Genomic DNA, 57,671 nt, shown 5'->3' on the forward strand with positions numbered 1-57,671 from the left:
CGCCCCGATGGGCGGCCCCCTTCGCTCCGCCAGCGGGCGGAGCTACGGGGGATTGTTTTTCTCTGATGAGAAAAACAAAAAAACCTCCGACTCCCTGGGAAGTGAAGGTTGCTACTTTCTATTGATAATGGAAACGTCTGTGATCATTAAACCAGGAACGAATCGCGCGCCACTCCCTTGCACCATAAAACATCAGTAGCGGATCTTGCGCGTTCCCTTCCACTTCCAGAGCATATGATTCCGAAACATCATCTTCATCCCTCAACGGATACTCACCCCGTCGATCATCATCATCGTCAAGGACATCTGTGTTGATATGCATCAGCGCTAATGCAGCATTTTCCTCACTTAAGCCCCCGATTAGCCGAAGGACAACACGCCAAAACTCCTTCGGCGATAATCCCTCACGAAAGGAAACCTTTTCCACCTGACGAAGAACTGTAGGAAGATGGTCGGACAAACACGGATCCTTCTTCGCTTTTCCAGATTCACCGAACAAATATACTTCTTCAGGAACATATTCATAAGGAGTAATCCAGACCAGCAAATTACCCAGCAACACTGTGCGTTTTTCAATTTCCAAGTCTTTAAGTCGAAAAAGGAGATAATCGGCAACAATATCCTTCGGAATACTTCCGCACATCAGCAGACCCACAAGGTCTCGATAAAGAGGTAACGAATTTTGCATGTGAGATTCCCAAACTTCGCGCGACATCTTGTCGTATTTTTTGGGTTTTAATTTTCTTGGATACTTCCGATACTCCGCCATGATGTGCCCAAGAACCAAAGACTGTTCACCTCTTTCTCCTTTAGACAAAAGACGCATCACCGCATAACCAATGTCGGTTTCATTCCGAAAACGCGTACGACACAAGCGGTCAGCCCACTTAAAGCACCCACTATCGTTTAAATAACTCATATTGTTTCCTCCTATTTCTAGAATGGAAGAGAACTATCAAAAACAACCCTATTGTCAGCCTATTCTTAATTAGTACACCCAGTCAATTCGCGATATATTTTTCAAACACTAATCAACCTTATCCTTCTCGGTTTATTTTTTCGATAATCCCCGACAATTCTTCATCACTGTAAAATTCAATGATCACGTTTCCACCAGACTCGCCGATTTTTTTAATGCGCACGCGTGTACCCAACACACGCCCCATTTCTTCTTCATGCACAGCCAATTGGGGATCTTTTTGCGTCACGCGCTGATGCGATTGCACGTTTGTTTTTTGTTGAAAACGTTCAAAAGCTTTAGTGCTAAGTTTGCCTTCTAATATTTTTTGAAACGCCTCTTTTTGTTTTTCCGGTTCCGTAACGGCTAAAAGCGTTCGTGCTTGTCCAAAATTCATTTTGCCTTCCTTTAATGCTTTCTGCATTTCATCCGGTAAATCCAAAATACGAATAATATTTGTAATCGAAGGACGCTCTTTTCCAACAGCTTGAGCGATTTCTCCGTGCGTCATATTAAATTCTTCGTGCAATTTTTTGTAGGCAATGGCTTGTTCCAAAACACTCAAATCTTCGCGCTGAACATTTTCAATGATCGCCAATTCCAATTGTTCCCGATCAGTAACGGGAACATGCACCAAACACGGCACTTCTTTAAGATCCGCTCGTTTCGCCGCTCTTAATCTTCGTTCACCGGCAATTAGCGTGAATCGATCGCCCGTCTTGGTAACAAGCAATGGTTGCAAAATACCGTGTTCACGAATCGATTGCGCCAGATCCTGCAAATCCGCCTCGGCAAAATCCTGACGAGGTTGCTCCGGATTGCGATCAATTTTTTCTACCCCAACCATCATCACGCGATTGCCTGTCGCTTCTTCCGTTTTTGTAAACGGCATATAAGCGGTCTGCGTTTGCGTGACACCCTCTTCGCGCCGACTTGGAATTAACGCGGATAATCCTCTCCCTAATCCTCCTGGTTTCATGTTTGTGGTGTTTGTTGATTAATTAAAACGTTTATAGTGTTATGTACTTCTTCCGCAAAAGCTTGATAGGTTTGCGCGCCTTGTGAAGCATCATCATACTCAAATATATTTTTACCATAAGATGGCGCTTCTGCTAAGCGGATATTTCGAGGAATGACGGTATCAAAAACTTTCCCGGGAAAATGTTCACGCACTTCTTTAATTACATCGTGCGCCACTTTTACGCGCCGATCAAAAAGTGTTAACACCGCCCCAAGCACTTCCAAATCCGGATGCAAATGTTCTTTTACCAATCCGATTGTTTGCAACAACTGCCCCAATCCTTCCAAGGCGTAATATTCGCACTGGACGGGGATCAAAACTTTCTCGGCGGCACAGAGTGCGTTCATTGTTAAAACTCCCAAAGACGGCGGTGCGTCGACAATGATATATGAATAATGTTCTTTAAGCGGTGCCAAAATTTCTTTAAGACGAAACTCGCGATTGTCGACATTCATCAATTCTACGGAAGCACCGGCCAGATCAGCCGTGGCTGGCATAACGTGATAATTTTCTTGCGCCGTTTGTCTGATCGCGGATTCGTGCGACACTTCTCCACGTAATAATTCATATGTACCCGGCAAACGTTGCTCGTCCGCAATTCCCACCCCCGATGAAGCATTCCCTTGTGGATCAAGATCAACAAGCAAAGTAGGATGCCCCGCCCTAGCCAAACCTGCCCCAAGATTAACAGCCGTGGTCGTTTTCCCCACTCCACCCTTTTGATTGACGATTGAGATGATCATGTGATGCTCTCATTGTATATCTACGAGAAAGAATAGGAAACATGCGGTTATTTTTCATTCAATGAACCCAGATTTTGAATGATGAATGATGATTTATGAATACTGAACCGCGATATCGTAGGGGCGGACGTCCCCGTCCGCCCGCGTCAACAATATCCAGTTTCTAGTTTCCAAATTTGTACCGGAGGAGGGAGTCCTTTTTCACCCAAAATTTCCGCTCGCTTTGCTCGAAGGAAATTTTCGGCGAAAAAGCCGGGGTTACATAAACAACTAAAGCAGTTTAGTTGTTTATGTAACCCTTCGACTCCCACACAAGTTGATTATATATAAAAGTCCCCAAATGGGGACTTTTATATATAAGTACCGGAGGAGGGAGTCGAACCCACATGACCGTAAGGTCACACGATTTTGAGTCGTGCGCGTAAACCATTCCGCCACTCCGGCCCTTGAAATAGGTTAGCTTATATCACTATTAATTTCAACGCTGTAGGGGCAATTCACGAATTGCCCTCGCGTTGCGTTGCTTTACTCCGTTTCGAAAAATAAAATGTTCAAACTTCTTTTGGTCGGAACCAAAGCTAGCTCCGCATGGCACCAGCGAAGAGGCTTGATATCGGGATGCCGTATAAGGGGAATTTTGGGTTCAAGATTTTTTATTAATGGAGTCCCTTCCCTTAATAATCGCAGAGTCTTTGTGCCACCTGCCAAATAAGTTTTAGGGATTAATACATTGTTTTCTTTAAGGTTTTGTTCATAGTTTGCATCGGGGTTAATTCCAAGCAAATAAGGCTTCAGTATTTGTAATTTTTTTTCATACTCATCAGTTCCTGGTCTAAGCAAATCTATTTCATTTTTTTCTTCATAGGGATCTTCAGCCATCTTTCTTGTGTCAGGATTACTCATTACGGAATCAATATATTCGTTCAAATTTTCACTTCTATTGCTGAATACAAACACAGGTGTTCTGAACCCGCTCCCCATCCACAGATTTCGAGTTGTACACCAAATTTCAGATCGTGCAATTAAATCCCCAGGAAACTCTCCTGATAAATCGGCGGCCCGAGACCGTTCGCCACCAGTTTTATAAATTTCTTCAACACCATCATCAGAGTTTTTATAAAAACGCAAAACACTATCATTAACATCCTCTGTTCGCCTGGGAAAAATTTCTTGAAAATACATTCCTTCATCAATAAATTTCCTTACTCTTCTAGCGGGACCATCCCCCTTAGATGCTCGCGTGGTAATTAAGCCAATTTCCAAAGCATGAATCCAAGCACTGTCGTTTGGATATTCACCATCGGTTAGAAATGAATATACATCATCAAATTTTGAAACTGCTGAAAAGAAAGGAACTTTTTCTTGAAGCGCTTCTCCCTCTTTATTAATTTGATAGATCTCTTCTTTTGTTTCGCCTGCTGGAACAAGAAACCCCTCCGGAAACGGCGGTAACATCTCTCTTCTGCGAATTCTCTTTACTCCCGTTTCTTCTTGGCGATGTTTTGGCAATTCAATCACTTTTTCGCGGTACCTGATGCCAAGATCTTTATTTTCAACTATTTCGCCCCATTTACCTGGTTTCCCTTCCGGTTCGACAAAATCAGCGGGCATTTCAACTTTTTCGATTGATTCCGATTTTGCCTGTCCTGATTCAGCTTCTGGCAATTGTTCCGGTTCCGGATTAAACCGCGGTGCTTGTTCGTTCATGTTTGAATTGTATATCATGACTCTCAAATCGAGAACGACGAACCTTTGTCCGATCACGGAGCGGAGCAACCTTGCTCCGCTCCGTGATCGGTACTGGTTGTCACGCCCGCCTTTTTTCCCTACACTTCCCGTATGCCCAGTAATACAACTTCCAATTACTGGATTAATTCCTAACTCTTGAATGAATAAATATGCACAAATTGAACTTCTTAACCTTATCTTCCGCCAGTTTTGAACGAACCGCGTTCGTTCAAATTGGAAGTTGATATACTGGGTATGCCTAAAAATTCTACAAAACGCGTCGCAAAAGAACCTAAGACAAAGAAAAAGCGCATCTCCATCATCGGGACGGGTTATGTTGGATTAGTGTCCGGTGCTTGTTTGGCCGAAATCGGCCATCACGTTATTTGCGTTGACCGGCACGAGGATAAAGTGGCAAAACTTAAAAAAGGAATCAGTCCGATTTTTGAACCGGGAATTGAAGAATTAATCGCCAAAAATATCAAAGCGAAACGTTTGGAATTTACAACCGATTTGCAGAGCGCGATAAAAAACACCGACGTAATTTTCATTGCCGTTAATACCCCGCCACGACCGGACGGAAAAGCGGACTTGTCTTTCGTTGCATATGCCGCACGCCAAATTGCCGAAGTTTCCACAGAGTACAAAGTTGTTGTCGACAAAAGCACCGTGCCCGTCCAAACCGGCGAAAAAGTTTTAGAAACGCTTCGTTCCTACAACCCGCACGGCATTGAATTCGATGTGGTAAGTAACCCGGAGTTCTTACGTGAAGGGACGGCCATTTATGATTTCTTAAACCCGGATCGTATCGTTATCGGTACCGAGAATGAACGCGCGGAAAAAATTATGCGTGAAATTTATGCGCCAATCAAAGCGCCGTTTATCGCCACCGATATTAATTCAGCGGAATTAATTAAACATGCGTCGAACTCTTTCTTGGCCACAAAAATTTCTTTTGCCAACGCTTTGGCCGCCATTTGCGAATTAACTAATGCCAATGTCGAAGAAGTCACTTACGGAATGGGTTTGGATAAACGCATTGGGCCCGCCTTCTTAAAGGCCGGCGTCGGTTATGGTGGCAGTTGTTTTCCCAAGGACGTTTCTGCGTTTGTGAAAATTGCCGAAGAAATCAACTATGATTTTGGCATTCTCAAGGCTGTTGAAAAAATAAACGAAGAAGCCAAACAGAGCTTTATCAAAAAAATCGAATCCGCGCTTTGGATTGTTAAAGGAAAGACAATCGCTATTTGGGGTCTCTCCTTCAAACCCAACACCGACGATATGCGTAGCGCGCCGGCTGTAACTGTCATTAATCACTTGCGTAGTGAAGGTGCAATTATCAAAGCTTATGATCCACAAGCAATGGAAAAAGCACATAATGTGCTCGGTGACGAAAACATCACGTATGTAAAATCCGCGATGGACGCAACAATCAACGCCGACGCGCTTGTCATTATTACCGATTGGGACGAGTTCAAAAAAGCCGATTTGGAAAAAGTTCGTGCTTCCCTGCACCAGCCATTAATCATCGATGGTCGCAACATGTTCGATCCGAAAGTAATGGAAGAAAAAGGCTTCTTGTATCATTCGGTCGGACGAGGTAAATAATTACTAACCAGCTTACCACCTACGAGGTGGAGCAACCTTGCTCCACCTCGTAGGTGGTGCAAGGCAATAAATTTATTCCAAACAAAGAGCCTTAATTTGTGCAAGCTCTTTTTGATAATTCGCTTGATCATTTGTAAATTTTTCGTATTGTTTTCCCGAAAACGGCATCAGCCCTGAATAATCGCAAACTGGAAATTTCACACTATCGCTTTTTACATACTCTAAAAATGAAGAATATGGCCAATCGGATGCTTTCTTGACTAATCCCGCGCTAACCGGATTCAAGTGGATATAGCGCGTTAAATGCAAAAAATGATTATCGTTGCTTACATTAACACTCTGAAAACGCCCTACCCAAAGAGGCCCCTTTCGTTCAATTTTTGTATTAAAGTAACGAGCATAAGCATTAGAAACATCAGACAGATATTTTTCAATCCCGTGCTCTTTCAATTGTTTTACGACAAGATGAAAATGTGTCGGCATTAAGCCATAACAAATGACTTGAATGGATTTATCCTTATCCGCTAACACTCGGCTTATTTCTTCTTCAATATTTTCTTTGTGAATTTTTACATCACGTAAAAATTGAGAGTATTTCTGTCGAACACCGGCATATGTGTAATACCTGATTAAATTTTTCATATGAAAAAAATCGCCCTCCTTTTGAAATATTCTAAACCCCGCTATGCTTTTATTCATCACATGATAAATTTCACCATTTGCTAAAATATCTTTTCGCATAAAGTTATTATAATCCCAAAATCATCTTTGCTCCACCTACGAGGTGGAGCAGGTTGACAAAACCACCCCAAAACGCAACACTGCCCTGTTGCGTCAATGTTGACGTGACGGCTGTGCGCATACCACAGTCATGCACATTTCTACTTCAGGGAGACATCGCCATGTCTACGTCCGCGCAAACCGGAAAAAAGCCTAACAATCTCACTATCCAGTGGTGGATAGCAACGCTCGCCGACTTCTTCTCGCAAGCAGTCGACTTCATCAAAAAGGGATCACGATCCCAAGAGATGATTAATGCTTTGCTTAAAGCATTTCGACTCTTCAAAGAAGACAAACTCCAGTGTGTCCTAAGCAAGGATGAATGTTCGACCGACATTGATTTCTATTTGAAGGTTTTGCGTCCAGGAACTATTTTCCAGCTGGAAAAAGCAGGAAATGAAATTCGAATTTGCGACGCAAACTATAAAACAATCTACTGGCCTGGTCACCGCGCATGGATATCGATTCCGAACATCGACAGCATGGATCGCCTCTGGGACCTCATCTTCGGAATAAATCAAATGACTGGTTCAGGTTTAAAACTGGCTGAACACCAGGGCAATGAAATTCAATTACTGAAACGTTAGCCCCCCCCCTCACCACCGCACCACGGTGGTTTTTTTATTCGTTTACGCTGTAGGGGCAATTCCAGCCGTCGCTACCCACTTCGCTCACCCTCCGCATAAAGCTACGGAGTGACGCAGTAAAGCTTCGAGGGTTAAGAAAGCTATGGCCGGCAGGCATGAATTGCCCACATTTATTTTTTACACAAATATATAAATCGAAAATATTCAACAAAAAAACAATGGTCAATAATTCCATATACTATATACCAAATACCATATACAAATCTAAATATAAGAATAGTTAGTAATTTAGAGGAGTATTATAGGAAACTACCGCCCTGACAAATATCTCTCTGCTTCCGCCACTTCTTCCAGTGTATTCGCCGGCAACCACAAATCCGTCAATTCCGGATAAAACTTTTTTCCTTGTTTTATTAAAACATTCACCATATCTGTTGCTTCATATTCACCGCGCGACGAACGAGGTGTTTCAATTTGCATAAATTCCGGCTGCAGTTTTGCCGCACCCACCCAGGATAAATCGGAAATAAATTCTTTGGGTTTTTCCACCATATCGCTGACCGTTCCGTCCTCATTTAATTTCAACACGCCAAATCTTTCCGGATGTTCCACACGTCGCGCCAAAAGTGCCCACTCGCGTTGCACCAGTTTTTGTAAACCGGTTGCGCCATAAATATCATCACCATACAAAAGCAGAAATGGTCGGTTAATTACAGATGCCGCACATTTCACCGCGTGTCCGGTTCCGAGTTGTTGCTCTTGCACAACATAGGAAATTTTCTTACCAAAAGCATTATCTCCGTACAATTGTTTAATCATCTCGCCTTTGTAACCAATCACAAAAACAACCTCGGTTACTTCCGGCGGAAGATTTTTTAATGTGTATTCAACAACCGGTTTTCCACAAACCGGCACCAACGGTTTCGGCACTTCTTCCGTAATGGGACGCAAACGCTTTCCTAAGCCCCCCGCGAGAATAACAGCTTGCATGAATTAAATTGTCGCCTGATTAGCGGTGCGTGCTTTCATAATATCGTTCGCCAAATCCAGTTGATCAGGATCGTTAACGGCCACCCAAAAACTTGTTTCAATCGCCTTACACTTGCGTCCGCGTTCGTTAATCAAAGCATTAACGATATCAGGCAATTCAATTTCTCCGCGCGTCGATGGTGGAACGGTCACATCAAAGAATTCTTGATCAAGCATATAACAGGCGCCAGCGGAAACATACGGCGAAACAAACTCTTTTGGTTTTTCCACCATTTTTTTGATGTAACCCTGCTCATCTAAAACAAAAACACCAAAGTTTTGCCAGTCATCTCGCTTCATTGTAAGCGCAGCCATATCGGGCTCGGCAATCATTTTTTCCAGATCCGCTTTATTATAGATATCGTCTGGCGCGGTAATAATAAAACGACCCTTCACCAAATCCTTCGCCTGCTGGATCGCGTGACCCAAACCAAGTGGCGCCTCTTGGCGCACATAGGAAATTTTACGACCATCATGTTCACTGCCAAAATAGGCACGAATGTCATTTTCATAAGGCCCACCCACCACCAACACTAATTCGTCAATTGCTTCCGGCAAAGACTCAAGCATGTGCTCTACTAACGGTTTACCCAAAATTGGCAATAATTGTTTTGGACCCTGATATCTTTTGGCCATCCGACTACTTTTTCCAGCTATAGGAAGAACAGCTTGCATAGTAACTACGTAAGGTTATTAGTAAAGATTGTCTCTATCAACATAATAGTGTTAAATTCAGTTTTTGTGAAATGTTTCAAACCTTCAATTTTTAATTTGAAATTTCTAATTTTTAATCAATTTGTAATATATAAATTTGAAAATCGCGTAACTTATTAATTTCAAATTCGTAACACTATTCACAAAACTGCCCTGTCTCCAAAACTGTTACCTGATCAGTGACACCAACAAGTCCAAAAGCCTTTACCACGAACTCCGAACTGATTGGTTGCCAGTAGGCAACTGTCGGTTGATCAACAACAATGTGAGTCACTTTTAAACGAAGAAGGTTCTGACAAAGACTTATTGAATCGCTCGACTGCAACACTTGTTTAATCTGTGCTTGTCTGCCCACCAAATCCATCCCCCTCGTCCAAATCCAACCGCCATAACCCAAAACCAAATCGCGCCCCGTTAATGTTACAGGGTCTTTGTGGTAATTATCAGTCGCCACTAACACAACGGCGTTTTTCGGCAAAACATCATCTAAATTTTTAGCAACAAGACGATCCTCCGATGTAAACAACGGATAATTGTTTCTAAAATTAAAGTATGTTGCTGTTTCGGAAATTGTTGTTATGACCATGGATATAAAAATACCGGCCACCGCAACAATAACTACTATTTTAGAGACCTTGTGTCTTGCCTGTATTATCCAGGCAAAAAGTTGTGCTACAAAGAATGGCAAAAATAAGAACCAAGCAAATAGAAATATTTTATAGTTGTCCCACAAATACGGCTGAAACTGAATAATATTTCCTAACGTAAAAAGAACAATTACCGGGACAGCAATCAACCAGCGATTCCTACCCCACTTTTTATTACTAATTAAATAAATTGTGATCGGAAGAAATAACCCCAGATTAACTATCCAAGACAAGATCCATTGTCCAATACCGGTATCAACTAAATAACCAAGATGAAACGTTGTGAATCCCAAGCGCGATACCGCGGCACCGAACGATAAAAAAATTGGTAAAGCAATTAGCGCCACAATTACTCCAAGGATAAATATTTTACGATTCGGCTTTAAGGCCCAAAAAACAAACCACAAAAGCGCCACCGCAATAAAGGCATGGGCATGAAAAAAAGGCAACAAACCGGAAGCCAAGACTAACGTCACTATAATTATTCTTTTTTTAATATGTTCCGTTTGCGTAAGAAGCCAATAAAAAATAAAACTTAATACAGCCAAAAACGCTGCAGCTAATAATAAATGCTTTTGTGATACTAATGTATTCAAATGATTTGCCCAGGCAATACCAAGTGCCTCCCGCTTATCCCACACCGGATCATGCACACCAAAGAACCCCGACCAAGACCAAATTCGCTCAACCAATGGCATGACAATCCACTGTAGACCGCTCCCCAACATAACCAACAGCATAGCCATTACGCCAGCAAGACGCTTTGGCCAATAACTTATTTCTGCACCAAAACGATTACTCAATATATACGATGTAAATCGGGCACTTATTGCCATAAATGCACCCAAAAGCGCAGCTGCCGGCAATGTAAACGCCCCACCGATCGTGAAACCTAACCTCAACAATATCCCCGCAACAAAATCATAACCGAACGGTTCATGAAAATTTTCTCCGGCAAAGGCTGGCATTACAAAATTTCCTCCTTGTCTAATCTTAAATGCCTCGGCGTTTAATGTATGCAAAACACCGTCACCCCAAGAGCCAGAAATTGACCGAATGGTGCCATCACTCATCTCACTCCACCCAAAAAACATTAATAAATAACTCACCAAAAATAATCCCAATAAGAGAATTATTTCGTGCCATTTTAATATATCCCTTATTCGACCCGTAATAATTGCTGAAACAAATAAACCAATCGCAATTATCACAAGAATATTTCCCGAAACAAAAACCCCAATGCCAAGATAATAAAGTGCGCCAGCCAACGCGCCACCAATAATAAAGAATAGAGGCACGCCGGCGAGCGCACGGACGGCCCCGCGTGCGATGTTGCGTGGCATGACCAGCAACCCAAGACTTAATGCACCCAACAAAAGCACAAAACCCTCAAACCATGCGACAGGCGTTTGAAAATTTGAAGCAGAAAGAAGATCGGAGATGAAAAGCTGAAGCGCAGTAAACATGATCAGTCGTCTTTGCGAGGTGCTTCAGCACCGAAGCAATCTCCGTAAAAATAATCATCGCGTTGAGATTGTCGCGCCTCGCCCATTGCAAACAATGGTCGATGGCTCCGGCCGTCGCTAAAGCTATGGCCGGCAGGCGCAATGACTACACCCATATTATTTTTACAAAATTGATCCATGCCGTTTCTAGTCCCTAACTACAAAATTTACCAATCGCCCCTTAATTACAATCACCTTCCCAATTTCCTTCCCCTCCAACCATTTTTTTATCACTTCTTGTTCGACGGCAATTTTTTGAACCTCATCATCAGACAAACTTTTTTCCACTTCAACCGCCCCACGAACCTTGCCGTTCACCTGAATTACAATATTCATAGTTTCGTCTTGCAAGAGTGACACGTCAAACTCGGGCCAAACTTGTACCGTTGCAGACTGATTATTTTCATACGGTTTGGTCTGCATGTTTTGCCACAAATCTTCCGCCAAGTGGGGCGCAAACGGTGCCAAGACAAAAATAAATTTTTCAAAATCTTCTTTTGCAATTCCCTCTTTTTCAATCAGATTTATAAACTCCATCATAGATGAAATCGCCGTGTTAAACTTTAAGTTTTCAATATCGTCGCCGACTTTTTTTATCAATCTGTAAAGTGCTTTTTTAACAGTAGCGTCAGAATCCTGTCCCCTGTCCCCTGTCCCCTGCAAACCCTCTCCAATGCGCCATATTCGATACAAAAACCTTGATACACCATTAATTGCGTGATCATCCCACGGTTTATTTTGTTCAAACGGCCCCAAGAACATTTCGAACAATCGCAACGCATCCGCGCCATACTGATCAACCACCTCGTCGGGATTAATTACATTGCCCCGCGATTTGCTCATTTTTTGACCGTCCGGCCCCTGGATCATCCCTTGGTTCCTTAGAGCCTTGAATGGTTCTTCAAAGGGCAAATAACCGCCGTCGTATAACGCTTTTATCCAAAATCGAGAATACAGTAGATGCAACACAGCGTGTTCCGCCCCACCAACATACAAATCTACCGGTAACCAACGCTCAATCTTTTGCCAATCCCAACCAAGTGTTTGATCTTTTGGATCCGCAAAACGCAGGAAATACCAACAAGACCCCGCCCACTGTGGCATCGTGTTTGTCTCGCGCTTGGCAGACGCGCCACATTTTGGACAAGAAGTATTTACCCAACTTTCAATTCCGGCTAATGGCGACTCACCCGTGCCAGTCGGTTCGTAATTCTCTACTTCCGGAAGCATAACCGGTAGTTGATCCTCGGGCACCGGTTGCACGCCACATTTTTCACAATGAATAATTGGAATCGGTTCGCCCCAGTATCTTTGTCGAGAAAAAACCCAGTCGCGTAATTTGTAGTTTGTTTCCGATTTCGCCAATCCTTTTTCCATCAGCCAAGCAATAATTTTCGGTCGCGCCTCGACAGAAGTTAGTCCATCAAAATATTCCGAATTAATTAAGACGCCTTCTCCCTCAAAACATTCTTTCAGTTTTTCAATTTTGGAAAAGTCCGCCACACCTTCGGGTCGAATTGAAACTTTTAATGGAATACTATATTTTTTGGCTAAATCAAAATCGCGTTGATCGTGAGCATCGGCAAAAACCGCGCCGGTACCGTAATGTGCCAAAACAAAGTCTGCGATCCAAACAGGCATCGTTTCATTAGTTGCCGGGTTGATTACCGTAATCCCCTTCAAAGGAACGCCGGTGGCGATGCGTTCCTTTGCGGTACGTTCAATTTCCGCCACACTTTTTGTCGCCGTACGGTATTTTTCCACTTCCTCCCAGTTTTCGACTCGCGTTTTATTTTGTTCCACAAAAGGATGCTCGGGCGCCAAAATAGCGTAAGTACCGGAAAATATAGTATCGATACGTGTCGTGTAAACTTCTATATCATCATTGCCCTGCCCCTTGAACGTAATACGTGCGCCAAAGCTTTTTCCAATCCAATTTCTCTGCAATTCTTTAATTCCAACCGGCCAATCTAAACCATCCAACCCTTCTAGTAATCGTTCGGAATATTTGGTAATTTTCAGCATCCACTGACGCATATCTTTTTTGATGACTTCCGTATGACAGCGCTCGCAACGACCGCCAACCACTTCTTCATTGGCCAAACCCGTCTTGCAACTGGGACACCAGTTAATCGGCACCACCGCTTCGTAGGCCAAACCAAGATGGAAAAGCTTAAGAAAAATCCATTGCGTCCATTTGTAGTAATCGGGATCGGTGGTGTTGATTTCACGCGACCAATCGTACGAAAAACCCATCCGCTTTAACTGCGACTTAAAACGCGCCACATTTTTTTCAACCAACTTTCGCGGATGTGTTTTTAATTTGATCGCGGTATTTTCGGCCGGTAGACCAAAAGCGTCCCAACCCATCGGGTGCAAAACATTAAAACCTTTCATGCGCTTGTAGCGCGAATAAATATCCGTTGCCGTGTAACCTTCAACATGGCCGACATGCAGTCCTTCGCCGGAAGGATATGGAAACATGTCCAGAACATACAAATCCTTTTCAGGATCGGTTTTCTTTGGATCCCCGATCCCGGTCGGGGATGACTCTGATGAGTCAGTTTTTTCATCGATCGCCTGATAAAGTCCCAATTTTTCCCAGAGAGCCTGGGCGCGTGGTTCGATCTCTCGGGGAAGGTATTTTTGTTCGTTCATAAATAGGATTTTAATCCCAAAGTGCCACTATTGACAAGAATATATTTATTAGATATAATTCTCCGTTACTGCAGTTGGGTTCTGGATGGCTCAGAGTGTTATTTCTAAACTAAATAGGAGGTAGTCATGTCTAATAATTCGATGGGTGAAAACTGCCATGTAATTACCCAGGGCAATCACTCATTCGCGTGGTTTCAACGCCCATTGCCGCTGGTTTCGTATGATGAGGGATCAGAGAGAACGCTTCTCGTTGCCATGCACATGTTCGAAAATACTCACCCTGATCTGGAAATCACTGGGTGGCAAATTCAAATGGCCAACAACACGACCAATAGTGACCGACAAAGTTACCGTGGTGTCTGGTTCCATCACAAACCCAAGACCCAGGAAACGCCCCGCTCGCGACCGGATGTGAGCTCCCCGCACGACGTCGGCAGCGACGCCGGTTGACCAAGTGTCAAACAACAGCCCCGCCCCGACCAACCGGTCCCGGCGGTATTTTTTTGATTTTTTCGCAAAAAAATCAATCCCCCATAGCTTTAGCGACGGGGGATACTTCTCATCCACGTAGGGGCGATTCATGAATTGCCCCAGATTGTTACCGAAACACCCAATAAATCTGATTGATTATCTCAAACAAACATACCCAATAAATCCATATACTATATACCAAATACAATATACAGATTACGCGGGAGATTGCCCGCCCCTTCAGGGGCGAGGTTCGCCCAGATGGGCGACTTCGACACTGAAGTGCCTCGCAAAGACTCATGTATACTATCTCTTCTTCATCACTCTCCGCGCACTATCCACCCGTTTCTTTACTTCCCGCTCAAAACCCTGCTCCGTTGGTTCGTAATAAATATGATCTTTAATTCGATCCGGTAAATATTGCTGTTCCACGACGTGCCCCTCTCCGCCGTGCGGATCTTTATAGCCGACACTGGCGCCTTGTTTAGTCATGTCCGGTACGGGTGCATTTTTAAGGTGGTTCGGCACACGTAATTGCCCATAATGTTCCAAGTCACCTCTAACCCCACGCATCGCTTTTTTCACCGCGTCGCTTTTTGGCGATGCCGATAAATAAATACAAGCTTGCGAAAGCGCGTATGATGCCTCCGGTAAACCAACCCACTCCAGTGCGTGCCCCGCCGAAACCGCCACCATTAAGGCGTGAGGATCAGCGTTTCCAATATCTTCTGACGCAAAAATAATCATCCGACGCGCGATAAATTCCGGATCTTCACCGGCCGATAACATTTTGTGCAACCAAAAAAGTGCAGCGTCCGGTTCACTTCCCCGCATACTTTTAATAAAGGCGGAAATTGTATCGAAATGCTCATCGCCTTTTGCGTCATATTTAAACGCCCGTGTTTGGATGGCATCTTCAATTTCTTTTAGCTGAATAATTGCGCCAACTTTTTTTGTAATTGCAGAAAGCTCTAAAGCATTGAGCGCCATCCGTGCGTCACCGCCGGCCATTTGCGCCAAATGTTCCAATGCCTTCGGTTGAATTTTTAGTTTCTGTTTTCCCAAACCCCGTTCCACATCCTGCAACGCGCTTTCGATAATCTGTTTAATATTTTCATCGGCCAGTGGCGCCAACTGATAAACCTGCGACCGCGACACCAAGGCCTTAATCACTTCAAAATACGGATTTTCCGTTGTCACCCCAACCAAAGTAATCGTTCCGTCTTCAACATGTGGCAGAAGAATATCCTGTTGCGCTTTATTGAAACGATGAATTTCATCAACAACAACAACTGTTCTTTTACCCTGCATCTTGCGTCGCTCGCGCGCCGCCTCGATTACTTTGCGCAAGTCGGCACTGCCGGCCGTGACCGCGCTAACCGGTTCAAAATAGGCCTCCATTTTGCTGGCAATAATTTCGGCAATCGTCGTTTTGCCCGAGCCCGGCGGGCCATACAAAATAAGCGAACCGACCTTACCCGATTCAACCGCTTTTCGAAGCAACGCATTCTTACCCAAAATAACTTCTTGCCCCACAAAATCCTCCATTTTCTTTGGCCGCATCCGTGCCGCCAAAGGCGCCTCGCTTTGAAGGGCTTTTTTGAGCTGATTATCGAATAAATCTTGATTTTGAGCATCGGTTGACATGTGGAATGTATTGTAATACAAAAAGTACCCTATGAAAGTGACAGATCCAACGTAAGGTCGGACTGCCGAGCGGTCCGACCTTGATTGGTTGCGTCACGTTGTCGGCCAATGAGGGGCGGACCCCTCGAGGAGTCCGCCCCTCGTCTACATCCAATGCGAAATCTTTTTTGTAAATTTTTAGAAGCACTCGCCGAGGTGCAACATTTCGCGCCCCTTACACGTGCCCTCGCAAACACTCGTATAGGTATGACCATCCGTCGAACAAACTAGCGCATGGCCAGCACCGCAATCACATGAACCCGAATTTACAACCTGCGTTCTTAGATATGATGCCGGTGACATTGCCACCATCAGAAGAACCACAAATACCAAAGCCAAGCAAACTCCCAAAAGAATTTTCCCGTTATCCAAAAATCGTTTTTTCTTTTTTATTTTTTTAGGCATCCTATTGTTTTCGCCATGTTGAAATTATTACTTTCTTCGCCCCATCACGCTTGTAAACTACAACATATTTGATACCACGCCGTTCAATTTCAGACTTATAAATACCATGCCCTTGATATCGAGAAGTACCACGCGAAGCCGAAGTGGTCGCACTATTTCCCACTCCACGCTGTTTCATGCGCTTCTTGGCGTGTTTGGTGAAGAAAAGACCCATAGTTTGATACTACCATGAATTTCTAAAACTTTCCGTCGTCTTCTTTTTTTATCACTTGAGTAATTATTATCTTGTGCTATCCTTTTTTCATGTTTGGAATCAATAAATCAACAGAACAAATCAAGTGGAGTGCGGAAGCGGAAGGGGCACTGGAACAAGCCATCACCCAATTTCCGGGGCCAAAGATGATGATTGGTATGGTAAAAGGCAAACTACGATCGGCCGCAGAAAAGAAAGCTGTCGAACTCGGTCATTCAGAGGTTCATCCGGAGGATCTTATGCAGGGACTTATGGAAATGTTGCCACAATCAGCACGCAACATGATTGAAAAACGGATGCAAGAAGGCCCGGATGGAATTGCAAAACTCCAAGACGATCTTAAGGATTTTAAGGGATAAAACAAAATACCCAAAATAATCCCTCCCCGCCTCCCTTTGCATTGCTGTCGCGTTAAGAAAAAAGTAAAAAAATAATACGCTATAGTAAGCCATTTGTTTTGCAAAATATGTTCAAATTCAATTCAAGTCGAAAAATAAATTTCTCTAAAAATTTAGCTTGCAAAAGGGATTATTTCGGCTTTGTAAAATTATTAACGCGACAGCAATGCCTCCCTTTGAGTAAGGGGAGGAGTTGCACCGTTCCCTCCCTTTTTCAAGGGAGGGCGAGGGTGGGTTTTATTCAATTCCAAACAATTTTCGGGTATTTGCCTCCGTGACTTGAGCAACCTCTTCCACCGATATCCCCTTAATCTCCGCGATTTTCTTGGCAATTTCCACGACGTACGCCGGTTCGTTGCGTTGACCACGTACAACCTGTGGCGCCAAAAATGGCGCGTCGGTTTCGATCAATAAACGCTCAAGCGGCAAATCCTTTACGACAGCGCGTATTTCATCGGCTTTTGGAAATGTCACCATTCCGGCGATGCCTAAATAATACCCTTGATCCAAATAAAATTTTGCCTCTCCAGGCGTGCCTGTAAAACTATGAATGACCGCATTGAGTTTAAAATTATTTTCACGAATTATTTGTTGAAACTCTTTATGCACGTAACGGACGTGAAAAATTATCGGCTTATTGTGCGCAACAGCCAAAGTAATAAAACGTAACATCGCTGGGATTTGTTCTTCAAGTGACGGCAGGCGTTCGTTTTTTTCCAAACCAATTTCGCCAACTGCTACAACCTTGGGATGCTTCAATAATTCCGCAAAACGCAACCAAAACGCTTCCGTAATATTTTTTATTCCCTCCGGATGTACGCCAATCGACGCATAAACATTTTCGAATTGTTCGGCGATTTTTACCGGCTTTTCAAAACCAAAACAATCGGCACCGGGGTTAATAATTGTGTTTACGCCCGCTTGTTTCGCACGACCAATAACCTCCGACCGATCGGCATTAAACTGTTCAACGTCTAAATGACAATGAGAGTCAATCATCGCTTGAATAATGATTTACGATTTATGATTAAAGAATACGTCGCCGAATTTCGTCGATTCATAAATCATCAATCGTCATTCATTCTTCGGAAACAATACCGGCGGGTTTGTGATTTTTCCGTCACTGTCTATAGAGTCCGAAATTGTCTTCGCTGTTTTTGGCATTACCTCTTTTATCGCCCTCGCAATTAAATCAATTGCGTTTAATACCTGTTGGATTGTTTGAGCACGTTGTACTTCATCCGCATTTTTCCACGGTGCTTTTGCATCAAGATACACATTCGCCTTACGCGCCCAATTCAAAATACGCTCAAAGATTTTTTCTAATGATTCATCATTATACATATCTTTTATATCTTGCGCGTCATAAATCTCGCTTGTTTCACTGTCAACGTGTTTGACACTAAATTTTTCCGCCAAATTAAAAGTTCTTCTTACAAGATTACCAAGCACATTAGCCAGTTCATTATATTTTTCGTCAAACCGATCAACAGCAATGTCGCCTGAATTTCCAAACGGAAGCGCTGTAATAATTAAGTAGCGCGCAACGTCTGAACCGTATTTATCAACAATATCAATCGGGTCGATAACATTTCCCAAGCTCTTACTCATCTTTTGACCATTGATTGTAAAAAATCCGTGAATGGAAAGCGATTTGGGTAATTCTAACCCCAGCGCCAATAAAATCGCTGGCCAATAAACGGCATGAAATTTTAGAATCTCTTGCGCCATTACCTGTACATCCGCCGGCCAGAATTTTTTCAGTTGCTCATCATTTTCCGAACCATAGCCCAAGGCGGTAACATAATTTAACAACGCATCCAGCCAGACATAAGCCACTTGAGTGGAATCAAACGGAAGTTCAATTCCCCACTTGAGGCGTTCTTTTGATCTGGAGATAGAGAAATCTTCCAGTCCTTGCTGAAATAGCCCCAAAACTTCATTTTTCCGCTCTGTGGGTAAAATTAATATCCGATCGGCCTCAATCGCACTCTTAATTTCCGGCAAAAATTTAGCGAGGTTGAAGAACCAATTTTTTTCTTCCACTACCACCGGTTTCTTTTGGTGTAGCGGTTCCAAACCGTTCTCGTCCAAATCTTTTTCGGTTACAAAGGCTTCACACCCAGTGCAATAAAGACCTGTATAGGTTTTTTCGTAAATAACGCCTGTTTCTTTGAGTTTGTTTAACGCGTAAATAACGCCTTGTTCATGCCGCTTGTCAGTAGTACGAATAAAATCTGAATAACCAATATCAAGTTTTTGCCAACAATCTTTAAAGCTCTGGGCAATTTCATCAACAAATTGTTGAGGTTCTTTTCCAGCAACAGTAGCAGTGTCGGCCACTTTCGCGCCATGTTCATCGGTACCGGTGAGAAAAAAAATATCCTCGCCGCGCCCTTTATGCAAACGCGCCAAAACATCCGCCGCAATGGTCGTATAAGCATGACCAATGTGAGGCTTGCCATTGGCGTAGTAGATGGGCGTAGTTATTGAATAGCGATCCATGAGAGGAGTGTAGGGATAATTTAATGTTTAGACAAGAAAGAAATCCATTAAATCCCAAACCCCAATGACCAATGTCCAACAAAATCCCAATTTTCAAAATACCAAAAACGTTTTGGCCATTTGAGATTTAGAATATTGTTGGGATTTGGGGTTTGGTCATTGGGATTTAAAAACATGAGTATTTCTAAATATTCAAGTATAATTTCCCCATGATGGCTCTCTCCCACACAATAGTCAGTGCCGCTATCGGCGATAAAATTTCCAATCCCGCGCTTTCTTTCATTCTCGCTTTTGGCATGCATTTTGTCTGTGATTCCTTTTTGCATTGGAATTTTTATCCGCACAAACATAAACCCATCGTTTTACTGGCGCTGGGCGATATGTTTTCGGGGATTATTCTTTCTTATTTCCTGCTCGGCGCAAATTTTTGGCACTGGTCGGTTTTGTTTGCCATCGTGGGTGGCTTACTGCCGGACATCATTTCCTTTGGTGCTTATCTGCTTAAAATCCGCATTCCTTATTTCACAAAATTTCACGACGGCTTGCAACATGAAACAGAAATTGTTTGGAAAGGATTAATCAGCCAGGTGATAGTTATCGCAATCGCATTTTTAATCATCGGTTCCTAATAAATTGAATCAAGGTCGAATTATACGAGAAAACTACTATTATCCATATACAATATACCAAATACTATATACAAATCTAAATAATGAAACAGAAAGGAATTTAGAGGTTGTTATAGGAAACTACTCCCTGCCCCCCCTACGCCGAAAGCTCTTCTTCTTTTTCGCTTGGCAACAGATCTGTAATGAACAACGAAATAATTGTTGCGATTGGTACGGCAAGCACCACGCCGACAATCCCGGCTAATTTGGCACCAACCAAGACGGCCAAAATTGTCGTGAGTGGATTCAAACCAACCGCGCGACGCATAATGTTTGGCACCAGCACATTTGATTCAATTTGCTGAATAATTAAAAACATCACAATCACAATTAAACCTACGAGCCACGAATTTGTAAACCCGAGCAAAACCGCGGGTATCGCCGATATTGTAGGACCAATTACCGGAACAAACTCCGCGAAAAACGTTAATAAAGCGATAGCCAGCGCGTATGGAACACCCAGGGCCCACAAACTAATAAACACCATTATTCCCATAATCAAGCCTAAAACCATTTGCGCCAAAAGCCAGTGGCCGATTTTTTGTTGTGCTTTTTTAATTATTCTTACGGTATACGGACGATGCTCCAGTGGAACGACAGAACACACAAACGCGTATAAACTGTCCCGCGAAATCACCAGATAAAAAGAAATTACAAACGTCAGCAAGATCGAGAAAATACTGCCAAAAACAGTTTTCGTAGTTACAATAATTCCATTCGACGTTTGTCCGAGAAACTGACCGACATCCAATAACCCTTTTTGGAGAGACGGAACAAAATCTGTCGCCCCAAACGCAACACCCGCCCGCCCAAGCATCGACATTAATTGTTCATAAATGGCCGGAAGATTTTCGGTTAATGCCTGAATTTCAGCGATCAGCGGTGGGACAAGAATAGTAATCGTGATAACTATCAACGATACAAAAAAAGCATAGGCTGTCAATACCGAAATAGCCCGCGGAATTCGAAACCGCTGAAGTCGCGTGGCAAGAGGTTCCAGTGCCGACGCAATCAAAACCGCCACCAACAAAATAAGCAAAAGATCTCGAATAAACCACAAGAACCAAATCGTCAGTACAAAAAACAATAATCGAAAAAGCGTCTTTGCGGAAATATCGATTGTCATAAAATTTTGTGTGCTCATACTTCTTTGGTTAGTAATTTATTTAACTCATTTTTTGTGTCGTTTGGCATAATGGCGGCAATACGCAGATATTCCGACGCGAGATATTTTTTAGCGACACGCTGAATATCGGCCGGTGTTACCGCGTCAAAACTCTTAAACACGTCTTCTAATGACAAAATACGTCCGGTCAGTGTCTCTTGTCCACCAACAAACTGCGCTACCGCATTCGTCGACTCAAGACGAATTAAGAGGTGCCCCTTGATATTTTCTTTGGCTTTTTTAAGTTCAATGACACCAACCGGCACTTCGCGAATTTTTTTGTATTCTTTCAAAATAACCGACAGGGCTTTTTCAACATTGCTCGGATCAACACCAATTTGCGTCGCAACATAACCGGTATCGATAAAGTGTTCAGCCGCGGTATGCACGGAATACGCTAATCCACGCCTTTCTCGTACCTCAATAAAAAGACGGCTGGACATACTGCCCCCAAGAATTGTACCCAGCAAATCGACAGCACAACGATCATTATCCGTTAAGGAGGTTCCACGTCCACCGACAATCACGTGTGCTTGATCCGTTTTCTTTACTTTCAAAGAAACCAAGTCTGTTCCCCAGACACCATCAAACTCCCTGGTTTTTACCGGTGTTTGTTTTGGTAGCCCACTAAATTGCTTTTTCAGCATTGCCAAGGCTTTCCCTGGTTCAATATTTCCCGCGATACAAACGACCATGTTCGGTGCGCCGTATTGTTGATTGCGATATTTCACAATGCGTTTTTTGGTAATCGTACTGATAATTTCTTTTGTTCCGATAATTTTCCTGGCCAAATCATGTTCTCCAAATAATTGCTGCTCAAATTGCTCCCCGATGGAATCCTGCGGTGAATCTTCATACATATTCATTTCTTCGATAACAACACCCCGTTCGCGATCAATTTCTTTTTGCTGAAACAACGGATTGATCAACATATCACCAATAACATCCAATAATAATTTTGTATGCTTGGCGGATGCCTTGGCGTAAAATGCTGTCATCTCTTTCGAGGTAAAAGCATTAAACTCCCCACCCACTTCATCTAACGCTTCGGAAATAATCAGTGTTGTTGGTCTTTTTTTCGAACCCTTAAAAAACAAGTGCTCAAGAAAATGTGAGACACCCGATTCCTCTGCGTCTTCATAACGCGAACCGGTAGCCACAAATGCCATCACCGTCACTGTTCCCGTCCCCTTCATTGGGAGAGCTAATAATCTTAATCCTGATGGTGCTACGGCACGATGAATGTCAAATAATGAATGGTTCATAGAGTTTCTGAAAATTGATCAGTAAAAAAGGAGTTAAGCTCCGTAATCGATACGCGTTTTTGTTCCATCGAATCACGCTCTCTAACTGTGACAGATTGATCATTCAAGGAATCATGATCGACGGTGATACAGAATGGAGTACCGATTTCGTCTTGGCGACGATAGCGTCTGCCAATGGATCCACTCTCATCAAACTGTACACGGAATGACCCCCGCAACGCTGTGGCAATCTCCCTTGCTTTTTTTACAAGGTCATCATTGTTAGAAAGTAGTGGGAAAATGGCCACCTGAACCGGTGCCAATACTTTAGGCAAACGCAATACCAATCGTTGTTCTCCATCCTTATTTTCTTCACAGAGCGCGTTACTTAAAATCGCCAGTGTCACACGATCGGCACCAACCGACGTCTCAATAATCCATGGCAGATATTTTTCTTTGGTTTCTTCATCAAAGAAAGACAAGTCTTTGCCGGAAAATTCACTGTGGCGTTTCAAATCCCAATCACCACGATTATGAATCCCTTCGATTTCTTTCCAGCCAAAGGGCATTTTATATTCGATATCAAAAGCAGCTTTAGCATAGTGCGCCAGTTCACCCTTGCCGTGTTCGTGAAAACGCAACATCTTTTCGTCAAACCCCAAACTCGCGTACCATTTCGACCGTTCAGTTTTCCAAAATTCAAACACTTTATCGGCGTCTGCCGGCTTAACAAAATATTGCATTTCCATTTGTTCAAATTCCACCGTGCGGAAGGTGAAATTACCAGGCGTCACTTCATTGCGAAAAGCCTTACCAATTTGCGCAATACCAAATGGCACCTTCAAGCGCATCGCATTGGCAACCAATTGCGCGTTAACGTAAATTCCTTGCGCCGTTTCCGGACGCAGATAAACAGTGCTTCCTTCGTTTTCAACAGCACCCAAATTAGTAGTGAACATTAAATTGAACTGCCTTGGAGTGGTAAATTTGTTTTTTGCACCGCAACCGGGGCAACCTTTTGTGTTTACCGCCACCAATACGGCATCTGCATCATCTTTAATCGGCAAATATTTATCATCTCCTAAAAGATGATCTACACGAAAACGTTTGTGACACTGCTGGCATTCCACCAGCGGATCCGTAAAATTACTCACGTGCCCGGAAGCTTCCCAAACTTTTGGATGCATCATGATGGCCGCGTCGAGCCCAACAATGTTATCAAAACCCTGCGTCATCGTCTTCCACCAATGGGCTTTTATATTATTCTTTAAGGCGACACCTAGAGGTCCATAATCGTAGGATGCCGCGGCGCCACCATAAATTTCGGAGGATTGAAAGATGAAACCACGCCGTTTCGCGAGGGAAATAATTTGATCTAATGAAGTAGCGGGCATCCCAGTATATCAACTTTCAATTTGAACGAATTCGATTCGTTCAAAAATTACTCTTATCAAAGCTAAATTTTTTTCATTTTTCATGATGTTTATCGGCATAAAAGTGAGATCTAAAAATTGAAAGTTGTATTACTGGGCATGTAACGTATAGTATGGATTTTTCTCTCTTTGGTCAAAGCGGAGTATTCAACATGTTTCACCAAAACAATTTGGGGCAATTCCAGCCGTCGCTAAAGCTATGGCCGGCAGGCATGAATTGCCCCTACACGAACGGGGGATTGATGCCCCTAGCGAGGGGCATCAAAAAAACCGCTTGTCTTTTGGAGACTAAGCGGTTATACCTTCTCGGAAACGATCTCGCGCCGGTGGGCACCCAAAACAATTCTCGGACCAGCAGGTTCGACACCGTGCAGACCAAGTCCGGCTTCGACCAAGGCGGGAATGATAATCTGTTCCGTAAGCGGACGCTGGATGCAACGAAACGGCTTTCCTGTAAGTGCGCTTTGCACCTCCGCCGCCTCATGATATGCGTAAAAATGCGCTGTGCTCGCTCCTGCCATTATCCAATGGGAAGCGCTATCCGAAGATTGTCTAGCCAGCCAGGCGGGTTCCAGGTGCAGTGCGGCAGAAACGATATGTTCGACCATTCTGCTCAACACAGCCTCGGGGCTATTGTCAGCCACTTTTCTTCCACAGTGGAAAAGTGCGTCATCCAAATTTTCCCCAACTGCCACAAAGGCTTCGCAACTTTCACTTACACGAGACCATTCTACGACGCCATCCAGAACAACCAGTAAACCTTGCTCGTTCGTGGGTTTTACCTCCCTGATCACGCTTTGGACAACCAAACAAGCAATCCGAACAAGCAGATTAGCAGCGACACCTGAATTACACTCGGTCGCTTTGTGCATTAGTGGTTCCAAAAGCGCTCGTGCTTCCGTACGCACTCGTTGGTCTAATTGACTGTCCCAATTGCGTCGCGACCTGGACAAAACTGGTGTTGAACTCAATTTCCTTCCCCCGTAAAAAAGAGCATCCGTTCAAACAACAAGAAAATTCAGTAACTGAATAGTATACACATATTTAAGTTTGTGTCAAGCGACTTTATTAAATTTCTAATAATTTAAATTTACTTCAGCCTGCCCGAACCACCGGCACGACGATACATTTCACTCATACCTCTCCTGGTATTCTCCAACTTTCTCCGCGCTTCCTTTACCTGTCTCTCGGAAGCCCCATTATTCTGCATTTTATCTATATGATCTTCCTGCTCTTTCGCAATTTTTGAGTAACTACTTCGCATCTGATGACGCAATTTGGCACCCCGTTGATGTTCAATATTAGAACTTCCTGCATTTCTGATACTTTCAATCGTTCCCCTCAATTTATCATCAATTTTCCTCATATGTTCGCTATCTAGTCGCATATCTCTTGTGCGACGGGCTACCTCATCCAACCCAGTATCTAACCGCTCCGCCTTTTTTATCGCACGCGGATTACTAGTTTCACTTTCTTGATCGTGACCAACGTTCTCTTTTCTACCAACAAAAAGATCACCATCAGCCTTATTACGGTTAATTTCCTCCTCGGGATCATCCCCTTTCCCTTTATTACCACCAAAAATTAAATCAAATAATCCCATGCGTCTATTTTATACCCACTGATTATTAATGTGAAGTGGTGTTAAGCACTTACAATTATTTCCCGAATTTTCCGCATCATTTCAAGAAAAAACCAAAGATTATTAATTGTCGCCAATTGCAACGCCATTGGCTCCGACGCCTGAAACAAATGACGCAAGTAAGAATGATTTACCCCTTCCAACTGCGAACAATAGGGATTTATCGGACGAGTGTCGACAATAAATTGACTATTGCGAATATGAATCTTTCGATAAAGTTTTTCAGCATCAACCGGTTCATTTAGCGGTCGCAAAAGAATCTCGCGCAGATAATCGATATTCAAGTCCTGATAAAGCGTGCCATGCCTGGCATTGCGCGTCGGCAGAACACAATCAAACATATCCACCCCACGACGCACCGCTTCCACAATATTTTCCGGTTCGCCGACACCCATTAAGTACCGCGGTTTTTCCATATCCAAAAATGGCAACGTCACATCCAGTGTTTGGTACATTTCAACAGCTTCTTCACCAACAGAAAGCCCACCAATGGCATAACCGTCAAAACCGATACCCATTAAATCCTCCGCCGATTTTTTTCGCAGTGTTGCATCCGTTCCACCTTGAACAATCCCAAAAAGTAACGGCTGAACACCATCATTTTTCTTAAGACCGACAAAGCGATCCTTGGCCCGCTTTGCCCAGTCGGTTGTTCTGCGCATCGCCTGTTCAATCACCGCCTTCTCTCCCGGCAGAGCGCACACCTCATCCAGCACCATTGAGATATCGGATCCAAACTCAAATTGCGCGTCAACCACCGATTCCGGTGTTAACTTAATTTCCGCACCATCAACTATAGAACGGAATATAACACCTTCATCCGAAATAACTCTCTTGGCGGCCAAACTAAAGACCTGAAAACCGCCACTGTCGGTTAAAAAAGGTTTCTTCCAGCCAGTAAACTTATTTAGTCCGCCGTTTTTTTCAATCACATCCACACCGGGTCGCACCACCAAATGATACGTATTCGACAACGCAATCTGGGCTCCCAATTGTTCTAAAGCCAAAAAAGACGCTACCCGCACAGCACCGCGAGTGGCAATAGGCATAAAAGCGGGTGTTTCAACCTTTCCGTGCGGTAGGTTTATCAAACCGGCGCGCAACAACGCACGTTTATTTTGGATGAGAAAACTTCTTTCCGTCACGGTATAACACTTTACCTCAATCGAATTCCACTTGTCGAATCAACACATTTGGGGTTGAAAAATAATCCATCATAAATCGAAACCATTGCCTACGAAGGGCTTGGTAATTAATAAACGCTCCATATTATGTCCAATCCATCTCCAAATACAACTGCTTCTCAATCAAAAACCTTTCAACGTACGTACAGTACGTTTCAAGTTTTTTTCAATCAAAGACAGCTGTCTTTGAAGCGCATTGAACATAATATTGGAGCGTTTATTAATTACCAAGCCCTATCGTGTAATAATCTTGTCACGAATATCCCAGAGTAAGAGAGTAACCGAAAAAATCATCGTGATTACGAAGAACTCTGTCAATCCACCAAAACCAACACCGAGCACCTCTGTCTGGTTGGTAAGACCTAATACAATACGAATCATATAGCCCAAAACACCCAAACCCAACAGTAATTTAATTAATTGGTTTCTACGCAGATCTGTTGAAAATACTTTCATTTTTATATTTCACCTTCCTTTCTTTTTATGTTGATATTATCTTACCACATCCGAAAGTGCTTCGTTGACTAGCTCCGTCGTCACTACTTCATTCACGGCATGCAAACGAGACGTGGAGAAGGAGTCCGTACCATCCAATGAACCACCCAAACACAACACCGGCTTTGATCCAACCTGATTTAAGGACGGTGTAACACCAACCTGAAAATCAAATTCGGGACCGGGCAACCCTGAACCGGAGCGCGCGGGAATGATGCCAATTAGCCACTTTATTTCTCGCGTTCTTTCATCATACGTAACATTGCCCGTTGTGGTGTATTTATTATTTATCCAGCGAATACCTTCCGGCAAAGTAGTTCGATACACTCCGTCCGTAACATCCGATGATGTATTGGCAAGACGCACGCGAATTGTATAAATTGTTTCCGCACCAACCCGGGGTGGTTGCGGACCAACACCCGCGGGAAGACCCGTACGACCATCGTCATAATATCCCGCTAAATTAATTTTTAGCACACTATTAAGCATTATTTGGAAAACTCCGGATGAAATAATTTTTTCCCCGCCAATCGGAGTAGGGATATCGGGACTATCCGCGCTTGTTTGTGCCGTCACCGCAAAATTCTTATCTGTTTCTTTGGTAAATGGCAAACTACTTATCGAAAGCACTCTAAAACGATAACTCATCTCCGCCGTTTCTCCGGCACGCAAGGTCTTTAAGGCAGGAACCGACGCGGCCGTCCAAGTAATACTATTCAAGCGACTATCATAAAAACCGCCTACCGATTCTACCGCCGTCGGATCCAATCCCACGCCGGAAAAACTGGTTTTTACGATTAAATCTCGCAACCCGATATCGCCGGTGTTTTTCACTTGCACTTTCGCCTCTACGGTATCCGATGGATTCACTTTTAACGCGTCCAGTTGTTTGTTAAAAATTTGCGCCACGGTTAAAGCACGACGCGCGATGGCGGTTGTAGCCTGCACATCGTTTTGATACAGAAACGTGCCATCGGTTCCCACAAAACCCAAAGTTGCCTTAAATGTTCGCACTACATCCGGATCACCTTGAATAGTGCCGTTAAACACAATCTCTCCCTGACTTTGTTGCGCAAGTTGCGGAAAATTCCACTCCAGATTACTGCCGGTAACCGGCGGGTTGGATTCCAATAATGTAAACCCGCTTGGCTCGGCCAAACTGATACGCACACCCAAAGCATCGGCTGTTTTTTTGTTCTGATAAATAATCTTAACTTTCATCCGTTCTCCGCTCGCTGCTTGAGGTGGCGCGATTAAACTGATTTGTACCAAACTTTCATCCACCCCAACCGTCGCGAATTGTTTTTTTGTTTGTTTTATTTGCGGAGCATTTTCCGGCGTAAGCGTAATGTTGGCAATAAAATTCGCGGTAGTATTGGCTTTTCCAACAAGCCGTCCATCCAATAAAAACGAAGCCGACTCGCGTGGTGCCAGTCTTCCCACCCCCCATTTCAATGTTCCATCGGTTGTTTGAACTTTTGGATCAGCTTTGTCCACAGCAAAACCTGCCGGTGCTTGAATTTCCAAAATCACGTTTTGCCAAATTACACCGCTATTATTTGTCACCTTGGCGGTCACTTTGGCACTCTCGCCGGATGGAACGGATTCCGGACCCCCAATTACCAAACCGATAGAATTCTGATCCACAATATGGGCCTTGCGATAGGCCATTATCCCCCAAAAAGTTACACCCGCAACCAAAACTACTCCAATCACGATTCCAAGCACCAGATAGATCTTTTTTCGACGTTTACGTGCTTCCTCCTCTATGTTTGTAAGAATCGGCGGGACGGCATCCGAAAGCTGCGTGGTCGTTTCCTGCTCAACAATTTTTGGCAAAGCCTGTGAGAAACGTTCCTCACTATATCGATCCGCCCCAGGGGTCGACATCTTTGTTTTTAGGTCATCAAGAAAGGCCATGTGTTTGTTTGTTTTTATTCTAGCACAACCAATAAAAAACAGCCCAAGCGTTGCGCTTGGGCTGTAAGGTGCGACGATTCTTTCTTATGCGTTTGGCCCAAAATCGAGTTCGTCGCGTTCGTCCCACCATGGACCTGCTCTCAACTCGCGGTTTTTAAATAAGTGGTTTTCTCCGCTCTTTTTTCACTCTGGAAACTTAACACCAAAGGTCTGTTCAAGAAGTACTTTTGCTGTCTCCCTGAAAGCTGCCAAGTCGGAACCGTGAAAGTTGACCTTGTGATGACTTATTTGCGTTGGCCCTCTGGAGTGAGTTACCCAACCTTCCGAGTAGTAATCTCTTTCAGGGCCCTGAACCTCGATTCTCCACAACAATTCGTCGTGGTATTCAAGATTGCCTTGCCCATTAAGCGCTTCTTCCAGCTTCTCTGCTTCTGGAAAAATGGCTCCGATCAACGCTTGCAGAGTTTTTGCACTTACTTCATTACCAATGCTCTTAATCTGGATGATTGTGTTGTTCATGGTTATTCTCCTTTGTGTAGGTTTGAAAGAACACCTGTTTCGCTCTTTCGACTTGCCGGCCGTAGCCTTGGCAGAGGCTGGACTCATCAGCGAGGACACACATCCTCGAACAAGAAGGGAGTTTTTAGAGAACTCCCGAAACTCTTTCGACTTTTCGTTCTAGGCCTTGCGGGTCATTACGAACAACCACGTCGAGTATCTTTCGCAAAAGACCTGCCCTTCGCAACAGCACCTGTGCTCCAGTCTTCTGTAGGGTCGGTTCACGTAGAAGGTGGAGACACAGGACGTGCTTCCTCTCCTGATGAAGATTGGCCTCATTCCAACAAGGAATGTTTCCCCGTAGGCCACTTTATCTTTTATCAGGAGATACGGCGCCAATTCCCTTGGACACGATTCCAGCCCTGCCTGCACGGCTGCGGTAAGAATTTGGTCAATACTGGAATTGCTTTCAATTCCAAACTGACCAGGACGAAGCAGGAAGAGGTCTAGGGTGAGGTTTTCCGTGACGCCCCTCAACTTTGACACCATTTCATCTGCCTCTGGGGTGAGATCAACTCGATCTGAATAACTCCTCGAGTTCTCCATAAAGAAGCTGTCTCCGCACCACCCCACTCCCATGGTAATCGTTTGCCACACCTTGAACTCTGCCATCTGTACTCTCCTTTTTTCCACCATTCTTCGTTCCGGCTTACGACCTGTTCGTAAGCCGGAAGAAAAAGGGGAAGCTTTTACTTCCCCGATTGTCCGATGTCACACCTTGATGTTGTCGATAGTGATTTCGGCGAGGACCACTTCGCGAAGATCGTCGAGTGGTGGCCACTTGATGATTTCCACCTCCGGTTTGCCGGAGTGTTGGCGGATTGTGGCCGGCGGATTACTGCCCGTGTGGTCCATGCGCACAAAATTCACTTTGGTGCATCCTCGGGCAATCAGTTTGTAGATCATCTCCGCCGCCTTATCTTCTGCCTGTAACTGCGCTTTTTGCGGATCGCAGTCATCTGCCCCGAAGAGGAAAAACTTTCTCACCCGCACTTTTGTGCAGCCAACCACGGTCCGCTCCGAGTCGGAGGGATCCGGAAGTGATCCGTAACGGTGTGTTCCCGTCACCTCAAGTAACACCACCCAGAATGACCGCGATTTTAACTGAGGCGTGTTGGTTCGATCAGCGAGACTCGCGATCCGCCCTCTCGTTGCGCACTCGATCAGACTGATTTTTGCACTCATGTTCATCTCCTTTTGTTGATGTTGACCTGCTCGCGCCACAAAAAAACCTCAAATACGCTATTGAGGTTGTTTGTGTTTCTTCCACCCGCTTTTGGGCCTTCATGAGGCACAAAAGTGAGAGAAGAACGGGATCACGGGGACGTGCTCCCCTACAGCGATTATCGCCGCCAGAGTCCGAGTTTAACCCCACTTCGCTTCCGCCAGCCGGCGAAGCTACGCGGGGCAAAGAAAAACGATTGGGAGATATCTTCAGACGCTTACGGCGAGAAGAGATCTCCCAATCGTTTATAGGGTGGGATAATCAATCGGGAGGTCGAAGGAGCGATGCCTTCGTTTCCGCATAAAACCAGCCAAATCAGCCTTTGATTCGCTTACAATACAGTTGTTTCATATGCGGTCTCTACCTCGCTTGTCCCCGTGATGTGGGGCTCGTTAGGTTTTGAAGGCACCATCCGTTTCCTTCTTAAACCGCTTCAGCCTGGATAAGTATAATGATCCTAGAAATCTTGTCAAGGGCATGTTTTTCCGCTTGCTATTATGTCTTATCGAATATTAAATTAAAAAAAGCACCAGTTTTTTAGACTGGTGCTGTTGGATATCTTCGAATATCCGTTACGTTAAACGATCCACGCCCGATAGTACTTCCCTTCATCGCCGAGAAGGCAAACCAAGTACGGCCCGGAGCGACAGATATCCCGCGATGGCAAAACGATCTTACCGCGATGCTTTGCCACGAAGGATCCCGACTTGGTGCGACTCGGCTCCGTGAAATCAAGCTCAAGCAACACTTCGCTCGACTCAAGTTGCTCAACGAGCATGACCAAACAGGAGTGCTTGCCGTGCAGAACCACGGCCTTGTAGACGCCCGTCACCGACTTAACCCATCTCTCAACATAACATTCGAGTTGAGTGATACGGTGCCATCGGCCATCCTTTTTTACGAGAATGTACCGGCCACGTTCCGACCTAACGGACAAAACCGTTTCGGGATTGACCAGGTTCCACCGATGTATGCTTTCGGTAGTGTTCGCCATTTCCTCCACGTTGCACGCCACGTCGTGAAAGGCATCGTTCGTTTTTTGCACCAAGCGACTGATTGCAACTGCCTTCTTTTCGACTGCTTCGGCCGAGGCAAGTGCCTTCTCCACCCCATTGCCGGACGCGACGCGTAGCTTGTCGGCCAAATCCTTCAGCCTCGCAAGCACATTCGTGACGCGCTCATGAAACAGTTGCATTTCTGCCGACTTCCGTCTGATCGCTTCCAGCTTCTCGCGAATGACTTTGTCTTTCGCAAGCAACTCTCTGATCCGCTCGATTTGATCAATCGTGATCATTTTTGGAAGCAATCGCGAATGGCGAAAGCCGAACAACTCACCACACCGGAGCAAGTTCACAAGTGGAAATCGTCGAGTGGCTTTGTAGAAAGCAATTACCATGTCGGCGTCGTCTGTCGTCGGGGCAAACCCCAATTGAGTAATCGTGTAAACGATGTCGGCAACCTCTTCTGTCAGCCGACCCGCACACAATTCCTCTTTCAACCAACCAACGACCGTTCGATCCGCAAGTTTTCTCCAATATCGACGAAGGTTGCCCTTCATGGCGTGAATCGGGGAAACACTCTCCACTTTCCCATGGCTGACCAAATGGACAAGCTTCTCGTGGCACTCCTCGCCCACGATGAGATAACTTCCATTTTGGGAATTGGAAAGAGTAACGCAGACCTTGATCCGCTTGTTGCAGAGATGACAGTTATGCCAGCTTTTGGAGGCGTGGATCCTTACCAGATCCCACTCCATTGCCGCACTATCGAGTTCCCTCGCGTGCGACGCGTTGACTAGGTTCCGTGCCAGCTTTTGATGGGACCAATGACGTCCCACGGTTGGGGCAGTTTTCATGGATCCAAATCCTTCCTATGTCCGGCATTTCAGCCGGAGCGGTATGTAGTTGTCAATAGTACAAAACGGCTAATTGTACTACAATTTAAAACAATTGTCAAGGGAGTTGTGGGTAACCGCTCACAGGTCGAAGTAATCTGAACATTAAGGTTCGGCATTTACCAACGTACCGATCACGGAACGGAGCAAGGTTGCTCCGTTCCGTGATCGAACGGAGCGGTTGCGCGGATTACAATTCACTCCACTTCGCCCACTTTTCCTGATAAGGGGTATATTCTATTTATGATTATCCTTAACCTGTAAGCAGTTAATCCCCGTTTTCCACACAAAAAATTTACTGAAAAACGTTCTCAATATTCTTTCCTTTATTTCCCCCGAAAAACTGCCAATGGCGACACTTTTTCGGATTGTTTTGCCAACAGGTGCCGAAGCTCTTCTTGCAAATCAATACCGTTTTTTTCCGCCAAGATTATTGCCAACAAAAAGAGGAGGCCCGACGATTGTTTTGCCACATCCTTATTTTCAGAAAGATACTGAACTGTTTCCAGAACTAATTTGTTTCCAGGAAGCCCACGATAATGACTTTTTACCGCTTTGATACAATCAGCCAGAGTAGGACTCTGTAAAGCAAATAATGGTTGTTGATCAATATTATTTTTACTGTTGCAAACAACCCACGATCTTCGATCGCGTTTAATAACAGAAAATGGCATCTTAAATACGCGCGGTTTTGAAATGCCGAGCGACACCACGTATCTTCCGCCCCGCAAAAAATCTTTAACCTTCAACACACGCGCCAAACCCACCACCCCGCCGCCGGAACCCTTGAAATATAGTAGATCACCCTTGTTCACCACCCCCACGGGTGGCTCACGTCTTTTTCGCACCCAAACAATGCGCGCACGACGCTTTTTACAAAGCTTGTTTAGTTCTCGTTCAGGGTAGACAACAAGATGATCCATAAACTTTACTTTATCGTTTATTCATCCCTTTGCAACACCGCCCTGCGCGCGTAAAAGCTCTAATGTAATTTGCCGTAACCGTCGCAAACTTGCATCGGAAATTTGTAATTTAAATATATTTTCCTTGCCCGTAAAAAATATTCTAATAATTTTAACGACATCAGTCATAATTTCATCTTTTTCTTCACCACATTCACAACACCAAAAACCACGTTCATGACTTTTAAAGGAAAAATCATTTTCTTTTAAACGCTTGCGACAATGTGTACAGGAATATAAATCGGGAAGCGCTCCTAAAAATCTTAGCAACTGCACCGCCACAATCTCACGCAAAAAACGGGGCGTTTCCTTGCTTTCATTCGCCCACGTCAAGCAATTAATAACCACATCATATAATTTTGTATCCCCCTGTCCTTCGCCAGTGTAGTGTCTTAATGTTTTGACGATATCATAAGCAATTTCCAATCGATCATAATCGGTTCTTAGCGTTGGGAAAGTTTTTAACACACGCGCCTCACTCAATGAATTGCCACGTTTGGTGTTTACCAAAATAAGATTAGTCTCCATTAGAGTTTCCAAATGCCCCGCCCGCCGTGACGAAACATGCCGAATCCCGGGTGCGAAAAAACTTACTCGCCCCTCCTCGCGCGTATAAGCCTCAATAATCATATCTTTCTCCCGCACCATCGAGCGGTGAATTATCAACCCCCTTAAACGTCTTAATCCTGTCTTCATAGGTCAACAATACAAGTGATTCTCAAAAAAGAAAAAGCCGTAACCTGATGTTACGGCTGTATGCGAAAAAGAGCGAGCAAGAACAATAAGGTGGGACTGGATGTGGTCTCATTTGGAGTGAAACCATACTGGAGCAGACTTGTTTCCCTGCGGAAGATGGGCTGTCTACTCTGTAACACTTGCGGGCTACTTTCAAACCCGAAAGCACATCCGGCGTTCTTGCCCGCTCTCGAAATATGCTAAAAGAACTACGCTCAACCATTGTAAACCCTGCTTTTGCAATGTCAAACAAACAAGAAAACACCCATGAGCGATGTCATGGGTGGGTATAAGGTGCGGGCGCGGAGAGAAGAACTAGCAACTGGAGAAAGAGAAATGGTACACAGCTTTGTGTCCGACCGACCAGAATGACATCAAGCTGTCTGGCGTGCCAACACTGAGCGAACTCTGCATAGCTGGCAAACCCACACTGAAACTTCCAATCGACGCAAACCCAGTGTTGGCACCCATTTCTTGTCCCACTGTGGACAACCCCTCCGCGACCCGCATACTTGCCAAAGAACCTATTTACAAAATACTCCCACCACAATGATTGTCAAGCGAACGAATATGATTAATGATTTACGAATGATGATTTATGAAAAACGATTCGGTTTAAGACTCATAAATCCTAAATCATCATTCCTGTCGAATTCCTGTTTCCATACCAAATAAAATTTCTTTTGCGCCCACACGATTTTTAAACTCGTCCGCGAATGTAGTGAAAACTTTTTTGTTAACCTCCGTATCTTCCAGCGTCAAAACAATCCGATCGCCCACATTCAAACCTGCTTCTTGACGCATACGTTGAACCTGACGCACCAAATTGCGCAAATCGCCTTCAAGTTTAAGCTCTTCCGAGAGTTTCGTAGCAAGACCGATAAAATATTCTTGTTCGTTAAAGCGCAAAGATTTTTTTACATCGTCCGGAGGAGTGGCAAGTTTAACTTCTTTTACATTCAACTCATCTTGTAAAACCTCCAGCAAACCAGCCGATAGGCCAACATTTTCCGAAACCCACATCACAGAAAGTGGCTGTTTGATGGCGAGATTATTTTCCTTGCGAATCGCGTGCGCAAATGAAGCAACGGCACGCAGTTTTTCCATATCACTCAACAAATCCGCATTGTTCTTTATAAATTCTTTATCGACAACCGGATAATCTTCCAAATGCACCGATTCTTTAAATTCTCCCTTGCCTCCTCTTTTCAATTCCTGATAAATGTTTTCGGAAATAAATGGCACAATGGGCGCAATCGCTTTTGCGGTTTTTAACAAGACAACATACAAAGTAGCCAACGCCTGCTTATCGCCACTGAAAATCCGTTCACGACTGCGACGAATATACCAAGTGGATAAATCATTAATAAATTCTTCGACCGTTCTTACCGCCGGAGGAATGTTGTATGTTTCAATCCCGGTAGCAACCGCTTGAACTGTCTGCTCCAAACGCGCATTTATCCAACGGTCCAAAATGTTGTCTGATTTTGCATCCGACAATTCGAAATCGTGTTCCACGGCATAAGTCAAGAAATAGACCACCGAATTCCAAAGAATATTTAGAACGCCACGTACTTTATTAGTCATCTCGGTCTCACTCAAATTTGCGCTTTCACCCAACATTAACGGTGAGGCCATGAAATAAAGTCTCAACGCATCACCACCCAAAGTATTTAGAACACCCTTGGTGTCGGGATAATTATTATAACTTTTACTCATCTTACGCCCATCCGTCCCGGCCAACACACCGGTCACCACGACATTCTTAAATGGCGCGCGATCAAACAACGCCGTACTGATCCGAAAAAGGATTTGGAACCAGGCGCGAATCTGTCCCGTATATTCAATAATGAAATCAGCGGGGAAACCTTTTTCAAAAACTTCCTTGTTTTCAAACGGATAATGATACTCGGCAAAAGGAACGGACCCGGAATCCAGCCAAACATCCAAAATATCGACGATACGGTGAAATTCTTTACCGTCTTTTTTCAGAATAATTTTATCCATAATATCGCGATGGAAAGAAAGTGGCCGATCGCCAAAGAAATAGGATTTTTTATCCCCTTCAACTTTTTCCGTCACCTGCTCCGTATACTGGCGTAACTCCGCGATACTGCCGATGACAATTTCCTCGCCATCTTCACTACGCCAAATCGGCATCACTGTGCCCCAATAGCGTTTGCGACTGATACACCAATCCGGCGCCCCTTGTACAACTTCACGGAAACGTCCGTCTTTAAAGACTTCGGGAACCCACTGCACATCTTGGTTAAGCTCCAAAATTCTCTTGTTGATTTCTTTTAGATTCACAAAATAGGCTTCTTGCGCCACATAAATAAGCGGACTTTTACTGCGATAGAAAGGCAAACGATGCTTATAAAGTTCCTTGCGATAAAGTTGCCCCGTTTTTTCCATTTCTTCCGCGATTAACACAGAAGCCTTGCGAATATACACCCCACGCCAAGGATCGATCAACATCTTCCCTTCTTCATCAATATCTGAAAGATCAGATAACCCAAATTGCAATCCCAAGTTATAATCCATTTCGCCAAACGCGGGGGCGACATGCAGAACACCCGTACCTTCCGTATTTGTTACGCCATCAGAAGAATAAACTTTATAATCGGCCGATTTGCATTTGTCGACAAAATTATTAAACAGCGGTTCATACGCGATTCCTAGTAACGATTCCCCACTGAACCTTTGCAAAACATTTACCAATTTTTCTTGAAAGGAGTTTTTGACTAAATCTTCCGCAAGAATAAATAAGGTATTTTCTGATTCCGCCAAGACGTAAGTAAAAGCCGGGTTAACCGCGAGTGCAAAATTTGAGGGCAACGTCCAAGGCGTTGTCGTCCAAGATAAGAAATAGACAGGGAGTCCGTTCGCCACATCTTCAAAACGTTCGTCTTTCACTTTAAACTTTACAAACACGCTTAAATCTTCCACTTCCTGGTAATTGTCCGGATCCATCGCTACTTCAAATTCCGAGACCGGCGTTGAAGTCTCCGTGGAATAAAGCGACGTTCTTTTACCGCGATAAATCAAGCCTTTTTCGTACATTTGCTTGAAAGCCCAAATAACTGATTCCCCAAATTGTCCGTCCATTGTTTTATAGGCATGATCCAAATCCACCCAACGACCCACTTTGTTGATATACCAACGCCAATCGCTAATTTGCTCTTCCACAAACTCGCGACACAATGCCACATATTTATCCACACCAAAATCTTCCACTTGCTTACGATTGCGAATCCCGTGTTTTTCATTAACCTTCGCCTCAATCGGCAAGCCGTGACAATCCCAACCCCAAACACGGCGCACCCTTTTTCCTTTCATTGTCCAATATCTAGGCACTAAATCTTTGGCGATCGAAACCAGCAAGTGCGCGTAGTGCGGACTGCCACTCACAAACGGCGGACCATCTACAAAAACAAACCGATTATCCTCCGGTCGACTTTCAACCGACTTTTCAAAAATTTTATTTTCTTGCCAAAATTTCAAAGTCGCATCTTCCATCGCCGGGAAAGATTGCTTGGAGGGTAAATGAAACCCACACTTCGCCCACCCTTCGCATAAAGCTACGGCGTGGCGCGGTAAAGCTTCGCGGGGCAAGTTTTCTTTTCCGTCAGTCATACGCAATGAGCATAGGAAAATAAACGCGTCTAGGCAAGCCGTGAACACCAGCACCCATCCCCCGTCGCTAAAGCTATGGGGGATTGTTTTTCTTTTGCGAAAGAAAAACAAAAAAACCGCGTGGTTAGCTGCGGTTGTGTTTACTCCGGCAAGGGCGTCGCTTCAATCGCCGTGAGATCAAACGGGATTTCAACCTCATCATAATTCACCCCACTTGCGGAAATTCGTAAGGTGTTTCCTCCACTGTGTTCATCGTAGTCACCCTTGACGAAACGATTGTTGCAAGAAAACGTAACAAAACCATTGCCAATCCGATCCATCATCGGCTGAATTGAACTGGTAGCTGATCCACTACGAAGGTCATGAAAACCAAGGGCAATCCCAATGCTTTCGTCGTATTGCTCCTCCGGCGCGAACGTCGCAACCGACTGCGTCAAACCCTGAGTGTGGTCGATAAGCCAGCAAAATGCCTTCACAATGATCAGTTCATTCGGAAATCGCTCGGCTACTGCCCGTTTTAGGCGCAATAAATTCTCGTCCGACACGCGCGGAAAAACTTTTGGTTCCGACATGGCAAAATACTCCTATTCGACCATTTGGAAAATACACAAGGAACGACCCTCGTACTGTATTTTATTATGTTTGAGACGTCAACTGAATCAGTGACCGACCCAGTGCTACTGGGACGGATCTTGATTTATTCTGTTTTTTTTCTTCGATGCCTTGAAGCGTAGAACGCGTTGCACCAACGACGGCTTGGTGTTTTCGTTTTTCACCACCACCTTGATTGGTTTTTCTTTTTTGGTGGATTTGTAGATATCCAACACTTCTCGCGCGTGTTCTTTCCAGTCCACCGTTTTACAATCAACACATTGAATCACGTGCGCGCGCGCTTCCGGAAAATGATGAATGCCACAGAGAATATCGCGATCTTTGCCGTTACGCAGTAAAATATGACTGGCTTTCCAGCACAACGCGGAAAAACCAACCCGCGCGCCCAACATCCACGTGTTCACAAAAATATTCGAATCACGTTCCCCTGTTGGCACCCAATGAAACGTGGTAATCACTTTGCCCGGATACAAATACGGAATCAACCCTTCCGGCGAATGAAAAACATCCAAACGCGCGGCGGTCAACAAAGACGAAACCAGCATATGCGAATAAAAGAATGGCAAATACGCACGGTACTGCGCGAACGGAAAATGCCGAATCTCGGTGTTGTCTTTTTTTAACAAATCCAATTCCGCCTTAGGCAACCTAGCATCAACAAAAATTACATAAAAGTTTTCCTTGTCTTGTTCAAGCAATGAATGCAAAAGACTGCGCGTATAATCCGCAATATCAGGATGATGCTTGTGATGCTCCGGCGAAAGGATGTGGGCGTCGATACCTATTCTCATGGTTTTTTGTTAAAGGATTAGGCTTGATGCTCTTGGACTATCATTATCTCTCCCAATCTTCGTTTTGTCTATGTTTTTATTCTACACGGTCCTTATTCTACACCCCAAAACGAATTACAGCTGTTCAAAAATCTTCACGTAAGATTGTGCCACAAAAGTGTTATTGAACTTCCGCGCTTGTCCGAGATTGTGTTGCAACATATTAACATAACCGCCGCCATCAACGGCGGAAATAATTTTTTGCGCGCCCGCCGCGAAATCAACCGAATTAATATCGGCCAACGATTGATAAGGCACGCGAATAATATTCAGATCTTCAATCACCTCCGAACCGTTCATTTCCAAAATAACGGGAACGCCGACACTCATGTGCAAAGAACCGGAACTTTCTCCCGTCCTGATCGCGTTGCCCAAATAATACATTTGTACATTGAACGTCATCCCAAAATCCGCCGGCTCGATATTTTCCGAATCTACCAAAATCGTGTGCTCCCCGTTAGCCGCCCCTTGAAGAGTTTCACGCGCCGAATTTTTGTTAATATCGACGAAATTTACGGCCAAGGCACCGAAATTATCGGCGGTAATTTTTTTCAGACCGTCAATTTGCAACTGCTCTTTCGGTTTTCCGCCCAAATAGCCCCAAATATTCCTCGCATTGTTCGGATCCAATTTAAAAACTTCCGCTAATAATTTAATCATGTGCTCGACGGAACGCATTTCACCCCAAGTAGTATGGGTTCCGATGATAATCGGTTCCGTTTGAATGGTGTCTTTCATATCAAAGAACCCGTGTGGCACGACAAATCTATTTTTGATTCCGCAATAAAACGAATCATTTTGATGAAGATTACCAAGAAACGCCAGCGCCTTATTGGGAGACAGACCGGACAATAGCTCCACCACTCCGGGCAAGCGAGTTTGCACCTCATCGGGACGATGCACCAAAACAATCGCTTTCTGTTCCGCCGGCGCCGCTTTTATCATCGCCATAATCGCCTCGTCTTCCGCCGCTTGCGGCGCACCATGTATTTGGTATAGCACAATATCCAGACCCAAGTTTTTTCCATCCCCCACCGCACCTTCCTCTGTTTGCCAACCGTAATTAATAAAACCATTCTTTAAAATATTTTTTGTATAACGTTCCAAACTCTTCGCACCGTAGATAATTATTTTTCCTTGCATAAAATGTTTAAAATTATTAACAAATAAAAATTTTTACATTACCTGAATTTTTTCTACGCCGAGCAAATCCAACACGTTTCCAAGAGTCTGTCGCGCCGCCAAGATCAAAAGAATCAACGTAATTTGTTCATTGCGATTTTCATTATTCAAAACATGCACCGTGTCATAAAAATAATGAATGGATTTGGCCAACTCAATTGCATAATGTGGCAACCGATGCACTTCCCAGGAAGTCGCCACATCATCCACTATTTCCGGGAAACGATATACCTGACGCATTAATTCATGTTCGGCCACCTGCCGAAGCGGCACGATATCACGCACCGGTGGTGGGATAACACCGTCCAAAACATTAGTTTCCTTTGCCTTGCGAATAATCGAAGCCAGTCGCACATACGCGTATTGCACATAATAAACCGGATTACGATCAGTTTGCTCCTTGGCCAAATCGACATCAAAATCCATATGCGAAGACAGAGAATTCATACACAAGATAAACCGCGCCGCGGAAAGACCCGCCTCTTCCACCATTTTATCAAGCGGAATTGCCGTACCCGCCCGCTTCGACATTTTCTTTCTTTCCCCACCTTCAATCACGGCCACCATCTGCGTCAAAATAATTTGGATCTTTTCCACATCGCCACCGACTGCCTTCACGCCACCCAACAATCTTTTTACGTCGCCGTGGTGATCCGCGCCCCAAAAATTAACGATTTTTGAAAAACCGCGACCCAACTTATCCAAATGATAAGCAATGTCCGGCGCAAAATACGTCGTGTGGCCATCACCTTTCACCAATACACGATCTTTATCATCACCAAATTCCGTTGCCTTAAACCAAACAGCATCGTCTTTTTCATAACTCAATCCAGCTTTTTTCAGCTTTTCCAACACATCCGCCACTTCGCCTTTTTCATGCAACGTTCTTTCTGAAAACCAAACATCAAAATGCACTTTGCATTTTTCTTCAATCATCTTTCTGATTTCTTCAATGACCGTATCCACCGATTTTCGCGCCAGTGAATTAATAAATGCCTCATCAGCTAAATCTTTTTCCGAAAATTCGTGCGCAACATCTTCAACATAAAGCTCCTCCACTTTCTGCGCGATTATTTTCACATCGTCACCTTGGTACATGTTTTCCGGATATTCCACATCAATTCCCCTTCGGCGCAAAATAGATCGTAAAATAGATTCACCAAAAATTCTTACCTGGTTACCGACGTCATTAATGTAGTATTCGCGGGTTACCGCCCAACCGGATTTCTCCAAAACGCGTCCTAATGAGTCGGCCCAAAAAAGCGCGCGACCATTTCCAAAGGTTGGCATACCGGTCGGATTAGCAGAAACGAATTCCAGATTAATTGTTTGACCTGATCCCTGATTGTTGCTACCAAAACGATCACCTTCCTCTGTAACGTCATCAAGTTTTTTTGTGAGCCACTGCGGATTAAGAAAAAAATTAATGAATCCCGGTTCAATAATCTCGGTTTTTATAAAAAACTCACTTGGTTCTATATTTTTCACAATTATTGTCGCAACCTCCATTGGATTCTTACCACTCTTCTTTCCAATCGCCAATGCAATAGGTGTTGCATAATCACCCAAAATTGCTTGATTAGCCGGCGGATACTGCACAATAATTTTCCCTAATTCAATGTTCGGCAATTCGCCAGCAGCGACTGCCTTTTCAATGGCGACCCTCAAGATTGATTGGAGTTCGTTTCGGAGATTTTGCATACCCAGTATATCAACTTCCAATTTGAGCGATTTCGAATCGCTCAAAAGAAGAACCGGTTAATGTTAAAACATTCCTCGGGCCCATACACAAAACCAATAGTTCTCGCTGAAATTTGAAATTGGAAGTTGTATTACTACTGGGCATTGCTTTAGTATAGCATTTATAGCACTAAATACCGAAAAATGACCAGAATAATTACGCGACGCTGGCGATGCCTGTCTTTTTGCCGTTTACAAATAAAGTATTTAGTTTTAAATTGATCGCGCGTCTCAACACACAATGTACATTCGTCAAAGGATACGGCAAATGAACAGGTTACAAGAAGTTCTTGCCCTTACAGACATGATTGTGCGTATTCTGCCCAGGCTGGTCGCCGAAGTCAGGAAACAAAACATCAAGACACTTCTCGATATGGTTGATCTCGGTTCATTCACCTCCAGATCACAGCTCGAATCTGTTCTTGATGAGGTACTCAGAAACAAGTGCGCCACGAGATCATACACGGACAGCGAAAGTGAGATTCGTCTCTTCGCTGGTTTCCTGGGAAGACTGAAGAAGGCTTGGGAACAAGAAATTGTGGTCACCTTCACAGAAAGCGGCAACCGCCTGTACGTTACCTACGCACTGCCACCGGAAAAAAAGCGAGCAACAGTCCCCTCCCAGCTCATCGTGGCGCATGGAGACGGTGCTTCAATGACGGGTCTGACGGACCATGATCTCCTGCGAGACATTGACATTGCGATCCAAGCCGGACAGACCCCCGCTGAGCAAGTCCTCTCCTTGGCAAAACTTGGTCACGCAGCCAGTGAACCGGGGTGACAAATACATCCAACCCACCGACCCTGTCAAAGAGCCGGTTTTTATTACCTTTCCAAAATCATCAATCATCATTCATAATTCATTACAGTTATGTCCACCATCGCCGAAAACAAGGAAGCGCACCATAAATACCTCATCGAGGAAACTCTTGAGGCGGGTGTTGTTTTGACCGGCCACGAAGTCAAATCGGCCCGCAAGGGCACGGTTTCCCTTAAGGGGGCCTACGCAACATTGAAGGGCGAAGAAGTTATTTTGGTCAACGCTCACATCGGCAGTTTTCAGCCGGGCAACGCCCCAGACGGTTATGACCCGACTCGTTCCCGCAAATTGCTTCTACACACCGCCGAAATAAAAAAGATTATCGGAAAAAATAAAGCCCAAGGATTAACAATGGTGCCACTAAAATTCTATGCCTCGCGTGGCAAGATTAAAGTTCAACTCGGCATCGCCCGCACCAAATCAAAAGCCGATAAACGCGAATCACTAAAGAAACAAGAAGCCAACCGCGAAATCGCGCGCGCGATGCGGGTAAAGAAATGAACAATTACAAACGCGCTTATTTTAATACAACTATTTTTTTTAAAACTTTTATTCATCGAATAGTTAATCACTACGGCTACGAAATTAACAAAACGACAACTATAAAAAGATTCGGTGATGAATATCAAGCGCTAATAAGCCTTTATTGTAAAGAACTGAATTTTGAACTCCGCACCGAAACCAATGATGCCTTTATTTTTAAGGAAGTCTTTATTGATAATTGCTATAATCTTCCCCCTTCCATCGCGGGTCAAACGGTGGTTGATCTGGGTGCTCATATTGGCACCTTCTCACTGCTTGCCCTGCGTCACGGTGCAGAAAAAGTAATCGCTGTAGAACCGGATATGGTAGGTTTTCAAATACTAAAACAACACCTTTCCAAATTTCCCAACATAGTTTTCTACAATAACGCAATCTGGAAAAACAATACTGACGATATAATGCTCTGTGGCCCGAGCAAGAAACTACCCACACATTATCGGGCGCTTGAAACCACTTCTGCGAACTTGCCTCCTGTTTGCCAAAAAGCAAAACCGATAACACTGGCAGAAATATTCTTAGAACAAAGGCTTGAAAAAATAGATATTCTAAAAATAGATATTGAAGGAGGAGAAATAGAAGTATTTTCTTCGCTACCCCAAGAATACTTTGCAAAAATCAATAACATCGTTGGCGAATGGCACGGACAAGAAGCATTGTGTGTTCTCCGGCAATATCTATCACCTTTCTATGATTTAGAATTCCGTGAAGATAACCCCAATGTCGACTACTTTTTCGCGCATAAAAAACAATAAATACCGCACTGCCGAAATTAAAAAACCGCCACTGTCTCTAAGAAACATTGGCGGGTCTTTGCGACTCAATCGCTACGCGCTTCTCATGATCACCTCCGGTGCTTCACTTACCAGGCAACGAATTCCGGCGTTCATCCACACTGGATAGTAACGAATCGGGACGGCAGTAGTGAAGACATTTTCGCGACCAACAATGTCCGCGACCAACGCCTCCACATCGGGATCACCGGAAGTCATGAGCACACGCCCACCATCCACCTGCAATAGATTAAGGGCGTATGGAACACATAATGTCTGGGCTGGCACATGCACTGTGATGTCGAGCGGTTTACAGACCCGCTGAAGCAACGCAACTGTTTCTCCCGGTTCACGTGCTGTCCAGTTCTGTCCCTGAAGCCACTCCGTGGAAAAGTTCAAACGATCCATTACGAAATGGAGCGACTTGTCTTGAGCCGAGAGCAGTGTGCCAATCCGATCCAGGTGGTCGTTGTATGAAACCTTTTCCGTTACACCACCCCAGCCATAACGAAGGGCCACAAGAAAAGGTATTTCTCCAAACTGCATACCCATCTCGCGCAAAATCTGCACATCGTCTTCCCAAAGCGACCGTGACGGTCCAACATCTTCGGTTCGCAAACGATCACCGATAAGTGCTGTTCTTCCGGAGTAGAGCATGCGTCCGCCCTCACCCCACACAGACTTCGCAATCCGCCACCCATCCTTAGATGAGACGACGCTCTCAATCCCACAAGGATTGAGGAGCAGCGTTTTCAAATCCTGATGGACAGTACAGAAGTCTCGCGGATACAGGACGGTTGAAGGGGCGTGACCCGGAAACGCCGCCAGCCTACAACCCAACGCTTGATTGAGAGTAAACACATAGGCTTGGTCGACCTTGGTTATGTCGCGACACACGATTCGAAAATCGACACTCATCTGTTTCAGAGCATAAGCGATCGCCGCGTGCTCCCTTCTCAGATTTTCTGCCACGATAGCCATCGTCCTGGACTCATCCAAGACATCTTGGCACAACCGCGCTTGGCCAGCGGGGGCGAAGAAATCGTTTCGACGCGCGATATTAAACTTCGGTTCTCCCAGTAGGTACATCATTCGACCCATCCTCCAAAAAGAGATTAAATTTTCAAAAAAGGACGACCCTCTACTATACTTATATTTTCACGATTGTCAACGCATCGTAATGTAACACGCATCGTAATGTAACCACTCACTGGTCGAGATTTATCTGGGACCGTCCCTGCACGCCAGGGTCGGTCACAGATAAACAAAATTACTTACAAATCAAACTAATTACTCACACTTCCTCAACCTGTGAGCGGTTACATTCATAATGCCTCAGTGGATTGGGACACCAACTATTGAAGCATTACATTAGTATGGACCCCCGACTTCTCGGGGGTGGTGGATTTTTCTGATACTTACTGTAATATCGACTTTCAGGCGGGTGAGGAGCTACTTACGCGTTATATTTGACAAATTCAAATAAATCTTATAATATACTACGTTCAGTTACGGAACGATTTTTTGACAATTTTCCTCCTTCTTCAGGGAACCCTGCCATGTCCATGTCAATGGGATGTTACGTCGGTGCGTATCTCACTCAAGCGGTCGTTCAGGTTGCATCACTATCCCCAATCCAATGGAGCCTGCTCAGTGCGTACGCCAAATACGGCTACGGCCCACCTCCTTACGTCGAGCCGACGTATGAGGATGAAACTTTCCACCCCCGGCTCAAGCTCAAACTCCAACAGATCGTCGGCTTTGAGGAGATGGAACACTCCCTCCGCATGCAGTATGTCGACGCGGCCAACGAAGTATTTCGTTTCGCCTACACACGCGGACGAGATGAGGACGATGAACAGAAAGGATTCTACAAAATCCCCCTCCTGCGCAATCGCCGGATCATGGATGATCCAGAAGGCATCGACCGCATCAAGATTCGCATTAGTCGCGCGGAATACGAACGTGCCAACGCGATCCTGGAAGCCGTCGGCGAACTGGAAAGGATCGCACGCGCCATTCCATACTACGAGCTGTACTGCACGGTCAAGAAAAACCTGCGGCGTCAGTTCAAAGTTGGGCTCGATGATGTGGTCTTAGTATCGATTGACCGCGGTGGTCGACTCCCCTGCATCATCCTTCAACGAGCATTGAACATGCCCTGCATGTTCTCGCTCAAAGTAGACCAGGGCGGACGAGGCCTGGACGAAGACCGTCTCCTCGAATTCGTTTCGGACGGCACTCTGCGAGACAAGCATGTCCTCTTTGTGGACTCGACCGTGGATTCGGGACGTCAGATCCGAGTGTTAGAGCGTTACTTCGATGATTCCAACTGGCGAGCCAGACTGGGACACCGAAGTTGGTCCATCGTCGGATCAAACGACTACGCCGAAAATCTCGGTCACCACTTGAACGTCAATTGGGGTGTCGATCCCGACCGAACGTTTGAGGACAACCCCCAACTAATGGGGATCGACTACGCTCCGGGAAGTCACACGAAGGTCGTTGATTTTCCGTCGCAAGCCGCGACCGACATTCGCAGATGTTTGTTGGCAGTGCCGGATGGCTACATCTACACTACCTCAGACATCGACGAACAACTCGCCACCCAACGCGAAAAATGGCAGCAACGCCAAAAGGAGCGTCGGGCGGAACACAGACGGCAAGTGGCGACAGAAAAAGCGACTCATCGAAGCGAAACAGCGCAACATCGACAGCGAGTGAAGGCTGCCGACAAGGCCGATCGTCTCGATCGTGAATTGCGACGAATCACCTCTTCCAAGCGTTGGCAAGCACTCAAGCGTGCAAGCCAAAGTCTGCCGGAAGAGACATTGCCTCAAGCGGTTCAAAACGGGCAAGCCCACGAAATGCACAACGTGCTAATCGTGGGCGCGCGCCAGCAGAACCTGCCACAGGCAACGGTAGATTTCGTCGCCGACAACCTTGGCCCTCACTGCTCACTGTTTGCCGGAACGCCCAAAGGCAACCCCGGCGCCGTCCTCAAGGCGGTGCTGGCAAGCCAGAAGGTTCCGCAACCGGAGGTGCGTCTGTATCAAACAGAGCACATGCGGGGACAAGTCGATCCAGCATTCGGCAACTCGCCGGTCGTGTTCGTCGGTCCAGACAAGCACGACGTGCGCTACAGGATGATCGATGACTCGCACGCAGTCCTCGCTCTGGGTGGAGAAGATGGGACGCTGGAAGAAGTGCTCCAAGCACTTCTCTCGGATAAGCCCACCTTCATTATCTCGGGTTACGGACCAGTCGCCGCCTACGTCGCCGGTAGCAAGCAGCTTCGAAAGAAGAAGAGCTTGCACATCTGTTCCAGTGTGGCCGAGGCGGTACAGCTGATCCTAGACGCGTCCAAAGCCTAGTCGCTCTTTCCTCGTTCAATTCCCCGTTGATTCACATTCGTGAATCGCGGGGATTTTTTTATTCCTGCTTGTTAACCGTCTGATATTTTTCCCAAAGCTCAACGAATTCGGGAGAGTCTTTCAGTAATTGCTCAAGTGTCCCCGACGCAATAATTTTTCCGTCTTTAAAGAAATAAATTTCCTCGAATAGACGTAACAAGTGCAACCGATGAATGGACGCTAAAATCGATTTCTTTTTAAACTTCGCGAAAATGTTTTGGAAAATAATCAGTTCGTTTTGCGTATCAATCGAGCTTGTCGGTTCATCCAGTAAAACAATCGATTTATCGTCGCAGGCCATTAGTCCGCGCGCGAGAGCAAGCCGTTGTTTTTCCCCACCGCTCAAATTGACGCCCTTCTCAACAATATTGGAATCCAGTTTCTTGGGCAGACTCTCAATGACGTCGGAAATACAAGCCATATCGGTAAACTTTTTTATATAGGCCGGTTTATAGTTGATACCCATCGTAATATTTTCTCTAATCGTAGTGGAAAAAATTTCCGGATCTTGCGGAATCAACGCGATATCTTCGCTAATCGATTTAAATCCTTCTTTTAGCAACTTACCGTCAAGATAAAGCTGAATATCTTGCGGACTATATAATTCCCGAATAATTTTTAAGAAAGTTGTTTTTCCGCTCCCGCTTTCACCGATCAAAGCAATCCGCGCGCCGTTTTTTATCGTCATTGAAACATTATCCAAATGCAATTCCGCGCCGTGGTAAGGGTGATAAGAAAAACTCAATCCGGAAATTTTCAACTCGCGCCAATTCGCTTTCAACTCGATTTGTTTCACGCGCTTTATGTCGCTGAAATCTTTGGCCAGTTCTTCCGCGTTCATCACCGCCGATTTACGTTGCACAATAATGCCATACATAGAAGCAAAACGGAAAAAGATATCGCTGATGCGATCCACATAACCATACAACGCGTAAACCGTTCCCACCAAAATCACCGTTCCCGCGTTGATGTTGGCAAGAAAATACGACCCCAAAACAAGGACCGTCATTAAACTACTGCACACCGACACAAAAAACCATTTTGTTTCATTAATCCTGTTGTTTCTCACCACCAGTTTAAACGGTGCCATAATTTTTTCGTAAATGGCGGACGACACTAATTTTTCAATCCGCAAAATTATTACCGTTGTGATATTGCTGATTGAATCAAAAACTTTCTCGGAAATTTTGTTTTCCGCGGAATAAATTTCTTTGTATTGTTTCACCAGTACTTTATCAAATTGCGTGATGAGCGTGATGGTAAAAATAACAACAGCGAGCACAATAAAACCGGCATAGTAATTAAAATAGGATAATATAATACATGATGTGATTAAACGCACCGACGCCTCAATTATTTCAAACGAATCCTCCGAAAAACGGAATAGCGAAGTCGTGCCTTTTTCCACCTTATCAATTGTGTCACCGGAATGATGATCAACGTGCCACTCAATCGGCAAAGCCATCACGCCGTCCAATAAATATTTTTTGTAATTGGCGCGCACCCAAAACGCGTTTTTTTGCTCGATTAAACGAGATGGACCGTGAAACGTCCAAAACACTAAACTGATTAGAAAGAAAATCCCTAAATATATCAACAACAAAGGCAAACTTTCATTTGTAACACCTCTGGCCTGAACCACGTTCAGTAATTTTGCCATTACTAACGGCCAAAGAGAACTAACACCATTGGCAACAATAGACAACAAAACATACAAGATGACTTTTTTTCGATTGCCTTCGGCATATTTCCAAAGCCGAACGGCTAAAAACAAAATGGGGTTATTACTTAACTTCATTTTCATATTTTAGCACAACGCTATATTTTTGCTTTTTGTTTCTAACTAAAGTAGTTGGAAATTTTAAATCCCGCCCAAATACCGACAAAAGCACCAACACCGCTTAGCAAAATCGGCGTAAAAGAAAACATATCCGCGCCCCAAAGCGAAGGAATCAACCCGCCAATCGTGGATCCCACAAACATTCCACCCCAAATCAAAATTTTTGAATTCACCTTGTTATTATACCCTATCGGCACAAGAAAAAACCGACACAATTTCATGTCGGCTCAACACCAGCCTGCGGAACCTCGACTTCATTTTCCAATTTCGCATCTTCAGTGACCACTCGAATGTCGATAATTGCCAGGGGGTCGGAATCACGGAAGAATTGCTGAATCGGGCCCGCGTAACCGAGAGTAACAGCAACTAAAGCACCAACCGGAAAATCCTTAAGCCGTTCGTCATCCACTCCGACTGTGAGGATCGTTGCACCCCCCTGAAGATGACAGTTGTCTAAGGCCGACAGCTTCGATTGCGCACTTTGGTTAAAGACCTTAACATGCTCGGGATTAAGGCGGATTTCAATCATCCTCATTCGATTCTTAAATATCCACCAACTGGTCTCACGAACGGTGTGCGCCGTCACTGTCCCGCGCAGGACATACAAACAACGCTGACCACCGCGAGGGTTGCAAGCTCGAAACATTGTGCCTGGCATGTTTCACTCCTTATTTCCAGAAAAAAATGAACATCAATCAGAACAGGGTATTGTTGAGCAAACATGAAATATTGTCAATGTTTTGTATACCACAAAATACCGTTGGCTCGTGATTAATTGTTGCCATATCTATTTTATTATTGTACAAACTAATTGTTCATTTCTATTTACGGACGAAGCCTTACTACACAATCACCATTTTTCGCTAGGAACCAAAAATGCTTTACGCCATCGTCTGCACGCAAGGCCACATGAATTCAAGAGAAGTCGAAAATGAGTGCGTCGCTCAAAAATGGGTTCCACTTGTCGTGTTTCGCAAAGAAGGCAAAACATTTATGCCCTTTTTTAAGGTTACAAAGTTTGCCCGCCGTTTCGCCAAAAGAAATTTACCTAAAGAGTGGCTCACTGGGGCCGTCAACCTTGGCGATGAAGACAGAGCAATCATTACCGGCAAGGGCATCATCTGCACTGTCCTCGATTTTCCCGATAAACTGAAAGACGTTGCGGAATTTGACATTGAGATTCACGAATACCATCCCAACACCGAGGTAGAAATGGCGATAATGAAGCCTCCTTGATTCATTCGTCCGAAATCAAGATCCCACCGCCAAATCAACAGGCGGTTTTTTTATCCAACAAGACCCTCTGTTAAGGACAAGGAACATTATCACATTTTGTCATTTTTAATACGGCGTATATACTGCAGGTATGCATAAAAATATCTTTCGATCAAAAGTAAGTTTATTTGTCTTATTAGTCGTCGGTGCGATATTGGTATCGCAAGTATCAAAGAGCGTTAACGCACAAGGATCAGCATCCTCCAAAATTCCGGGACAATACATCGTTGTTTTAAGAGATAACACTCAAAATCCGCAAGACGTTGCGAATGAAATGGCTAAATCAAATAGCCTCACTGTTGGTAATGTTTACACTAGAGCGTTGAAAGGTTTTTCGGCCACTATACCGGCCGTACGGCTGGAAAACATTAAAAATGATTCTCGAGTGCAGTTTGTTTCAGAAGACCGAGAAGTTTCCGCTTTTGCTAAACCAACACCGGTCGCAATCCCCCAAACTACGCCCACGGGTATCAGTCGTATCCAGGCGCCACTGACTGCCAACAAAGGTGCCGGTATCGGCATCGCCGTTTTGGATACAGGTATTGATCTAACGCATCCCGATCTTAAAGCAAATATTGTTGCCAATACAAGTTGCGTTCGAAGCAAACAAACTGGCAATGACGATAACGGACACGGGTCGCATGTGGCGGGCACTATCGCCGCGCTCGATAACGGAATCGGTGCAATTGGAGTAGCCCCGCAAGCGAAACTGGCGGCAGTTAAAGTGCTTAACTCGTCCGGTTCAGGAACTTGGTCTTCCGTTATTTGTGGAATCGATTGGGTTACAGCGAATGCCACGCAATACAATATAAAAGTAGCCAACATGAGTTTGGGGGGCGCTGGTACAAGCGATAATAATTGCGGAAATTCCAATAACGATGCTTTACATAAAGCGATCTGTAACTCTACTGCTGTGGGTGTAACATATGTTGTGGCCGCGGGTAATGATGGTGCGAATGCCAGTAATTCTGTACCAGCCTCTTATGATGATAGTGTTATCACTGTTTCCGCTTTAGCCGACTCTGATGGAAAATCAGGCGGACTTGGTTCAGCAACAAGCTATGGTGCCGATGATACATTTGCCAGCTTTAGTAATTTTGGCGACGTGGTTGATCTTGGCGCTCCCGGTGTCAATATCTTTTCCACTTGGAAAAGTGGCGGTTACAACACTATTAACGGCACAAGTATGGCTACACCGCATGTAGCGGGCGCGGCTGCGTTATACATAAATTCTCATCCTGGATCAGTATGGTCGCAAGTACGCGATGGTTTGAAGGCGGTTGGCGAAAGCGTTGGCGCCGGGCACACCGATCCATCGGGATTACATCTTGAACAAGTAGTACAAGTAAACGCCCTCTAATACAGGATTCTAGATAGGAAACGGACGTGTTTTGGGGGATAATTAACGCGAAAAAGACGGGTGAGCTGGTTTTGGGATAAAGATTTGTAACAAAGAAAAAACCCACGACCGTTTGTGGCGTGGGTTCGGTAGCGTGATGATGGTTGCGATCAGTCCCAACAACGAGTGGCAATCCTTGCCATCTCATTCTTGTCGACGTCGAGACGCTTGATCAAACAAAATAGCGCGTGTAAATGCAGTTGCCACTTTCTTGTTTTGGTCTCTGCGGGGTTGCTGTGACTGCCCCACACTTCGTCCAGTTGCGGCGGATAATGAAAACCAGAAAACTTTTGCACCTCCGCGATAGACCGACCGCCCAACTCTTGCTCAATCTGACGCACGCGCTGATCCAGAACTGCCCGATAAAGCGAGCCACCAATCTCCGTCATGATCTCGAACTCAAAGTCGTGTGCCTCGAATTCGTGCAAATCATAATCGGCGAAGGGTGCGTTTTGTTCCGCATGCTTGAGAGCGTGAAACCCTTCGTGTGCAGTAATCATGCCACTTAGAAAAGTGGAACAATTGTGCAAATCCCGCATGACAAGAAAACGGTTCGGATGAAAGTAAGACGCCAGTCCCTTGTCGTCTCTTAGTCCCAACGAACTAATGCAATTATCGGGAAGAACACTTAAATCGTCTGGATCAAACACGTAAACCCAAACGATCTTATTCGTAGTGTGATCACCACGAAATTTTTTTCGAAACGGTTGTTCGCCAGAGAATTTTCCGTCTAGCTTCGGAACAATGAGACGACAGTGTGCCTGCAGAAAATCGACCACCGCCCTCAACTGCCGATTATCGATTCGCGCATCGAGCGCCTCTACACTCTGCAGGTGCTTCTGGGCGATTTCAAAGCGCTTTTGATTGGTAAACACGGCAACCCCTTTCTAAAAAGGACTATCTGTGATTGTACATTCAAAAAACACGAACCAAGGATACTACCATATATTTTAGTTGTTGTCAAACACCATAAATTGACAACTTCTACTTTCGATGTTAAATATTTTAAACTGGATGGATAATCTAACGTCGTTTGCAATCAAGCCTGTTTTTTCAAAATCAACGCAAGGAGAATGAATATGGATTTCAGACGCAGAGAACAAAAAGCTTTGTTAAGAAAATTAATCGAACAAGGCGTGTCGATTGAAAGCATCGAAATTCCCGGCAGGCCACCAAGAGCCATCAGAAAACAAGCACTAAGAATGAAGCTAATTCTGCCACAACGGAATCCTCCATTAACAGAGGCACAAAAAGAACAGCTAACTCAACTTCGCGCGGAAGGAGTTCACCCTGAAGCAATTGCGAGCTGTGAGTTGCTGGGCCATTCAAACCGCTCAACAAATTCCATACGAAAACACTGTGGTAAATTGGGCCTAGCGCACAAGAATCGTTCGCGCGCCGCAAAAAAAAGAAAGATCTGGCAACCCGGTGAAAAAAAATGCTTTGACAACTACCTTATTCGACATTCCGCGACCCTTTCTTCCGACGAACTTGCGAAGGAATTCGACGTAACAAGAATGACCGTCGATAACCGACAGAAACAACTTGGCGTGAAACCGACACTTACAGAAACCTTGGCATTGCCAGCCATAAAAAAGAAAATTGAAGCAATTTGTCGGCAACGAAGTAAAATGATGCTCAAGGCGTTTGAGACACACATAGTAAAAAAAGAAAAGGAACTCACAAGATTGGCGCAAAAAATGCACGAAGAAAAACGAGAGGAGTCACTAATAGTGAAGTTTTGTCCAAAATGTAAAAGGTGGTGGCCAAAACAGCAAAAGTTTTTCTTTCATTCCACCTATAAAGTAGCGCAGAGCAACGGAACAGGCACCAGTTGGCATTTCGTCGCGCCATGCAAACTTTGCGTGGCAAAAGAACGCCACCAAAAAAACGTGAGGAAGCACAAAGAAAAATACGGCGTCTAGCGTTTTTCAAGAAACAGGAGGCAAGCGGTTCACCACGACCGCTTTTTTTATAAACCATTACCGTTATTTTAAGTGACTGATATTTTCAGACGACTACTTCTCGTCCATCTTTCTTAACTGCGTTTGCAACTGTACCAAAACGATCTTCCAAATCTTCAAGACGCATTGGAAATGGACTAATCGCAGGATTAATCGGCAAGGCGGCCATTCGCAAAGTAACCATTTCATCGATTCGGTCTTTGCCAAATTGTTTACTTACCACCGCCACATCGATATCGCTCCACTGATTTTGTTTTCCCCTTGCCCAAGAACCGTACAAAAACATTTTTTGTACTGGAATATTTTGTTGACGCAAAGACCGCGCATATTGCTCAAGTTGTTTTTTTATAATTTCGTCTATCATAATATTTGTCACATCTTTTCTCGTAAACAACTTACTTTGTGGCCGAAAACTTTCGTTCATACTCCTTCAATATTTCCCGCTGATCACGATTTGATTCCTCGACCGCCTGTCTTATTTTTTCACGCGAAACAATATTATTAAAATCGGTACCCCGATAGTACGCCAATTCATACGGTATTTCTTTTCTTAATTCCGTACCGATATATGGCGCTTCGGCGTGAGACAATTCTTCCAGCTGTTTACCGTTGAGATGACCGTATTTGATAACAATCCGATCAAGCATTTTCTTTTCTTCATCGTCAAAAACGGAGGAATCCGGTTCGACGAGACATTTATATACTTCGGTTGGATTGTATCCTTCTCGTTCTTCGATTTTTTCGACACCGAGCATTTTTTTCTTTATCATTTCGTTGGTTATTTCTTCCAATGCCGAAGGCATCGGCCCCATGGGGAGAGCATGATAAACATCGCCCGTGATTGATTTCTGGGTTTTTTCATACAAATCAAAATCCGCAAAATAAAACAATTTTGCTAATTTTTTCTTACCTCGTACCTCGCCTTTTAGCTTTCGGCATAAGTACAAAACGGCATTCTGATATTTTTTGCGGTGTATAGTCATTTCATTCACATAATACAATAAATAACTATGGAAAACAAGCTAAAATGTTACATGTTCAACGGAAAAAACGTCTATATCATGGAATCGGATTGTTAAGGAAACGGGGGCGTGTTTTGGAAGATATTTAATGGGAAAAAGACGGGTGGGCTGGTTTTTGGCTAACTGATTTGGAACCAGGGATTTTTCAACGCAAAACCCAAAAAGCGAGACTGTGCCGTTGACATCTATGCTTTATTAGAACATTATTGTCTATTCGCTAAGTAGGCGAAGTAATGAAGGTTCCTTTCACAATTTTAGGAGATTTACGATGAAGACGGTTGTGTTGTTCGCGGTATTTGTGTACGCAACTATTACACAAAGTGTTGTAACTGCCGCCTTAATTGGCCTTGGCGACCTTCCCGGCGATACATACTTATCAGCTGCCTATGGAGTCAACAACAACGGCCAGGTTGTTGGCAGGGCGCAATCATCCAACGGCATCGAGGCATTTCTCTGGACGAATGGCGGCGGGATGGTTGGACTTGGTGACTTATCCGGCGGAAACTTTCTCAGCATAGCCAATGCTATCAATGGTTCTGGTCAAGTCGTTGGCCAAGCTAGTGGAACGAATGGTACTGAAGCATTTATCTGGGACAACGTGAATGGCATGCAAGCGCTTGGTGACTTGCCTGGTGGCAATTATTACAGTGTGGCAATGGGAATTAATAACGCCGGCCAAGTCGTTGGTCAATCAAGCTCTGCCGTCGGAAATGTTCCGTTTATTTGGGATGCCGTTAATGGCATGCGTGTCATTGGCTCCCTTGGTGGAGATGGGTGGGGCGCTGCTCGCTCAATCAACGACAATGGGTATGTAGTTGGTTGGTCTAACTCGACTAATGGAACCGAAGCGTTTATTTGGAATTCAAATCTTAACAATCCTATGGCAGGATTGGGCGACCTATCTGGTGGCTCATTCTACAGCGAGGCGTTCAGCGTTAACGAGCACAATCAAGTTGCTGTTTACTCGCTTGGTGCACTCGGAGGCGAGGCGGCAATTTGGAATTCCGCGAATGGCTTACAAGGTATTGGAGAATTGCCGGGTGGCGATTACTATAGCGTCGCTCAAAGTATTAACGAGCAAGGCCAGATTGTTGGCTGGTCTAGCTCCGCCGAGAGTGGCAGCGCCTACAAAGAAGGTTTCTTTTGGGATCCCGAGTATGGCATGCAAGCGCTTGGTGACTTGTCGGGCGGAATTTTCAACAGTAGCGCTAAAGCTCTGAATGATTTAGGCCAGGTGGTTGGTGGCTCTAGTGGTGCCTTTGGTTCCGAAGCGTTTATTACACAAAGTAGTGTGCCCGAGCCCTCAAGTCTACTTTTGTGGGGGACAGGTTTGCTTTCCTTGTTGCTCTTTCGTTGGTTTCGACACTGAATCTTTGCCCGACTGCTTAAATGCAGATCGGGATTTTTTTATATAAATTCTCTCTCTTACTACCGCCACCGACAGAACTATAGCAACCGCCGTTCCTCGCCTTTTTTGCCTTGTCCTAAGGAATAAACAAAATCCGTAATTTAATGGTGACTAACACCTTTAGATCACCCCAAGATAAAACCCCAAATCCATCTTAGCCACTTCGTCCCCTTTTATATAATTGTCTTAATGAGGGAAATCATTTGAACAACTATCAGTTTCATTTTTACGAAAATCTTCTAGATTTTTAACTATGTGATCAGGTAAACTACAGTTTTCTTCTTTCGTATCTATTCCAGAAACGGGGCAATTCCTATTCCAATTAATCATGTAGTCTCTTTCTACTGCCCCTAAACAGCCTGTATATAAAATTAGATTGCCTTTTTTTTGTGTTAA

At 44.5% G+C, this 57,671-nt stretch carries 55 protein-coding genes and 1 tRNA gene (1 of these 56 cut by a window edge); 12 read left to right on the top strand and 44 right to left on the bottom strand.

Annotated elements, in window-relative coordinates; translation table 11 throughout:
- Nucleotides 1-118 precede the first annotated feature (118 nt).
- The 5 genes from Q7S57_01810 to Q7S57_01830 all read right to left on the bottom strand — a co-directional run bounded on the left by Q7S57_01810 (nucleotide 119) and on the right by Q7S57_01830 (nucleotide 4,429).
- Nucleotides 119-919 (bottom strand): hypothetical protein, encoded by an 801-nt coding sequence (locus Q7S57_01810; GenBank protein ID MDO8511982.1) that lies wholly within the window; start codon nucleotides 917-919, stop codon nucleotides 119-121.
- Between the two features lie 118 nt (nucleotides 920-1,037).
- Nucleotides 1,038-1,937, bottom strand: a complete 900-nt coding sequence (locus tag Q7S57_01815) for a ParB/RepB/Spo0J family partition protein (GenBank protein MDO8511983.1) — start codon at nucleotides 1,935-1,937, stop codon at nucleotides 1,038-1,040.
- Nucleotides 1,934-2,722 carry an AAA family ATPase gene (locus tag Q7S57_01820; protein ID MDO8511984.1) on the bottom strand — a complete coding sequence of 263 codons (789 nt, stop codon included), beginning with the start codon at nucleotides 2,720-2,722 and terminating at the stop codon, nucleotides 1,934-1,936. The genes Q7S57_01815 and Q7S57_01820 overlap by 4 nt, the downstream gene beginning before the upstream one ends.
- Before the next feature lie 361 nt (nucleotides 2,723-3,083).
- Nucleotides 3,084-3,166 (bottom strand) — tRNA-Leu (locus Q7S57_01825).
- 81 nt (nucleotides 3,167-3,247) lie between these two features.
- On the bottom strand, nucleotides 3,248-4,429 hold the full coding sequence (locus tag Q7S57_01830; protein ID MDO8511985.1) for a hypothetical protein: 1,182 nt from the start codon (nucleotides 4,427-4,429) through the stop codon (nucleotides 3,248-3,250).
- 276 nt (nucleotides 4,430-4,705) lie between these two features.
- Between Q7S57_01830 and Q7S57_01835 the strand changes: the two genes are divergently transcribed.
- Nucleotides 4,706-6,058, top strand: a complete 1,353-nt coding sequence (locus Q7S57_01835) for a UDP-glucose/GDP-mannose dehydrogenase family protein (protein MDO8511986.1) — start codon at nucleotides 4,706-4,708, stop codon at nucleotides 6,056-6,058.
- Nucleotides 6,059-6,130: 72 nt separating this feature from the next.
- Here Q7S57_01835 and Q7S57_01840 read toward each other — a convergent pair whose 3' ends face one another.
- Nucleotides 6,131-6,799 carry a transposase gene (locus Q7S57_01840; GenBank protein MDO8511987.1) on the bottom strand — a complete coding sequence of 223 codons (669 nt, stop codon included), beginning with the start codon at nucleotides 6,797-6,799 and terminating at the stop codon, nucleotides 6,131-6,133.
- A 53-nt stretch (nucleotides 6,800-6,852) separates the two neighbouring features.
- On the opposite strand from Q7S57_01840, the gene Q7S57_01845 reads away from it, so the two are divergent.
- The gene (locus tag Q7S57_01845) at nucleotides 6,853-7,425 is read left to right on the top strand and encodes a hypothetical protein (protein MDO8511988.1); all 573 of its coding nucleotides are present in this window, start codon (nucleotides 6,853-6,855) and stop codon (nucleotides 7,423-7,425) included.
- Between the two features lie 309 nt (nucleotides 7,426-7,734).
- Here the strand turns inward: Q7S57_01845 and Q7S57_01850 are convergent, their stop codons facing one another.
- The 8 genes from Q7S57_01850 to Q7S57_01885 form a co-directional block, all read right to left on the bottom strand.
- Nucleotides 7,735-8,415, bottom strand: coding sequence for a nucleotidyltransferase family protein (locus tag Q7S57_01850; GenBank protein MDO8511989.1), 681 nt, complete (start codon nucleotides 8,413-8,415; stop codon nucleotides 7,735-7,737).
- A 3-nt stretch (nucleotides 8,416-8,418) separates the two neighbouring features.
- Nucleotides 8,419-9,129, bottom strand: coding sequence for a nucleotidyltransferase family protein (locus tag Q7S57_01855; protein ID MDO8511990.1), 711 nt, complete (start codon nucleotides 9,127-9,129; stop codon nucleotides 8,419-8,421).
- Between the two features lie 175 nt (nucleotides 9,130-9,304).
- Nucleotides 9,305-11,281: a hypothetical protein gene (locus tag Q7S57_01860; GenBank protein ID MDO8511991.1), complete on the bottom strand. Its 1,977-nt coding sequence runs from the start codon at nucleotides 11,279-11,281 to the stop codon at nucleotides 9,305-9,307.
- Between the two features lie 186 nt (nucleotides 11,282-11,467).
- On the bottom strand, nucleotides 11,468-13,978 hold the full coding sequence (leuS, locus tag Q7S57_01865) for a leucine--tRNA ligase (protein ID MDO8511992.1): 2,511 nt from the start codon (nucleotides 13,976-13,978) through the stop codon (nucleotides 11,468-11,470).
- A 231-nt stretch (nucleotides 13,979-14,209) separates the two neighbouring features.
- Entirely contained in the window at nucleotides 14,210-14,560 is a 351-nt protein-coding gene (locus Q7S57_01870) for a hypothetical protein (protein MDO8511993.1), read from the bottom strand.
- 195 nt (nucleotides 14,561-14,755) lie between these two features.
- Nucleotides 14,756-16,096, bottom strand: a complete 1,341-nt coding sequence (locus Q7S57_01875) for a replication-associated recombination protein A (protein ID MDO8511994.1) — start codon at nucleotides 16,094-16,096, stop codon at nucleotides 14,756-14,758.
- A 177-nt stretch (nucleotides 16,097-16,273) separates the two neighbouring features.
- Nucleotides 16,274-16,540, bottom strand: coding sequence for a hypothetical protein (locus tag Q7S57_01880; GenBank protein MDO8511995.1), 267 nt, complete (start codon nucleotides 16,538-16,540; stop codon nucleotides 16,274-16,276).
- Nucleotide 16,541: 1 nt separating this feature from the next.
- A complete protein-coding gene (locus Q7S57_01885) occupies nucleotides 16,542-16,754 on the bottom strand; it encodes a hypothetical protein (GenBank protein ID MDO8511996.1) in 213 nt (70 codons plus the stop codon).
- 89 nt (nucleotides 16,755-16,843) lie between these two features.
- Between Q7S57_01885 and Q7S57_01890 the strand changes: the two genes are divergently transcribed.
- Nucleotides 16,844-17,152: a PCP reductase family protein gene (locus Q7S57_01890; protein ID MDO8511997.1), complete on the top strand. Its 309-nt coding sequence runs from the start codon at nucleotides 16,844-16,846 to the stop codon at nucleotides 17,150-17,152.
- Nucleotides 17,153-17,428: 276 nt separating this feature from the next.
- On the opposite strand, the gene Q7S57_01895 is transcribed toward Q7S57_01890, so the two are convergent.
- The 3 genes from Q7S57_01895 to Q7S57_01905 form a co-directional block, all read right to left on the bottom strand.
- Nucleotides 17,429-18,190, bottom strand: a complete 762-nt coding sequence (locus Q7S57_01895; GenBank protein ID MDO8511998.1) for a TatD family hydrolase — start codon at nucleotides 18,188-18,190, stop codon at nucleotides 17,429-17,431.
- A gap of 75 nt (nucleotides 18,191-18,265) precedes the next feature.
- Nucleotides 18,266-19,696: a methionine--tRNA ligase gene (gene metG, locus Q7S57_01900; protein MDO8511999.1), complete on the bottom strand. Its 1,431-nt coding sequence runs from the start codon at nucleotides 19,694-19,696 to the stop codon at nucleotides 18,266-18,268.
- Nucleotides 19,697-19,743: 47 nt separating this feature from the next.
- Nucleotides 19,744-20,022 (bottom strand): hypothetical protein, encoded by a 279-nt coding sequence (locus Q7S57_01905; protein ID MDO8512000.1) that lies wholly within the window; start codon nucleotides 20,020-20,022, stop codon nucleotides 19,744-19,746.
- Here Q7S57_01905 and Q7S57_01910 point away from each other — a divergent pair.
- The gene (locus tag Q7S57_01910) at nucleotides 20,017-20,325 is read left to right on the top strand and encodes a hypothetical protein (protein MDO8512001.1); all 309 of its coding nucleotides are present in this window, start codon (nucleotides 20,017-20,019) and stop codon (nucleotides 20,323-20,325) included. The two genes, Q7S57_01905 and Q7S57_01910, sit on opposite strands and share 6 nt — an antisense overlap.
- Nucleotides 20,326-20,461: 136 nt before the next feature.
- On the opposite strand, the gene Q7S57_01915 is transcribed toward Q7S57_01910, so the two are convergent.
- The 19 genes from Q7S57_01915 to argS all read right to left on the bottom strand — a co-directional run bounded on the left by Q7S57_01915 (nucleotide 20,462) and on the right by argS (nucleotide 42,782).
- Nucleotides 20,462-21,508 carry an AI-2E family transporter gene (locus Q7S57_01915; protein ID MDO8512002.1) on the bottom strand — a complete coding sequence of 349 codons (1,047 nt, stop codon included), beginning with the start codon at nucleotides 21,506-21,508 and terminating at the stop codon, nucleotides 20,462-20,464.
- Nucleotides 21,505-22,794: a pitrilysin family protein gene (locus tag Q7S57_01920; GenBank protein ID MDO8512003.1), complete on the bottom strand. Its 1,290-nt coding sequence runs from the start codon at nucleotides 22,792-22,794 to the stop codon at nucleotides 21,505-21,507. Before Q7S57_01920 ends, Q7S57_01915 begins: the two co-directional genes overlap by 4 nt.
- Complete coding sequence (locus tag Q7S57_01925) at nucleotides 22,791-24,167, bottom strand: glycine--tRNA ligase (GenBank protein MDO8512004.1); 1,377 nt, start codon at nucleotides 24,165-24,167, stop codon at nucleotides 22,791-22,793. Before Q7S57_01925 ends, Q7S57_01920 begins: the two co-directional genes overlap by 4 nt.
- Before the next feature lie 335 nt (nucleotides 24,168-24,502).
- The gene (locus Q7S57_01930; GenBank protein ID MDO8512005.1) at nucleotides 24,503-25,078 is read right to left on the bottom strand and encodes a hypothetical protein; all 576 of its coding nucleotides are present in this window, start codon (nucleotides 25,076-25,078) and stop codon (nucleotides 24,503-24,505) included.
- A gap of 218 nt (nucleotides 25,079-25,296) precedes the next feature.
- A complete protein-coding gene (locus tag Q7S57_01935) occupies nucleotides 25,297-25,809 on the bottom strand; it encodes a hypothetical protein (GenBank protein ID MDO8512006.1) in 513 nt (170 codons plus the stop codon).
- A gap of 41 nt (nucleotides 25,810-25,850) precedes the next feature.
- Nucleotides 25,851-26,993, bottom strand: a complete 1,143-nt coding sequence (gene tgt / locus Q7S57_01940; GenBank protein ID MDO8512007.1) for a tRNA guanosine(34) transglycosylase Tgt — start codon at nucleotides 26,991-26,993, stop codon at nucleotides 25,851-25,853.
- Between the two features lie 273 nt (nucleotides 26,994-27,266).
- Nucleotides 27,267-27,488 (bottom strand): hypothetical protein, encoded by a 222-nt coding sequence (locus Q7S57_01945; GenBank protein MDO8512008.1) that lies wholly within the window; start codon nucleotides 27,486-27,488, stop codon nucleotides 27,267-27,269.
- Between the two features lie 36 nt (nucleotides 27,489-27,524).
- A complete protein-coding gene (locus Q7S57_01950) occupies nucleotides 27,525-29,447 on the bottom strand; it encodes a hypothetical protein (protein ID MDO8512009.1) in 1,923 nt (640 codons plus the stop codon).
- A 183-nt stretch (nucleotides 29,448-29,630) separates the two neighbouring features.
- Nucleotides 29,631-29,966 (bottom strand): hypothetical protein, encoded by a 336-nt coding sequence (locus tag Q7S57_01955; protein MDO8512010.1) that lies wholly within the window; start codon nucleotides 29,964-29,966, stop codon nucleotides 29,631-29,633.
- Between the two features lie 159 nt (nucleotides 29,967-30,125).
- Complete coding sequence (locus tag Q7S57_01960; protein MDO8512011.1) at nucleotides 30,126-30,617, bottom strand: hypothetical protein; 492 nt, start codon at nucleotides 30,615-30,617, stop codon at nucleotides 30,126-30,128.
- A 99-nt stretch (nucleotides 30,618-30,716) separates the two neighbouring features.
- On the bottom strand, nucleotides 30,717-31,190 hold the full coding sequence (locus Q7S57_01965; GenBank protein ID MDO8512012.1) for a hypothetical protein: 474 nt from the start codon (nucleotides 31,188-31,190) through the stop codon (nucleotides 30,717-30,719).
- A gap of 617 nt (nucleotides 31,191-31,807) precedes the next feature.
- Nucleotides 31,808-32,986 (bottom strand): hypothetical protein, encoded by a 1,179-nt coding sequence (locus Q7S57_01970; GenBank protein MDO8512013.1) that lies wholly within the window; start codon nucleotides 32,984-32,986, stop codon nucleotides 31,808-31,810.
- Nucleotides 32,987-33,450: 464 nt separating this feature from the next.
- Nucleotides 33,451-34,047, bottom strand: coding sequence for a hypothetical protein (locus Q7S57_01975; protein ID MDO8512014.1), 597 nt, complete (start codon nucleotides 34,045-34,047; stop codon nucleotides 33,451-33,453).
- Nucleotides 34,048-34,068: 21 nt separating this feature from the next.
- Nucleotides 34,069-34,782, bottom strand: coding sequence for a DNA repair protein RecO (recO, locus tag Q7S57_01980; GenBank protein MDO8512015.1), 714 nt, complete (start codon nucleotides 34,780-34,782; stop codon nucleotides 34,069-34,071).
- 678 nt (nucleotides 34,783-35,460) lie between these two features.
- Complete coding sequence (ileS, locus tag Q7S57_01985) at nucleotides 35,461-38,457, bottom strand: isoleucine--tRNA ligase (GenBank protein ID MDO8512016.1); 2,997 nt, start codon at nucleotides 38,455-38,457, stop codon at nucleotides 35,461-35,463.
- A 140-nt stretch (nucleotides 38,458-38,597) separates the two neighbouring features.
- Complete coding sequence (locus Q7S57_01990; GenBank protein ID MDO8512017.1) at nucleotides 38,598-39,029, bottom strand: hypothetical protein; 432 nt, start codon at nucleotides 39,027-39,029, stop codon at nucleotides 38,598-38,600.
- A gap of 105 nt (nucleotides 39,030-39,134) precedes the next feature.
- Complete coding sequence (locus Q7S57_01995; protein ID MDO8512018.1) at nucleotides 39,135-39,860, bottom strand: hypothetical protein; 726 nt, start codon at nucleotides 39,858-39,860, stop codon at nucleotides 39,135-39,137.
- A 114-nt stretch (nucleotides 39,861-39,974) separates the two neighbouring features.
- The gene (locus tag Q7S57_02000) at nucleotides 39,975-41,042 is read right to left on the bottom strand and encodes a hypothetical protein (protein MDO8512019.1); all 1,068 of its coding nucleotides are present in this window, start codon (nucleotides 41,040-41,042) and stop codon (nucleotides 39,975-39,977) included.
- Nucleotides 41,043-41,075: 33 nt separating this feature from the next.
- Nucleotides 41,076-42,782 (bottom strand): arginine--tRNA ligase, encoded by a 1,707-nt coding sequence (argS, locus tag Q7S57_02005; GenBank protein MDO8512020.1) that lies wholly within the window; start codon nucleotides 42,780-42,782, stop codon nucleotides 41,076-41,078.
- Nucleotides 42,783-43,089: 307 nt separating this feature from the next.
- On the opposite strand from argS, the gene Q7S57_02010 reads away from it, so the two are divergent.
- From Q7S57_02010 to Q7S57_02020, 3 genes are all read left to right on the top strand, one after another.
- Nucleotides 43,090-43,602, top strand: coding sequence for a hypothetical protein (locus Q7S57_02010; protein MDO8512021.1), 513 nt, complete (start codon nucleotides 43,090-43,092; stop codon nucleotides 43,600-43,602).
- A 90-nt stretch (nucleotides 43,603-43,692) separates the two neighbouring features.
- On the top strand, nucleotides 43,693-44,142 hold the full coding sequence (gene smpB / locus Q7S57_02015) for an SsrA-binding protein SmpB (GenBank protein MDO8512022.1): 450 nt from the start codon (nucleotides 43,693-43,695) through the stop codon (nucleotides 44,140-44,142).
- Nucleotides 44,139-44,936, top strand: coding sequence for an FkbM family methyltransferase (locus tag Q7S57_02020; protein MDO8512023.1), 798 nt, complete (start codon nucleotides 44,139-44,141; stop codon nucleotides 44,934-44,936). Before smpB ends, Q7S57_02020 begins: the two co-directional genes overlap by 4 nt.
- 72 nt (nucleotides 44,937-45,008) lie before the next feature.
- On the opposite strand, the gene Q7S57_02025 is transcribed toward Q7S57_02020, so the two are convergent.
- Complete coding sequence (locus tag Q7S57_02025; GenBank protein ID MDO8512024.1) at nucleotides 45,009-46,046, bottom strand: hypothetical protein; 1,038 nt, start codon at nucleotides 46,044-46,046, stop codon at nucleotides 45,009-45,011.
- Nucleotides 46,047-46,513: 467 nt separating this feature from the next.
- On the opposite strand from Q7S57_02025, the gene Q7S57_02030 reads away from it, so the two are divergent.
- Nucleotides 46,514-48,328, top strand: coding sequence for a hypothetical protein (locus tag Q7S57_02030; protein MDO8512025.1), 1,815 nt, complete (start codon nucleotides 46,514-46,516; stop codon nucleotides 48,326-48,328).
- Between the two features lie 58 nt (nucleotides 48,329-48,386).
- Here the strand turns inward: Q7S57_02030 and Q7S57_02035 are convergent, their stop codons facing one another.
- From Q7S57_02035 to Q7S57_02045, 3 genes are read right to left on the bottom strand one after another with little or no spacing between them, the layout of a single operon-like run.
- Nucleotides 48,387-50,165 carry an ABC transporter ATP-binding protein gene (locus Q7S57_02035; GenBank protein ID MDO8512026.1) on the bottom strand — a complete coding sequence of 593 codons (1,779 nt, stop codon included), beginning with the start codon at nucleotides 50,163-50,165 and terminating at the stop codon, nucleotides 48,387-48,389.
- Between the two features lie 41 nt (nucleotides 50,166-50,206).
- Nucleotides 50,207-50,428 carry a hypothetical protein gene (locus Q7S57_02040; protein MDO8512027.1) on the bottom strand — a complete coding sequence of 74 codons (222 nt, stop codon included), beginning with the start codon at nucleotides 50,426-50,428 and terminating at the stop codon, nucleotides 50,207-50,209.
- Complete coding sequence (locus Q7S57_02045; GenBank protein ID MDO8512028.1) at nucleotides 50,425-50,865, bottom strand: hypothetical protein; 441 nt, start codon at nucleotides 50,863-50,865, stop codon at nucleotides 50,425-50,427. Before Q7S57_02045 ends, Q7S57_02040 begins: the two co-directional genes overlap by 4 nt.
- A 218-nt stretch (nucleotides 50,866-51,083) precedes the next feature.
- On the opposite strand from Q7S57_02045, the gene Q7S57_02050 reads away from it, so the two are divergent.
- Together Q7S57_02050 and Q7S57_02055 are read left to right on the top strand one after the other, a co-directional pair.
- Nucleotides 51,084-51,443 carry a hypothetical protein gene (locus tag Q7S57_02050; GenBank protein ID MDO8512029.1) on the top strand — a complete coding sequence of 120 codons (360 nt, stop codon included), beginning with the start codon at nucleotides 51,084-51,086 and terminating at the stop codon, nucleotides 51,441-51,443.
- 130 nt (nucleotides 51,444-51,573) lie between these two features.
- Nucleotides 51,574-52,842 carry a S8 family peptidase gene (locus Q7S57_02055; GenBank protein MDO8512030.1) on the top strand — a complete coding sequence of 423 codons (1,269 nt, stop codon included), beginning with the start codon at nucleotides 51,574-51,576 and terminating at the stop codon, nucleotides 52,840-52,842.
- A 149-nt stretch (nucleotides 52,843-52,991) separates the two neighbouring features.
- On the opposite strand, the gene Q7S57_02060 is transcribed toward Q7S57_02055, so the two are convergent.
- Complete coding sequence (locus tag Q7S57_02060; protein ID MDO8512031.1) at nucleotides 52,992-53,756, bottom strand: hypothetical protein; 765 nt, start codon at nucleotides 53,754-53,756, stop codon at nucleotides 52,992-52,994.
- Between the two features lie 204 nt (nucleotides 53,757-53,960).
- Between Q7S57_02060 and Q7S57_02065 the strand changes: the two genes are divergently transcribed.
- Nucleotides 53,961-54,806, top strand: a complete 846-nt coding sequence (locus Q7S57_02065) for a hypothetical protein (protein ID MDO8512032.1) — start codon at nucleotides 53,961-53,963, stop codon at nucleotides 54,804-54,806.
- An 85-nt stretch (nucleotides 54,807-54,891) separates the two neighbouring features.
- Here Q7S57_02065 and Q7S57_02070 read toward each other — a convergent pair whose 3' ends face one another.
- Both Q7S57_02070 and Q7S57_02075 read right to left on the bottom strand, forming a co-directional pair.
- Nucleotides 54,892-55,269, bottom strand: coding sequence for a nucleotidyltransferase domain-containing protein (locus Q7S57_02070; protein ID MDO8512033.1), 378 nt, complete (start codon nucleotides 55,267-55,269; stop codon nucleotides 54,892-54,894).
- Entirely contained in the window at nucleotides 55,241-55,828 is a 588-nt protein-coding gene (locus Q7S57_02075; GenBank protein ID MDO8512034.1) for a Panacea domain-containing protein, read from the bottom strand. Before Q7S57_02075 ends, Q7S57_02070 begins: the two co-directional genes overlap by 29 nt.
- 307 nt (nucleotides 55,829-56,135) lie before the next feature.
- Here Q7S57_02075 and Q7S57_02080 point away from each other — a divergent pair, with 307 nt between their 5' ends.
- Complete coding sequence (locus tag Q7S57_02080; GenBank protein MDO8512035.1) at nucleotides 56,136-57,236, top strand: PEP-CTERM sorting domain-containing protein; 1,101 nt, start codon at nucleotides 56,136-56,138, stop codon at nucleotides 57,234-57,236.
- A gap of 225 nt (nucleotides 57,237-57,461) precedes the next feature.
- Here Q7S57_02080 and Q7S57_02085 read toward each other — a convergent pair whose 3' ends face one another.
- Nucleotides 57,462-57,671, bottom strand: partial view of a hypothetical protein gene (locus Q7S57_02085; GenBank protein ID MDO8512036.1) — the 3' portion only. Its footprint extends 186 nt past the window's final position; only the last 210 of its 396 coding nucleotides appear in the window; the start codon falls outside the window, past its right edge — the gene reads right to left on this strand; the stop codon is at nucleotides 57,462-57,464.

This window comes from bacterium, assembly GCA_030647555.1.
In the GTDB taxonomy this organism is placed as follows: domain Bacteria; phylum Patescibacteriota; class Andersenbacteria; order UBA10190; family CAIZMI01; genus CAIZMI01.

Bases quoted from the DNA above. Each gene is read 5' to 3' on its own strand.
- Q7S57_01810 (MDO8511982.1), bottom strand. From the start codon at position 919: ATGAGTTATTTAAACGATAGTGGGTGCTTTAAGTGGGCTGACCGCTTG.
- Q7S57_01815 (MDO8511983.1), bottom strand. From the start codon at position 1,937: ATGAAACCAGGAGGATTAGGGAGAGGATTATCCGCGTTAATTCCAAGT.
- Q7S57_01820 (MDO8511984.1), bottom strand. From the start codon at position 2,722: ATGATCATCTCAATCGTCAATCAAAAGGGTGGAGTGGGGAAAACGACC.
- Q7S57_01830 (MDO8511985.1), bottom strand. From the start codon at position 4,429: ATGAACGAACAAGCACCGCGGTTTAATCCGGAACCGGAACAATTGCCA.
- Q7S57_01835 (MDO8511986.1), top strand. From the start codon at position 4,706: ATGCCTAAAAATTCTACAAAACGCGTCGCAAAAGAACCTAAGACAAAG.
- Q7S57_01840 (MDO8511987.1), bottom strand. From the start codon at position 6,799: ATGCGAAAAGATATTTTAGCAAATGGTGAAATTTATCATGTGATGAAT.
- Q7S57_01850 (MDO8511989.1), bottom strand. From the start codon at position 8,415: ATGCAAGCTGTTATTCTCGCGGGGGGCTTAGGAAAGCGTTTGCGTCCC.
- Q7S57_01855 (MDO8511990.1), bottom strand. From the start codon at position 9,129: ATGCAAGCTGTTCTTCCTATAGCTGGAAAAAGTAGTCGGATGGCCAAA.
- Q7S57_01860 (MDO8511991.1), bottom strand. From the start codon at position 11,281: ATGTTTACTGCGCTTCAGCTTTTCATCTCCGATCTTCTTTCTGCTTCA.
- leuS (MDO8511992.1), bottom strand. From the start codon at position 13,978: ATGAACGAACAAAAATACCTTCCCCGAGAGATCGAACCACGCGCCCAG.
- Q7S57_01870 (MDO8511993.1), bottom strand. From the start codon at position 14,560: ATGAATCGCCCCTACGTGGATGAGAAGTATCCCCCGTCGCTAAAGCTA.
- Q7S57_01875 (MDO8511994.1), bottom strand. From the start codon at position 16,096: ATGTCAACCGATGCTCAAAATCAAGATTTATTCGATAATCAGCTCAAA.
- Q7S57_01880 (MDO8511995.1), bottom strand. From the start codon at position 16,540: ATGCCTAAAAAAATAAAAAAGAAAAAACGATTTTTGGATAACGGGAAA.
- Q7S57_01885 (MDO8511996.1), bottom strand. From the start codon at position 16,754: ATGGGTCTTTTCTTCACCAAACACGCCAAGAAGCGCATGAAACAGCGT.
- Q7S57_01890 (MDO8511997.1), top strand. From the start codon at position 16,844: ATGTTTGGAATCAATAAATCAACAGAACAAATCAAGTGGAGTGCGGAA.
- Q7S57_01895 (MDO8511998.1), bottom strand. From the start codon at position 18,190: ATGATTGACTCTCATTGTCATTTAGACGTTGAACAGTTTAATGCCGAT.
- metG (MDO8511999.1), bottom strand. From the start codon at position 19,696: ATGGATCGCTATTCAATAACTACGCCCATCTACTACGCCAATGGCAAG.
- Q7S57_01905 (MDO8512000.1), bottom strand. From the start codon at position 20,022: ATGCAAAAAGGAATCACAGACAAAATGCATGCCAAAAGCGAGAATGAA.
- Q7S57_01915 (MDO8512002.1), bottom strand. From the start codon at position 21,508: ATGAGCACACAAAATTTTATGACAATCGATATTTCCGCAAAGACGCTT.
- Q7S57_01920 (MDO8512003.1), bottom strand. From the start codon at position 22,794: ATGAACCATTCATTATTTGACATTCATCGTGCCGTAGCACCATCAGGA.
- Q7S57_01925 (MDO8512004.1), bottom strand. From the start codon at position 24,167: ATGCCCGCTACTTCATTAGATCAAATTATTTCCCTCGCGAAACGGCGT.
- Q7S57_01930 (MDO8512005.1), bottom strand. From the start codon at position 25,078: ATGCACAAAGCGACCGAGTGTAATTCAGGTGTCGCTGCTAATCTGCTT.
- Q7S57_01935 (MDO8512006.1), bottom strand. From the start codon at position 25,809: ATGGGATTATTTGATTTAATTTTTGGTGGTAATAAAGGGAAAGGGGAT.
- Q7S57_01945 (MDO8512008.1), bottom strand. From the start codon at position 27,488: ATGAAAGTATTTTCAACAGATCTGCGTAGAAACCAATTAATTAAATTA.
- Q7S57_01950 (MDO8512009.1), bottom strand. From the start codon at position 29,447: ATGGCCTTTCTTGATGACCTAAAAACAAAGATGTCGACCCCTGGGGCG.
- Q7S57_01955 (MDO8512010.1), bottom strand. From the start codon at position 29,966: ATGAACAACACAATCATCCAGATTAAGAGCATTGGTAATGAAGTAAGT.
- Q7S57_01960 (MDO8512011.1), bottom strand. From the start codon at position 30,617: ATGGCAGAGTTCAAGGTGTGGCAAACGATTACCATGGGAGTGGGGTGG.
- Q7S57_01965 (MDO8512012.1), bottom strand. From the start codon at position 31,190: ATGAGTGCAAAAATCAGTCTGATCGAGTGCGCAACGAGAGGGCGGATC.
- Q7S57_01970 (MDO8512013.1), bottom strand. From the start codon at position 32,986: ATGGAGTGGGATCTGGTAAGGATCCACGCCTCCAAAAGCTGGCATAAC.
- Q7S57_01975 (MDO8512014.1), bottom strand. From the start codon at position 34,047: ATGGATCATCTTGTTGTCTACCCTGAACGAGAACTAAACAAGCTTTGT.
- recO (MDO8512015.1), bottom strand. From the start codon at position 34,782: ATGAAGACAGGATTAAGACGTTTAAGGGGGTTGATAATTCACCGCTCG.
- ileS (MDO8512016.1), bottom strand. From the start codon at position 38,457: ATGACTGACGGAAAAGAAAACTTGCCCCGCGAAGCTTTACCGCGCCAC.
- Q7S57_01990 (MDO8512017.1), bottom strand. From the start codon at position 39,029: ATGTCGGAACCAAAAGTTTTTCCGCGCGTGTCGGACGAGAATTTATTG.
- Q7S57_01995 (MDO8512018.1), bottom strand. From the start codon at position 39,860: ATGAGAATAGGTATCGACGCCCACATCCTTTCGCCGGAGCATCACAAG.
- Q7S57_02000 (MDO8512019.1), bottom strand. From the start codon at position 41,042: ATGCAAGGAAAAATAATTATCTACGGTGCGAAGAGTTTGGAACGTTAT.
- argS (MDO8512020.1), bottom strand. From the start codon at position 42,782: ATGCAAAATCTCCGAAACGAACTCCAATCAATCTTGAGGGTCGCCATT.
- Q7S57_02010 (MDO8512021.1), top strand. From the start codon at position 43,090: ATGAACAGGTTACAAGAAGTTCTTGCCCTTACAGACATGATTGTGCGT.
- smpB (MDO8512022.1), top strand. From the start codon at position 43,693: ATGTCCACCATCGCCGAAAACAAGGAAGCGCACCATAAATACCTCATC.
- Q7S57_02020 (MDO8512023.1), top strand. From the start codon at position 44,139: ATGAACAATTACAAACGCGCTTATTTTAATACAACTATTTTTTTTAAA.
- Q7S57_02025 (MDO8512024.1), bottom strand. From the start codon at position 46,046: ATGATGTACCTACTGGGAGAACCGAAGTTTAATATCGCGCGTCGAAAC.
- Q7S57_02030 (MDO8512025.1), top strand. From the start codon at position 46,514: ATGTCCATGTCAATGGGATGTTACGTCGGTGCGTATCTCACTCAAGCG.
- Q7S57_02035 (MDO8512026.1), bottom strand. From the start codon at position 50,165: ATGAAGTTAAGTAATAACCCCATTTTGTTTTTAGCCGTTCGGCTTTGG.
- Q7S57_02040 (MDO8512027.1), bottom strand. From the start codon at position 50,428: ATGAAATTGTGTCGGTTTTTTCTTGTGCCGATAGGGTATAATAACAAG.
- Q7S57_02045 (MDO8512028.1), bottom strand. From the start codon at position 50,865: ATGCCAGGCACAATGTTTCGAGCTTGCAACCCTCGCGGTGGTCAGCGT.
- Q7S57_02050 (MDO8512029.1), top strand. From the start codon at position 51,084: ATGCTTTACGCCATCGTCTGCACGCAAGGCCACATGAATTCAAGAGAA.
- Q7S57_02055 (MDO8512030.1), top strand. From the start codon at position 51,574: ATGCATAAAAATATCTTTCGATCAAAAGTAAGTTTATTTGTCTTATTA.
- Q7S57_02065 (MDO8512032.1), top strand. From the start codon at position 53,961: ATGGATTTCAGACGCAGAGAACAAAAAGCTTTGTTAAGAAAATTAATC.
- Q7S57_02070 (MDO8512033.1), bottom strand. From the start codon at position 55,269: ATGAACGAAAGTTTTCGGCCACAAAGTAAGTTGTTTACGAGAAAAGAT.
- Q7S57_02075 (MDO8512034.1), bottom strand. From the start codon at position 55,828: ATGACTATACACCGCAAAAAATATCAGAATGCCGTTTTGTACTTATGC.
- Q7S57_02080 (MDO8512035.1), top strand. From the start codon at position 56,136: ATGAAGACGGTTGTGTTGTTCGCGGTATTTGTGTACGCAACTATTACA.